Source organism: Brevibacillus jepli, assembly GCF_047229145.1.
GTDB lineage: Bacteria > Bacillota > Bacilli > Brevibacillales > Brevibacillaceae > Brevibacillus.
In genome coordinates this window covers 1-41,842 of record NZ_JBFEFW010000041.1, presented here as the reverse complement: position 1 = coordinate 41,842, position 41,842 = coordinate 1, and the positions used below count along the sequence as shown (strand labels likewise).

Annotated in this window: 39 protein-coding genes and 1 riboswitch; of the genes, 33 read left to right on the top strand and 6 right to left on the bottom strand. The window is 46.6% G+C overall.

Annotated elements, in window-relative coordinates:
- Window positions 1-174: 174 nt before the first annotated feature.
- On the top strand, window positions 175-876 hold the full coding sequence (locus AB1L17_RS28590) for an SDR family oxidoreductase (RefSeq protein WP_412848304.1): 702 nt from the start codon (window positions 175-177) through the stop codon (window positions 874-876).
- Window positions 877-963: 87 nt separating this feature from the next.
- Here the strand turns inward: AB1L17_RS28590 and AB1L17_RS28585 are convergent, their stop codons facing one another.
- Complete coding sequence (locus tag AB1L17_RS28585; RefSeq protein ID WP_412848303.1) at window positions 964-2,217, bottom strand: MFS transporter; 1,254 nt, start codon at window positions 2,215-2,217, stop codon at window positions 964-966.
- Between the two features lie 314 nt (window positions 2,218-2,531).
- Between AB1L17_RS28585 and AB1L17_RS28580 the strand changes: the two genes are divergently transcribed.
- Window positions 2,532-3,086: an RNA polymerase sigma factor gene (locus AB1L17_RS28580; protein ID WP_412848302.1), complete on the top strand. Its 555-nt coding sequence runs from the start codon at window positions 2,532-2,534 to the stop codon at window positions 3,084-3,086.
- Window positions 3,083-4,807, top strand: a complete 1,725-nt coding sequence (locus tag AB1L17_RS28575; protein ID WP_412848301.1) for a DUF4179 domain-containing protein — start codon at window positions 3,083-3,085, stop codon at window positions 4,805-4,807. The genes AB1L17_RS28580 and AB1L17_RS28575 overlap by 4 nt, the downstream gene beginning before the upstream one ends.
- Before the next feature lie 59 nt (window positions 4,808-4,866).
- Here AB1L17_RS28575 and AB1L17_RS28570 read toward each other — a convergent pair whose 3' ends face one another.
- Window positions 4,867-6,096 (bottom strand): MFS transporter, encoded by a 1,230-nt coding sequence (locus AB1L17_RS28570; RefSeq protein WP_412848300.1) that lies wholly within the window; start codon window positions 6,094-6,096, stop codon window positions 4,867-4,869.
- 186 nt (window positions 6,097-6,282) lie between these two features.
- On the opposite strand from AB1L17_RS28570, the gene AB1L17_RS28565 reads away from it, so the two are divergent.
- The 8 genes from AB1L17_RS28565 to AB1L17_RS28530 all read left to right on the top strand — a co-directional run bounded on the left by AB1L17_RS28565 (window position 6,283) and on the right by AB1L17_RS28530 (window position 15,854).
- Window positions 6,283-7,275, top strand: coding sequence for an LCP family protein (locus AB1L17_RS28565; protein WP_412848299.1), 993 nt, complete (start codon window positions 6,283-6,285; stop codon window positions 7,273-7,275).
- A gap of 70 nt (window positions 7,276-7,345) precedes the next feature.
- A complete protein-coding gene (locus AB1L17_RS28560; protein WP_412848298.1) occupies window positions 7,346-8,797 on the top strand; it encodes a spore germination protein in 1,452 nt (483 codons plus the stop codon).
- A gap of 11 nt (window positions 8,798-8,808) precedes the next feature.
- Window positions 8,809-9,933, top strand: coding sequence for a GerAB/ArcD/ProY family transporter (locus AB1L17_RS28555; protein WP_412848297.1), 1,125 nt, complete (start codon window positions 8,809-8,811; stop codon window positions 9,931-9,933).
- On the top strand, window positions 9,933-11,093 hold the full coding sequence (locus tag AB1L17_RS28550; protein ID WP_412848296.1) for a Ger(x)C family spore germination protein: 1,161 nt from the start codon (window positions 9,933-9,935) through the stop codon (window positions 11,091-11,093). The genes AB1L17_RS28555 and AB1L17_RS28550 overlap by 1 nt, the downstream gene beginning before the upstream one ends.
- Window positions 11,094-11,198: 105 nt before the next feature.
- Window positions 11,199-11,315, top strand: a riboswitch (SAM riboswitch).
- Between the two features lie 109 nt (window positions 11,316-11,424).
- A complete protein-coding gene (locus AB1L17_RS28545; protein WP_412848295.1) occupies window positions 11,425-12,438 on the top strand; it encodes a methionine ABC transporter ATP-binding protein in 1,014 nt (337 codons plus the stop codon).
- Window positions 12,439-13,104 carry a methionine ABC transporter permease gene (locus tag AB1L17_RS28540; protein ID WP_412848294.1) on the top strand — a complete coding sequence of 222 codons (666 nt, stop codon included), beginning with the start codon at window positions 12,439-12,441 and terminating at the stop codon, window positions 13,102-13,104.
- A 60-nt stretch (window positions 13,105-13,164) separates the two neighbouring features.
- Complete coding sequence (locus AB1L17_RS28535; RefSeq protein ID WP_412848293.1) at window positions 13,165-14,004, top strand: MetQ/NlpA family ABC transporter substrate-binding protein; 840 nt, start codon at window positions 13,165-13,167, stop codon at window positions 14,002-14,004.
- A 191-nt stretch (window positions 14,005-14,195) separates the two neighbouring features.
- Window positions 14,196-15,854 carry a peptide ABC transporter substrate-binding protein gene (locus AB1L17_RS28530; RefSeq protein ID WP_412848292.1) on the top strand — a complete coding sequence of 553 codons (1,659 nt, stop codon included), beginning with the start codon at window positions 14,196-14,198 and terminating at the stop codon, window positions 15,852-15,854.
- A 61-nt stretch (window positions 15,855-15,915) separates the two neighbouring features.
- Here the strand turns inward: AB1L17_RS28530 and AB1L17_RS28525 are convergent, their stop codons facing one another.
- A complete protein-coding gene (locus AB1L17_RS28525) occupies window positions 15,916-16,365 on the bottom strand; it encodes an SRPBCC family protein (RefSeq protein WP_412848291.1) in 450 nt (149 codons plus the stop codon).
- Between the two features lie 116 nt (window positions 16,366-16,481).
- On the opposite strand from AB1L17_RS28525, the gene AB1L17_RS28520 reads away from it, so the two are divergent.
- From AB1L17_RS28520 to AB1L17_RS28485, 8 genes are all read left to right on the top strand, one after another.
- Window positions 16,482-17,285: an AraC family transcriptional regulator gene (locus tag AB1L17_RS28520; RefSeq protein ID WP_412848290.1), complete on the top strand. Its 804-nt coding sequence runs from the start codon at window positions 16,482-16,484 to the stop codon at window positions 17,283-17,285.
- 252 nt (window positions 17,286-17,537) lie between these two features.
- Entirely contained in the window at window positions 17,538-19,166 is a 1,629-nt protein-coding gene (locus AB1L17_RS28515) for a peptide ABC transporter substrate-binding protein (RefSeq protein WP_412848289.1), read from the top strand.
- A 424-nt stretch (window positions 19,167-19,590) separates the two neighbouring features.
- Window positions 19,591-21,243: a peptide ABC transporter substrate-binding protein gene (locus AB1L17_RS28510; protein ID WP_412848896.1), complete on the top strand. Its 1,653-nt coding sequence runs from the start codon at window positions 19,591-19,593 to the stop codon at window positions 21,241-21,243.
- Window positions 21,244-21,376: 133 nt separating this feature from the next.
- Complete coding sequence (locus AB1L17_RS28505) at window positions 21,377-22,972, top strand: peptide ABC transporter substrate-binding protein (RefSeq protein ID WP_412848288.1); 1,596 nt, start codon at window positions 21,377-21,379, stop codon at window positions 22,970-22,972.
- Window positions 22,973-23,103: 131 nt separating this feature from the next.
- On the top strand, window positions 23,104-23,361 hold the full coding sequence (locus tag AB1L17_RS28500) for a hypothetical protein (protein WP_412848287.1): 258 nt from the start codon (window positions 23,104-23,106) through the stop codon (window positions 23,359-23,361).
- A gap of 177 nt (window positions 23,362-23,538) precedes the next feature.
- Entirely contained in the window at window positions 23,539-23,874 is a 336-nt protein-coding gene (locus AB1L17_RS28495; protein WP_412848286.1) for a hypothetical protein, read from the top strand.
- Window positions 23,875-24,048: 174 nt separating this feature from the next.
- Window positions 24,049-25,728 carry an N-acetylmuramoyl-L-alanine amidase family protein gene (locus AB1L17_RS28490; protein ID WP_412848285.1) on the top strand — a complete coding sequence of 560 codons (1,680 nt, stop codon included), beginning with the start codon at window positions 24,049-24,051 and terminating at the stop codon, window positions 25,726-25,728.
- 14 nt (window positions 25,729-25,742) lie between these two features.
- Window positions 25,743-26,291: a GerMN domain-containing protein gene (locus tag AB1L17_RS28485; protein WP_412848284.1), complete on the top strand. Its 549-nt coding sequence runs from the start codon at window positions 25,743-25,745 to the stop codon at window positions 26,289-26,291.
- 585 nt (window positions 26,292-26,876) lie between these two features.
- On the opposite strand, the gene AB1L17_RS28480 is transcribed toward AB1L17_RS28485, so the two are convergent.
- The gene (locus AB1L17_RS28480; protein ID WP_412848283.1) at window positions 26,877-27,077 is read right to left on the bottom strand and encodes a DUF378 domain-containing protein; all 201 of its coding nucleotides are present in this window, start codon (window positions 27,075-27,077) and stop codon (window positions 26,877-26,879) included.
- Window positions 27,078-27,259: 182 nt separating this feature from the next.
- Here AB1L17_RS28480 and AB1L17_RS28475 point away from each other — a divergent pair, with 182 nt between their 5' ends.
- The 4 genes from AB1L17_RS28475 (at window position 27,260) to pstB (AB1L17_RS28460) (ending at window position 30,909) form a co-directional block, all read left to right on the top strand.
- Entirely contained in the window at window positions 27,260-28,189 is a 930-nt protein-coding gene (locus tag AB1L17_RS28475) for a phosphate ABC transporter substrate-binding protein PstS family protein (RefSeq protein WP_412848282.1), read from the top strand.
- An 89-nt stretch (window positions 28,190-28,278) separates the two neighbouring features.
- The gene (pstC, locus tag AB1L17_RS28470) at window positions 28,279-29,226 is read left to right on the top strand and encodes a phosphate ABC transporter permease subunit PstC (RefSeq protein WP_412848281.1); all 948 of its coding nucleotides are present in this window, start codon (window positions 28,279-28,281) and stop codon (window positions 29,224-29,226) included.
- On the top strand, window positions 29,227-30,117 hold the full coding sequence (pstA, locus tag AB1L17_RS28465) for a phosphate ABC transporter permease PstA (RefSeq protein ID WP_412848280.1): 891 nt from the start codon (window positions 29,227-29,229) through the stop codon (window positions 30,115-30,117).
- 18 nt (window positions 30,118-30,135) lie between these two features.
- A complete protein-coding gene (gene pstB / locus AB1L17_RS28460) occupies window positions 30,136-30,909 on the top strand; it encodes a phosphate ABC transporter ATP-binding protein PstB (RefSeq protein WP_412848279.1) in 774 nt (257 codons plus the stop codon).
- 46 nt (window positions 30,910-30,955) lie between these two features.
- On the opposite strand, the gene AB1L17_RS28455 is transcribed toward pstB (AB1L17_RS28460), so the two are convergent.
- Entirely contained in the window at window positions 30,956-32,983 is a 2,028-nt protein-coding gene (locus AB1L17_RS28455) for a methyl-accepting chemotaxis protein (RefSeq protein ID WP_412848278.1), read from the bottom strand.
- 235 nt (window positions 32,984-33,218) lie between these two features.
- Here AB1L17_RS28455 and pstB (AB1L17_RS28450) point away from each other — a divergent pair, with 235 nt between their 5' ends.
- The 6 genes from pstB (AB1L17_RS28450) (at window position 33,219) to AB1L17_RS28425 (ending at window position 37,426) form a co-directional block, all read left to right on the top strand.
- Window positions 33,219-33,971 carry a phosphate ABC transporter ATP-binding protein PstB gene (gene pstB, locus AB1L17_RS28450; RefSeq protein WP_412848277.1) on the top strand — a complete coding sequence of 251 codons (753 nt, stop codon included), beginning with the start codon at window positions 33,219-33,221 and terminating at the stop codon, window positions 33,969-33,971.
- Between the two features lie 14 nt (window positions 33,972-33,985).
- The gene (locus tag AB1L17_RS28445; RefSeq protein WP_412848276.1) at window positions 33,986-34,213 is read left to right on the top strand and encodes an ArsB/NhaD family transporter; all 228 of its coding nucleotides are present in this window, start codon (window positions 33,986-33,988) and stop codon (window positions 34,211-34,213) included.
- A 154-nt stretch (window positions 34,214-34,367) separates the two neighbouring features.
- Window positions 34,368-34,757 carry a hypothetical protein gene (locus tag AB1L17_RS28440; RefSeq protein ID WP_412848275.1) on the top strand — a complete coding sequence of 130 codons (390 nt, stop codon included), beginning with the start codon at window positions 34,368-34,370 and terminating at the stop codon, window positions 34,755-34,757.
- A 27-nt stretch (window positions 34,758-34,784) separates the two neighbouring features.
- Window positions 34,785-35,387: a gluconate 2-dehydrogenase subunit 3 family protein gene (locus tag AB1L17_RS28435; protein ID WP_412848274.1), complete on the top strand. Its 603-nt coding sequence runs from the start codon at window positions 34,785-34,787 to the stop codon at window positions 35,385-35,387.
- The gene (locus AB1L17_RS28430) at window positions 35,374-36,993 is read left to right on the top strand and encodes a GMC family oxidoreductase (RefSeq protein WP_412848273.1); all 1,620 of its coding nucleotides are present in this window, start codon (window positions 35,374-35,376) and stop codon (window positions 36,991-36,993) included. The genes AB1L17_RS28435 and AB1L17_RS28430 overlap by 14 nt, the downstream gene beginning before the upstream one ends.
- 97 nt (window positions 36,994-37,090) lie before the next feature.
- Window positions 37,091-37,426, top strand: a complete 336-nt coding sequence (locus AB1L17_RS28425; protein WP_106652682.1) for an ArsR/SmtB family transcription factor — start codon at window positions 37,091-37,093, stop codon at window positions 37,424-37,426.
- A gap of 21 nt (window positions 37,427-37,447) precedes the next feature.
- Here AB1L17_RS28425 and AB1L17_RS28420 read toward each other — a convergent pair whose 3' ends face one another.
- Complete coding sequence (locus AB1L17_RS28420) at window positions 37,448-37,699, bottom strand: glutaredoxin family protein (RefSeq protein ID WP_412848272.1); 252 nt, start codon at window positions 37,697-37,699, stop codon at window positions 37,448-37,450.
- A gap of 171 nt (window positions 37,700-37,870) precedes the next feature.
- Between AB1L17_RS28420 and AB1L17_RS28415 the strand changes: the two genes are divergently transcribed.
- The 4 genes from AB1L17_RS28415 (at window position 37,871) to AB1L17_RS28400 (ending at window position 41,726) form a co-directional block, all read left to right on the top strand.
- The gene (locus AB1L17_RS28415) at window positions 37,871-38,128 is read left to right on the top strand and encodes a gamma-type small acid-soluble spore protein (RefSeq protein WP_412848271.1); all 258 of its coding nucleotides are present in this window, start codon (window positions 37,871-37,873) and stop codon (window positions 38,126-38,128) included.
- Between the two features lie 155 nt (window positions 38,129-38,283).
- Entirely contained in the window at window positions 38,284-38,670 is a 387-nt protein-coding gene (acpS, locus tag AB1L17_RS28410) for a holo-ACP synthase (RefSeq protein WP_412848270.1), read from the top strand.
- Between the two features lie 251 nt (window positions 38,671-38,921).
- Window positions 38,922-39,959, top strand: a complete 1,038-nt coding sequence (locus tag AB1L17_RS28405; RefSeq protein WP_412848269.1) for a DUF4367 domain-containing protein — start codon at window positions 38,922-38,924, stop codon at window positions 39,957-39,959.
- Window positions 39,960-40,643: 684 nt separating this feature from the next.
- Window positions 40,644-41,726: a coiled-coil domain-containing protein gene (locus AB1L17_RS28400; protein ID WP_412848268.1), complete on the top strand. Its 1,083-nt coding sequence runs from the start codon at window positions 40,644-40,646 to the stop codon at window positions 41,724-41,726.
- The last annotated feature ends 116 nt before the right edge of the window (window positions 41,727-41,842 follow it).

Genomic DNA, 41,842 nt, shown 5'->3' with positions numbered 1-41,842 from the left:
TTTTTGCATGGAGTCGGGCAGTGAATCCCCCAGCGGGTGGGACAAGAAGCTGAGCGTTTTCTCCTGTTTCCTCCCCAGCACTACAGCAACGACTTTTCTGATTTATTGGGATTGATTCCCTTCTTTTATTATACTAAAATGTTTAATAAGTATAATAAAAGAGGGGGAGAGAGAATGAACAAGCTGGTTGTGATTACAGGCGTGACGCGTGGATTGGGCAGGGCGATGGTCGAGCGTTTTCACGAAGCAGGCTGGACGGTTGCAGGCTGCGGTCGTTCGGAGAAAGAGGTGCAAGAACTACGTCAACAATTCGGGGGAACGCATCATTTTTCTGTCGTCGACGTTTCGGTGATGGAGCAGGTGGAAAAGTGGGCAGAGGAAGTGAGAACTCAGGCGGGAGTTCCCGATCTGTTGATTAACAATGCCTCCATTATTAACCGGAACAGTCCAGTCATTGGTCTTGCGCCAAGTGAGTTTTCCAGGGTCATGGACATCAATGTAAATGGTGTTTTCTATGTGATTCACTCCTTTTTACCGTCTATGGTTCAGCGCGCAAATGGCGGAGTCGTCGTAAATATCAGCTCCTACTGGGGAAGAAACGGGGAAGCGTTTTTATCGCCGTACTGCGCATCGAAGTTCGCCATCGAAGGATTGACGCAGTCATTGGCAGCGGAATTGCCTGAGGGAATGGCAGCAGTGGCGCTTGATCCAGGAGGCAGTATCGATACTTCCATGCTCCAATCATGCTCGCCAGAAGATGTGGAGACTGCACCGAATCCGGTAGAATGGAGCCATGTTGCAGTACCGTACATGATGGGGCTCGGTCCGCAAGACAACGGGAAGTCGCTCACCTGCCCGCCCGTTAGAATCAACTGAATCACTTTTGATGCTTTCACAGGCTGTCGAGGATATCTCGGCAGCTTTTTTGTATGAAAAAAATCTCCCGTGTAAGGGAGACCTTGTTCATGGAGACTCATTCAGTTTAGGCTTTCCAGCTTGTATCAAAACCTTATTTTTCCCTAATAACATAGCCAGTATTAAAATGAATATCCCCGTTGCAACCAAGAGCCACTCAATTTGAACAACATCTGCGATCGGTCCAAAAATTAGCATACCCATTGGCATCATCGAAGTAGAAATCATGCCAAACACACCAAATATTCTTCCCAAATAGTTTTCATCCACTTTCTCTTGAACCAGGACCATTGTTGGGGTATTGAAAATGGGCATAGCTACTCCAAATAGAGCCATGAAGACTAGATAAATCCAAAAGTTCGGAATGATACCAAGGGCTAGTGTGCAGGCACCCATGATAAAGCTCGCCAAAGTCATGGTATGGACTCTGTTTGTAAAGCCGCCCCACGAGGCAATAATTCCTCCGCCAGCCATCATCCCGATTGAAAAAGCAATTTCGATTGCTGTTAAGCGCCAAACCTCGTCGCCGAAGCTGCGTGTAACCTGCAGTGGCGTCAAAAATGCGGCGGGTGCCATCAAGATAAAGAAGAAGGCGAAGAATAGAAAGAATTTCTTCAGAAAATCATTGTTTTTAATGTACACTAATCCTTCTTTAAAGTCGCTGAAATAGCTCGTTTTTTGTATTTCAGAAGCCTTTTCGTGTAAAGGAATCCTTAGAAAGACGAGCAACGTAACGATGGCAAGCAATGCGGTAATGACATCGATAAAGAAAATCATTTCAATGGTAGACATGGTAAGTAATGCAGCGCTCACCATTGGAGATACGAACATAATTACAGCATGCAAGCTTCCGTTTATTCCATTGATTCTCGTCAGTTGGTCGCTTGGTACGATTTGCGGCAAAATAGCGCCGACAGCCGGGGTTTGGATACCTGCTCCGACTGCACGAATCGCAGCCATGAGAAAGAGCAGCCAAGTGGCATTGTAGCCCATTAAAAAGACGATCGCGAGTATAAGCGTTGCAATGGCGATCATTGCATCCGCATAAATGATCAGCAATTTGCGATTGTAGCGGTCTGCCCATACTCCCGCAATGGGGGATAACAGAAAAGTAGGGATGAAGCCGCAAATGATATATAACGTCATCATGATACCGGATTGCGTATTCAGCGTTATATACCACATCATCGCATATTGAACTAAAGATGATCCAAAAAGCGAAATCGCCTGACTGCTTAGAAAGAGAATAATGTTCTTTTTCCAACGGGGGTTTGGCGATGCTTGATCGTTAATTGTTGTCACTCCCTATTTACCTCGCTTTCCAGTTGCTATATACATAATAGGTATATATCGTAGCATATTTCGCATTGCGAATGGTTCTCTCAGATTGCTATTTAGGCTACCCGACTGTCATAAATAAATCTCAGGTAATACAAACCTCCACTTTCTTTTTCGATTTTTTCACTTCTATAAAATTTTTTGAAAAATATTGCGATCTTTTTCCACCATTTTCCGTCATATATAGGTGTACAAGCAAAAAGGCGATAGCTGCGCAGCGTACCTTTTTGAAAATGTAGCCCTGGATACAGGTTTTTCACATATGGGGAGGAAGACAGATGCAGGACGACAGGCTGATCATTGAGGAGGTCCTCCAGGGGAACAAAGAGGCATATTCTCAGATCATACAAAAATATAACAAAAGGGTCAGATTGCTCATTCGCAAAATGATCGGGCAGCCGCATCTTGAGCAGGACATCGCTCAGGAGATCTTTATCAAGGTGTATTACCATTTAGGTGAGTACAGCAAAAGCTACGAATTCGGTGCCTGGCTCTACAGGATCGCGACCAATTATTGCTTCGACGAGCTGCGAAACCGCAAACGGTCGATCGTGGTAACAGACGCAGAAATTGAGCTGTCTACGAATCAAACACCTGAACTGGACTACCTTGCCAAAGAGCAGAAAGTCTTTTTACAAAATAGAATGATGTCCCTGGAGTCCAAATACCGCGTCGTCCTGGAACTGCGTTACCTTCAATTTTTGAGCTATGAGGAAATTAGCGAGGAGCTGGATGTTCCCATCAGTACGGTGCGAACACGTCTCTCCAGAGGCAAGGCCAAGCTCAGAAATGCCATTGCGAATTCGGGTAAAGGAGGGGACCTCCACCTATGACATGCTTGGATAAGTTTATGCTGAATGCGTATTTGGAAGACTCACTTCCATTGCGAATGAAACAAGAAGTTCAACGGCATCTGGATACATGCAGCTGGTGCCAGAGCAAATTCGAGCAATATTTGGATGAGCTGGATACATCCGATGATGCTGCGGAAGATGTATGGCAGACGGAGGCCACCATCCAAAATGTCATGGACAAGCTCCCTGCCTACCCGATGAACGTACTCAAACTCAAACCAATACAAAAACAACCGGTTCAAATAAATTGGAAAAAGCGGAGTGTGGATATTGTGAAGAAAACAACGATTGCAGTTGCGGGATTGGCTATGGTGGTCACATTCGGAACAGCCGTTTCTCCTACATTTGCGAACTATATGAATGGAATCTATGCGTCAATCAATCCGAGTGAAATCACGATAACAAAAGGTCCTTACGATGCGAAACAAGTAGTTGACCTGTTTGATAAAAAGCAGACAGACTTAGGCGTGAAGAAAGCAGCGGAATATGGTTTTGTACAGCCGCTCGGGATGAAGGTGACAGACCAGGGGCTGACCATGGAAATAAGTGCGGTTGTAGCTGATCCGTCGCGTATTTTGGTTCTGGGCTCGGTGACCGACAAGTCAGGCAAAAAGATTCCTTCATTCTGGAATGATCAGTTCACGATTATTTCAGGTAGCAATGTTCATGAATTCAGGGAAATTCGACTCAAGGATAAAAATGGAAAAGTAATCACGAGATTAGATGACAAAACAAGGGAAACAGTATCATGGCTGCCGCTTCCGAACGGTGAAAATTTCCAATACGGGGGAAGCATGGATGCATACTTTGACGAAGCGAATCCAATGCCGGACGAGCTCATACTGGAAATGCGCGTGAAGCGTCTGACAGATACAAAAGGCACGTGGAGCTTCGATATCCCGATTGATATGCGACCAGGAAAGGCAGCCATGAAAACAGTAGCGTTGAACAAGCAGCTGGACACCCCGACCGGGACGACAGTAGAACTGAAGCAAGCTCGCTTCACCCCCACTGGTACGGAATTGGAGTTCTTAACAAGCAAGCCGGATGAGAAACTGGCTGGTATTCGTTACGAGCTGGTAGATGAAACAGGTACGGTAGTGGGCAAATGGGATGATCTGATGAGCTTTGAAGATATGGATCACAATCTCATTCTCATCGGACAGAGCAACGGCGCGGGGCTTGACTTTAAAACAAAAAAACCAAATACGAGCTGGTATCATACGTACATGCCGCTAGATCCGGCAAAGAAACTGACATTAAAGCTCGATGCAGTATATATAACAGAAAAGTCTACGTTCGAAGCAAAGCTGCCATTCGCTGAGCTGGAAAAGAAACCGATTACCGTCAAAAGCGACGGAAATGAGTTTACTTTTAAATCCGTGAAGAAGAATACCAACGACATGGATAATCTGTATTACCTGATTGAAGTAGAGGGCAAGCTTGCCAATGATATGCTCGGAATGCAAGACTATTGGGATGTGTCCACTGATAAGGATAAGGATAAGGATGATGATGGGGGAAGGGGCATATTCACTTTCGACCAGAAGGTTAAAGAGGGAAGTGCACTCAAATTCACAGGCAAGCTAAAGGTTTGGAGTGAAAGTCCAGATGTGACGGAAATGACCGTTAGCTTCGACGAGATGTACAAAGAGCATAAAGTGAATTGGGAAGTGCCAATCAAGGGAGAAAAGAAGTAGTGTCATGAACAAGCCGCTCGTTCCTGTAAAAGGATCGGGCGGCTTCTTTGTAGTTGAAATCAGTATTTGGCAATCTCAGTTCGTTGTTCCCTATGATAATAAGCATGGAACAGACAAAGCAGGACCGAGGCGGCAGAGACAAGCGTTGCCAGGAACAAGGTTGGCTGAATGCCTCCATTGTCATACATGAATCCCATAGCCAATGGCCCCAAGAGCCTTCCGCCTGTTGTAATCGCCCCAACTACTCCCAAATAAAACGGTGCATTCTCTCCAGTTTTTTCCGATATAAAAGTAGGAATAGTGGGCGAGATGAGCATTTCTCCAAAAGTCGTGATAACCATTCCGACAACAAATGCGTAATAACTACCGTGGTAGACAAGCATACACCCAAAACCGACAGCATACGCAATTGCACTGACGACGAGTTGGGCTGACAAGCTCTGATTCAGCAGCCGCTTGATCCAGGACGTGATGGGCTGCCCGGCAAAAATGATAATGCCGTTAATGGTCCACAGCCAGCTATACGAAGACAGAGGCATACCCTGCTCTGTAATATAAGGTGCTACACCTGTGTTCCAAACCGTGTTGGAAAAGAAAATGAGTGCTGCGCCTAATGCCATAAACAAGTACAATTGGTAGCGCAACAGCAGGGTAAAGTTGTTCTTCTCGCGGTGCTTTTGTTGTTCCTCCTGTTGCTCTCCGACCAGATCTTGATGCGAAATATTCTTCATAAACAGGAAGAAGAACAAGGCAAACAACAAGGTGCTCGTGCTGTTGAACCAAAAAGTAAGCTGGAAGGATAAAGTGGCAATGACGCCAGCCAACGCGGTACCGATTGCCATCCCTAAATTATTGCCGACGTAGACGATGTTAAATAATTCTCGGCGCTGCTCTTTCCAGCGAAAACCGATAAAAGCCTGAATGGCAGGAAACGACAGGTTGAACGTAAAACCAAGCCCCATCATGAGGAACAGGTAGACAGGCCAGCTCTGAACGAAAGGAATGGAAAATTGAATAAGGCCTTGAATAATCAATGCGCCAACAATAAGGCGCTTGGCACCTAGCCGATGAAATAACGATCCGCCGATGAATTGCCCGAAGATTCCAGCCAAAGATTGGATCATCAGAACGAACCCGGCTTCCGTCATCGAGCGTTGCAAAATGGTATGTACGTATAAGGTAGTAAGCGGCCACATAAAAGCACTACCGGAGGAGTTAATAAAGCTGGCGATGAGGAAGAAAATGGCCTCACGCGGATAGCGATTGAGGAAAGCTGACGGTGATATCACGTGAATGCACCCCTGACCATTAAGGATAAGAATAGTATATCTAATATTCTAAACTTTGTAAACTTAAATGTATGTAATGTCACAGGTACCCAAATAAAGGCTGCTCCACTTTCCGCGAATTCGAGTATACTAAACAAAGTGGAGAGATAACATCAACTGAGGATATAGAGAATAAAGGTGGACATTATGAGAATATGGAAACGAGTGTTGCTTCTATTGCTTGTCGTGATGGCTGCGACAGCTGGATATTACGGATACTCTTTTTATCAATTTGCTCAAAATATTCAAGAACCTAACATCGCACCGCCGCCAAGTGGTGGTAATTCCACCAAAGCTGCTGAAATACCAGAGTGGGATGGCAAGGAACGTGTCAATATCCTGCTGATGGGAGTAGACCGCAGAGGCATGAAAAATAACGGGCTTCCTCGTTCTGATTCGATGATGCTCGTCAGCATCGATCCTACAGGGAAACGTTATGATATGTTCTCAATCCTGCGTGACACGTATGTAGACATTCCCGGTAAAGGCAGCTCGCGGATTAACTCTGCGATTGTAGAAGGTGGACCTGAACTGGCAATGGAAACGGTTAGTCAGTTTACTGGGCTTCCGGTGGATCGTTATGTGATTACCGACTTTGAAGGCTTCAAGGCTCTGATTGATGCAATTGGCGGAGTCGAGATCGATGTAGAAAAAAACATGTACTATCATGACCCGACTGACAAAGGCGAGTATGACATTAATTTGAAGAAGGGTCTGCAGACGCTGGATGGAGACAAAGCGTTGCAATACGTTCGTTTCCGCCATGATGCGACCTCAGATTATACACGGACAGAGCGTCAGCGCAAATTGATGTCCGCAGTTGCGAATCAGATGAAGAACGGCACGACGCTGATTCAACTTCCTACGATTTTGAAGGAAGTAACTCCGTACATTCAAACCAATATCAGTTCGGTGGACATGCTGAAGCTATCTGCGCTCGGATTAAAATTAGACACGTTACAACCAGGCAACTACCAATTGCCGCCGATGGGGATGTTCCGTGAATCGAATCGGGCTGGCTCTGTTTTGATTCCAGATGTCGATCAGGTTCAGTCATTCATCCAAGAAAAAATGGCACCTCCTACAGAAACGACGACCATTCAACCTGTGGGAGAAAATAAAAACAGCACGCAAAACTAAGCGTGCTGTTTTTTTGTGTTTTTTAGGAAAGACTAACCATGATTTTCTAAGTGCTGAGGTGACAATGCCGATGGATCGGGAAAGTGCACGCAATTGGTTTACGCATACACACGACTTGATCACTGAACACATCGACGAGCCTGAAGGGCGCGTGAGACTTTTCTTTTTATCCACCATGGCGGATGCCAAGGTTGTTTACAGTGAGCTTATCCCGAAGCTGCGCGAGATTTGTTTGGAGGAAAGCGGAATTGAAGAGGTAGGTCGGCATTTAGGAGCTTCTAGTAGCAACCGGGTTTTTGATGAAGGGGGAGCCATTGAGCGTTTACTTAGCGGTCATATTGTCGTTCAAGTGGAAGGGGCGTCCTACGGCGTGTCTTTTCCCAGCGACGGAACTGTTGGCAGAAGTATTCAAGCACCCGAAATCGAAACAGTTGTACTCGGTCCACAGATCGCCTTTGTAGAAGAACTGAATGTGAACATCTGCATCATCCGAAAATATATGTCTACACCAAAATTGTTCCATGAACGATTGAACGTGGGAAAAAGCATACAGATGGATGTGTCGATCCTGTATTTGAGCGGAACGGCAGATGAGGAAAATGTGAATACGGTGCGTCAACGCATTCAAGATTTGGAATTGGACAGCAGTCTGGATTCTACCATACTGGCACAGCATATCGCAGACAATGAGAAATCTTTATTTCCTACTCTTCAGCAAACAGAGCGTCCAGACCGTGTCGTACATGGATTGCGACAAGGACAGATTGCCATACTCGTGGAGGGGAGCCCGTTCGCTTTGCTCGGGCCAACCACCCTGCTGCAATTTTTTCAGTCACCAGATGATTATTACTTGCGTTGGAGTCTGGCTACCTTCAACAGGCTCATGCGTACCTTTGCCATGATTTTGTCCCTGATCCTGACGCCAATCTATGTGGCTGCGCTGACCTATCATTACGAGATGATTCCGGCTGATCTCTTGCTTTCCCTCGCGCAATCACGCTCCCGTGTACCGTTTCCGCCGCTGTGGGAGGCAATTTTGATGGAGCTGATCATTGAGCTTTTGCGGGAAGCGGGGGCAAGGCTGCCGACCAAGGTTGGTCAAACGATTGGTATCGTGGGCGGTATTGTTATCGGACAGGCAATCGTTCAGGCTGGATTCACCAGCAATATCTTGATTATTATCGTTGCCCTCGGTGCTTTGTCTTCCTTTATTGCGCCTAGCTATATGATCGGTTCGACGATCCGGGTTGTTCGATTTCCAATGATTTTGCTGGCGGGCATGCTGGGGGCATTGGGTATTGTGGCCGGATTTAGCTATCTAGCCAGTCATTTGCTGCGTCAAACCAGCTTGGGTCGTCCGTACATGTACCCCATTTACCCCGTGCGCTATTCTGATTGGAAAGATGGCTTTATTCGCGCTCCATTATCCTCCCTTTCCGAACGCCTCAAGTTTTTTACACCAGAACGAGTACATCGTTTTGACAGGAGAAAAGCCAAAGAGAAGAAAGACATTGACGAGTAAGCGAGGCTGCTATGAACATAAACATCGAAGTAAGCAAGGGCAATACTATATCGGCATATCTTGCGGGGATTCTTGTGCATGGCGCTCAGCTTGGGATGGGCATTCTGGGCTTCCAGCGAATCATTGCCAAGGAAGCGGGGCACGATGCCTGGATTTCTGTCATATTCGCAGCCCTGTTGACTCATCTTACGGTGTTGATCATTAACAAGACCTTGCAAAAATACCCCTCAGCCGATATTTACGGAATTCAGGAAGATGTGTTTGGAAAGTGGCTAGGAACAGGCATCAGCATCATTTATTTGACCTATTTTTTTGTGTCGGCTGGAGTCATTATGCGTACCTACATCGAAGTTGTCCAAACCTGGGTGTTTCCGAATTTGCCTACGTGGATTCTGTCTGGAATCATCCTTTTTCTAGCGTTTTACACAATAGTAGGAGGAATAAGAGTCATAGCAGGCTATGCGTTTTTTTCCATTATGGTCACGATATGGCTAATACTTGATTTGTATTTCCCCTTGAAATTTGCACGTTGGGAATATTTGCTTCCCATCATGGACACCAGTCTAGAGAACCTTTTCAATGGAATGATTGCCATGTCTTTGACGAGTGCCGGCTTTGAGATTCTCTACGTTGTCTATCCCTATGTCCAAAATAAAGATAGGGTACACAAAAGTGCCCAGTACGGGGTGCTGGTGACGTATCTGATCTATTTGCTTGTCATGATTGTGGCGCTGGTCTTTTTTAGTCAGGGTCAGCTCATGCGAACGATCTGGGCGACGCTCAATATGCAAAAAATGGTGTATCTCCCCATTCTGGAAAGATTTGAGCTGGTTGTCATTTCGTTGTGGCTTCTCGTGATTTTGCCGAATATCATGCTGTATTTGTGGTCTTCTGCCCGGGGACTCAAGCGCTTGTTCGGATTCAACCTGCGTCATTCGTTGTATTGGATTATACCCGTGATTTATGTAGCTTCCTTGACGCTATTGTCCAGGCAGGAGATGAGCCGGATGACGAATTTATTCTCCCAAATAACCCTGTACATGATTTACGTGTACCCTTATTTTTTGTACTTCATGGTCTTGCTGAAGCAGCGAAGGCAACGGGCGAAACCAACCAGCAAAGGAGAGAGTGCCTGATGCTGCCTGATCGAAAACATTGGATACGATTATCCAAACGGCTTTTTGCGGTGTGGTGTTCTAGTGTCCTCATCATGGCAGGCTGTACAGATCGGCAAATTTTTGATGAGACAGGACTCGCCACGGCTGTTGGCTATGATCTGTTAAAGGATGGAAACATTCGTGGGACAGCGATCATGCCCTCGATTAATCCAGAGGCCAAACAAAAGATACAGCTGTTCTCAGCCACCGGTGAAACGAGCAAAGGTATTCGGGATCGGATTAATTTACAATCAGATAAAAAAGTGTTGGGCGGGCAGATTCGTGTCGCACTCTATAGTGAAAACCTGGCAAAACGTGGACTTGGCAGTATCGTTGACACGTTATATCGGGATTCCTCTATTTCCAGCAGGGTTTATCTTTGCGTATTTGAAGGCGAAACCTATGATATGTTTACGTATCCCTATTCAGAACAAGGCAATATCGGAATCTATCTATATCGTATGATTGAGCAAAATATTGAAGGGGAAAAAATTCCGTCTTCCACCATGCATGAGTTTTTTCGGGCTTATTATGACAAAGGGATCGACCCGATCATGCCGTACATTGCAAAAAAGGGAAATGAGCTGCAAATCAAAGGTATCGCATTATTTCATGGGGAGCGTTATGTAGGGTGGATCACACCCAAGGAAGCCTTTTTAATCAAGCTCATGCATGGAAAATTCAGCATTGGCAGCTACGATACTTCTGTCCCTGCTCATATTTTTGGCGATGAGCAAAAGAGCCGCGGAAGTAAAAAAGACCATGTGCAGCTTGTCTTTGACACGATTGCCAGCCAATCAAAAATCGAGCTGACTCAAGTATCTCCCCCGGTCTTTGATGTTTACATCCGATTAAATGCGCGGATATTGGAATTAACTCTTCCGCTGAAGCTGGAGAATGCAAAGCTGATGAAAATCATGGAACATGCATTGGAGGAAGAGATCGAAAAAGAGCTGCAAAAAATAGTCCGCAAATTGCAGGGGCTGGATGTCGATCCCGCTGGTTTCGGGATGGTGTATCGTGCAAATAGAAGAGGGATGGCAAACATGACGCAAGCCGAGTGGAGAAAAATGTTCAAGGAAGCCACGTTTCGTTTTCAAGTAAAGTCAACGATTATTCGCAATGGCGTCATGGATTAAAAAAACTTTTCCTGCTATTACTATTGACGTGATATTTTTAAAAAGGATATAATCCGTTTTGTATCATCATGAAATAGAAAAAACGAACATTATACGTAGATATCTTTCTTATCAAGAGAGGCGGAGGGACAGGCCCTATGAAGCCCGGCAGCCGGTTCATTTTCGAATGAACGTCGCGGTGCCAATTCCTACAGGATCGTGTGGATCTTGTATAGATGAGAAGGGTGGATGCGAACGTATACATTGCGTTGCAGCCCCTTTTTCGTTTATGAAAAAGGGGATTTTACGTTTTTTAAGGAGCCATAAAGATTTTGGTCGGGAGGTGGATGTGTTGATCCAACTGCGTCATTTGCATAAAAGCTATCAAGTACAGGGTAAAACCATCCCAGCGTTAATGGGGATCGACCTTTCCATAGAAAAAGGAGAAATATACGGGATTATCGGACACTCCGGTGCAGGAAAAAGTACATTAATCCGATGCATCAATTTGCTGGAGCGCCCTACTTCGGGGGAAGTTATTATTAACGGCGTCGATTTGACGAAGCTGGATGAAAGGAAGCTGCAAGAAAAGCGCCGCGAAATCGGCATGATTTTTCAGCACTTTAACTTGCTGTCTTCTTCGACAGTTGGCGAGAATGTCGCTTTCCCACTCAAGCTGGCAAAGCGTCCGAAGGCAGAGATTGATAAGAAAGTAACAGAGCTGTTGAAGCTGGTTGGCTTGGAGGCACATAAGGACAAATATCCGTCCCAGCTGTCTGGCGGACAGAAGCAGCGTGTCGGGATTGCCCGGGCGCTCGCGAATGATCCAAAAGTGCTGCTCTGTGACGAAGCTACCTCGGCCCTCGATCCGCAGACGACGAACTCGATTCTGGCACTCCTCTTGGACATCAACCGCAAGCTGGGCTTGACGATTGTGTTGATTACGCACGAGATGCACGTCATTCGCTCCATTTGTGATCGTGTTGGCGTGATTGATGGAGGTAAGATCGTCGAGTCGGGTAACGTATTGGATGTATTCCTTCGTCCGCAGCATCCAACGACACAAGAATTCGTGGAACAAGTAGCGGATTCTACTGAGCTGCGAGAAGCAGTTGAGCACGAAAAAGCCGCGGGGAACCGCACGATTGCTCGTGTCACCTTCCTCGGTGAAAAAACGTACCAGCCGATCCTATTCCAAACGATGCAAGAAACCGGTACGGTGTTCAGCATTTTGCAGGGAACCATTTCTCGTATGAAGGACACGCCATATGGTCAGTTGGTGATCGAGCTGGAAGGCGATGCTGCACAGAACCAAAAGACCATCGAGATGCTGCGCCAACGTGGCTTGGAAGTAGAGGTGATATAAATGGACTGGACATTCGAAAATGTGGATTGGGCTGAAATCGGCGAAGGTACGATGGATACGCTCACGATGCTCGGCTTTTCCACCCTGTTTACCGTCCTGATTGGTTTGCCGCTGGGAATCATTCTGTTTTTGACGTCACGCGGGCAGCTTTTGCAAAACCGCACTTTTTATACGATCGCATCCTTTATCGTCAACGTATTGCGCTCGGTACCGTTTATCATTTTGATGATCTTGTTGATTCCTGTGACGAAAATGATCGTAGGAACCTCACTCGGGGTGCTTGGTGCCATTCCGCCGCTGGTGTTCGGTGCCGCTCCGTTTTTCGCACGTTTGGTGGAAACCTCTTTGCGTGAGATTGATAAAGGCGTGATTGAGGCAGCTCAGTCCATGGGTGCTTCCAATTGGCAGATCGTCTGGAATGTTCTTTTGCCAGAGTCAAGATCAGGCCTGATCGCGGGTATTACGATCACGACGGTTACGCTGGTATCCTACACAGCAATGTCTGGGGTAATTGGCGGTGGTGGTTTGGGTGACTTGGCGATCCGTTACGGATATCAGCGTTTCCAAACCGATGTTATGATTGTGACTGTTGTTATTTTGCTGGTGATGGTACAGATCTTACAATCGCTGGGGGACCGTCTGGTTCTCAAGTTCAGCCGCAAGTAGGATCTTTCCATATAGGTTTTCTAAAAATAAGACTAAATACATGCAAGGGGGAAATCATTCATGAAAAAGCTAGTCGTATCTGTACTTTCTACTGTATTGGCATTTTCTTTGGCAGCTTGCGGAGGCAAAACAGAAACAGCACCTGCTCCAGCTGAAGGTGGCGCACAAGGCGGACAACAGGAAGTAACATTGAAGGTAGGCGCTTCTCCCGTTCCACACGCAGCAATCTTGAAGCTGGTTCAACCAAAACTGAAAGAACAAGGCGTGAACCTGGAAATTCAAGAGTTCACCGATTACGTACAACCTAACGTTCAATTGAACGAGAAACAACTCGACGCTAACTTCTTCCAACACAAGCCTTATCTGGAAGACTTCAATAAAGGACAAAACATGAGCCTGGAGCCAGTAGTGGCAGTACACATCGAGCCATTCGGCGCTTACAGCAAAAAAGTAAAATCTGTGGATGAATTAGCTGATGGTGCAACTATCGCACTGCCTAACGATCCAACAAACAGCGGTCGCGCACTGGCACTTCTGGAGAAAAACGGCGTGATCAAGCTGAAAGAAGGCGCTGGCATCAGCGGTACCGTGAAAGACGTTGTTGAGAACAAGAAAAACCTGAAGTTCAAAGAAGTAGAAGCAGCAATGCTGCCACGCGTTCTGGAAGAAGTAGATCTGGCATTGATCAACACCAACTATGCGCTGGAAGCAAAGCTCGTTCCAACCAAAGATGCTCTGTTTATTGAAGACAAAGAATCACCATATGCGAACTTCCTCGTAGCTCGTCCTGACAACAAGGATTCCGAAGCGATTCAAAAGCTGGTGAAAGAACTGAACTCACCTGAAGTGAAAAAGTTCATTGAAGATGAATACAAAGGCGCGATTATTCCAGCGTTCTAAAGAAAAAATAATAATTGATCGATCAACGAAACCCAACTGGCTCAAGAAGCTGGTCGGGTTTTATTTTTGTTTATAATATAATGAATTTTTATAAAATTTAGTTAAATCTATCCTAACCCCGTTTTCAAGACTTTTCCAGTCGAGTATATTGTGGTTGATATGAGAAAATATAGATAAGGGGGAATATTCAGATGAAACTAAATTTTAAAGTGTTTCTTGGCGCGATGCTGGTTGCCGGAAGCGTATTGGCTGGATGCTCCACAGGTACACAGCCTGCAGGACAGACAACTACAGCCCCACCTGCACAAGGAACAACAACGCCTGCCCAAAAGCCTGCAGATGCAAAAGCACAGGTATTTCGGGCGAATATTACAAGTGAGCCATCCACAGCGGACCCCGGTCTTGCGAAGGATGCCACCTCAGGAGCTATTGTTCGTGCTACCTTTGACGGCTTGACTCGCTTCGATGAGAATTCCAAGCCCATTAATTCGGTAGCGTCCGATGTAAAGCTCTCGGATGACAAACTGGTGTATACGTTCACGCTCCGCGATTCCAAATGGAGCAATGGTGATCCAGTAACAGCACATGACTTCGTGTTTGCCTGGAAGCGTGCACTCGACAAGACTTTTGGTGCTGAGTATGCGTACCAGCTGTACTACATTAAAAATGCGAAGCTGATTCACGAAGGCAAAGCTAAGGTTGACGATCTCGGTGCGAAGGCAATCGATGACAAAACACTGGAAGTCACGCTGGAGAATCCAACGCCATACTTCCTGGAGCTGACGGCTTTCTACACCTACTACCCGGTTAACCAAAAAGTAGTGGAAGCTAATCCAAACTGGGCAAAAGAAGCAGCGACGATCGTGAGCAACGGTCCGTTCAAAATGACGGCGTGGGAGCACAAGAGCAAGATCGTCCTCGAAAAGAATGAGCACTACTGGGATAAAGACGTAGTGAAGCTGGGTCGCATTGAGTTCTCGATGATTGAGGATGATAATACAGCCCTGTCCATGTTCGAAAACGGTGAGCTGGATTGGGCAGGTCAACCGCTCGGCGGACTTCCAACCGATGCGATTCCATCCCTGAAGGAAGCGGGCAAGCTGGTTGTCCATCCAAAAGCGACCATGTATTGGTACAAGATGAATACGACAAAAGGGCCGCTCAGCAATGTGAAGATTCGTAAAGCATTGTCCTTATCAGTTGATCGTCAGACGATCGTAGACAACATCACCCAAGTTGGTCAAGTACCAACGATGGGGATGCTGCCGCAATCCATGATTATCAATAAGGATGGCTACTTCAAGGATAACGATGTAGAAACGGCGAAAAAGCTGTTGGAAGAAGGCATGAAGGAGCTTAACCTGACAAAGCTGCCAACCATCACGCTGTCCTACAATCCAACCGATCGACACAAGAAAATTGCCGAAGCGATTCAGGACCAATGGAAACAAAAGCTTGGCATTGAAGTAAAGCTCATGGTGAAAGAGTTCGCCGTTCACTTGCAGGATTTGCATGAACTCAATTATGAGATTGGTCGTATTGGCTGGAATGCAGACTTTAACGATCCGATGAACTACCTGGAAATGTTCCGTGAGAAAACAGGAGGAAACAACGACACGGGCTGGGAAGATCCGCGCTATCAAGAGCTGCTGAAGCAAGCTGCGGTAGAAACGGACGCAGAGAAGCGCAAGCAGCTGTTTGCAGAAGCTGAGCAAATCTTCATGGATGCCATGCCTCTGATCCCACTGTTCACGGATGTCGATGTATGGGTGCAAAGTGAAAAGGTGAAAGGCGTTCAGGTGGATGGACTCGGATTTATTGACCTGAAGTGGGCAGAAATGACGCAATAACGTTACTAACAAAAATCCCGAGGACAGGACAATGCCTGGTCTCGGGATTTGTTTTTTGTTTTTAGTAGCCAAAATCAAGTGTTTTGCCTGTCTCCGCATACGTCTTGATCGCGGATAGCATCATCGGCCAATTGCTGCTGGCGCTTGCGTGGGAGGGGTGGTTCTTTGTCCATTGATCCTGGATCAGGGTCAGCTTGGTGCAGCCGCCAATCGGTTCTAAGGTAATCGTGACGCGAGACTCCAATTCCGCATGATTCTCGTAGTAGGTAGGACCAGGATGTTCAGTAAAACTGAAAATGCGATTTGGTTCCAGCTGCAAAAACTTTCCGTAAACATGCACCGTCTCGTCACCGTCTTTTCCAGGACCAACATAAGCCAACTCGTCCCCTACTTGAAAAGTCGAACGGATCGTACAACCGAAGAAAGTACTCTGCACGCCTTCATCGGAAGTAAGGACATGCCAGACTTGCTCTGGTGTAGCACCAATATAGAAATCAAATCGAAGATCCATCGTTTTACCTCCTGAATTTTTCATTTGGGAATTGTAATCGGTTCTCCCAACTACTATTCTTACTATAAGAAGATTTTGGTAGTGTGTATTGTAAAAACACGACAGGAGGACGCGTCTTGGATAATCAGACTGCCAAGCTCCCAAAGGGTGTTCTGCATGCCTTGATCGGACAGAAGAAATTTTCGCTTGTCAGATATGAGCCATCTGCAGCAATCAGCTATTTCGTGCAGCACTACTGGATCGTGCGGTGGGATTTGCGTACAGAGCAACCCTACTCACAAACAGTACTGGCTCACCCCAATGTGAATCTGGTGTTTGAAAAAGGAGCAACTGGCATTTTTGGTGTAGCCCGTACGACTTCCTCGCATCTGTTAGAGGGGCAAGGTCAGGTTTTCGGGGTGAAATTCACGCCGGGAGGTTTTTATCCTTTTCTGAATGCACCTGTGTCAAAGCTCAGCGGCACTTCTACGAGTCTGGAAGCAGTGTTTGGTGTTACGACAGAGCCGTTAGAAGCTGAAGTGCTGAGCCTGTCCGATGATGAGCAAATGGTTAAACGGGTAGAAGCCTTTCTATTAGAACACTTGCCGAACCCCGACCCGAATGTAGCGCGCATTAGTGAAATCGTCAGGATGATTCAGGCTGATCGGTCCGTGCTAAAGGTCGAGGATGCGGTACAGTTGACCGGAATGAGCATACGGACGATGCAGCGCTTGTTTGATCGCTATGTAGGTGTTAGCCCGAAGTCGGTTATCCAAAGATATCGACTGCATGAAGCAGCAGAGCAGATTGACCAGGGAACGGTCGAAGATTGGCTCGATTTGTCTACCTCTCTCGGCTACTACGATCACTCTCACTTCATTAGAGACTTTCGAGCAATTGTCGGCGTAGCTCCGATTGAGTATCGACGCATCCAAGTTTAATCATAGTGAACCCTTTCGGCTGATGCCTGGAGGGGTTCTTTTTCTGTCTCCCAACAGCTGCATAGTTTTCCTTATGAGAGGCATACTTCTTGATGATGAAAATATGAAATTTATTTCCTTTAATATAATTTGATGTTTGAATAAAACATAATTAATTTTACTTAAAATGTCTTCAATATTACTAAAAATGCAGTATATTGTTTGAGTAGCGTTCAATGAATTTTTACCGATAGAAAAAAGGGGGTCAACACCATGAAAAAAAGCGTTTTTGCAGCAATGAGTTCTATTCTGGTTCTTAGTGCGGCGCTGGCTGGCTGTGGCGGTGGCGGTGGTGAGAAAGCAGGCGAGCAAGGCAATGCTTCTAAGGAGCAAGCAAGCGGTCCTAAAGAATTGAGAATGAACATGATGTCCGAGCCACCAACTGCTGACCCTGCATTGGCTGAGGATTCTACTTCCAGTGCGGTTCTGCGTGCAACGTTTGATGGTCTCACCCGTATTGGCGAAGATGGCAAACCACATCCATCTGTAGCAGAAAAAATCGACGTATCCGAAGATGGTCTTACTTATACATTCACCCTGCGTGACAGCAAATGGAGCAACGGGGATGCAGTTACTGCAAAAGATTTCGAATACGCTTGGAAGCGAGCGCTCGATCCGAAGACAGCTTCTAACTACTCCTACCAATTGTATTACCTGAAAAATGCAGAAGAATACAACAAGGGTAAAGCAAAAGCTGAAGATGTTGGCGTAAAAGCGACAGACGATAAAACACTCGTCGTAACATTGAATAACCCAACCCCATTCTTCTTGGAGCTGACTGCGTTCTATACGTACTACCCAGTTAACCAAAAAGTGGTGGAAGGCAATGAAAAATGGGCGGGCGAAGCAGCTACACACGTAGGTAACGGTCCATTCAAAATGGAGACATGGGAACATAAGAGCAAAATGGTTCTCGTGAAGAGCGACACCTACTGGGATAAAGACGTTGTAAAACTGGACAAGCTCAACTTCTCCATGGTTGAGGACGCGAATACAGAACTGTCCATGTTCGAGAATGACGATCTGGATTGGTCCGGAGCTCCTTTGAGCTCACTTCCTACTGATGCGATTCCTGCATTGAAAGAATCCGGCCAAATGCAAACGCGCCCGATCGCGGGTACGTACCTGTACAAATTCAATACGGAAGTTCCGCCGTTCAACAACGCGAAAATCCGTAAGGCGTTTGCGTATGCCATTGATCGTAAATCCATCATCGACAACATCACGCAAGCAAATCAAGAGCCTGCAATGGGTCTGATCCCGCCAACAATGGCAGTGGCAACAAGCCCGTACTTCAAAGATGGCGATGTAGAAACAGCGAAAAAATTGCTGGAAGAAGGTATGAAGGAAGAAGGAATCACCAAGCTGCCTACCCTGACACTTTCCTACAACACGTCTGAAAATCATAAGAAAATTGCCGAAGCGATCCAAGACCAATGGAAAAAAGCATTCGGTGTAGAGATTAAGCTGGAGAACAAGGAATGGAAAGTATTCTTGGAGGATGTGAACCAAGGTAAATTCCAAATCGCACGTTCCAGCTGGACTGGCGACTACAACGATCCATACACGTTCCTGGACCTGTTCAAGGACAAAGATGGCGGCAACAACGACACGAAATGGGAAAATCCGAAGTACAAAGAGCTGCTGAACCAATCTGCTCTGGAAAAGGACCCAGAAAAACGCAAACAAATCCTGGCACAAGCGGAAGCCATTTTCATGGACGAAATGCCAGCAGTTCCAATCTACTACTACACGCATTCTTATGTGAAAAAAGACAATGTAAAAGGTGTAGTACTCGACGGTCTCGGATTCGTAGACTGGAAATGGGCAGACATTCAATAAGAAAAAGCGCATAGCTTGTTCGATAAAAAAGGAGGGTGCTACGGCACTCTTCTTTTTTTGTAAACGATTTTAGAGGGCATCAAAACAAGATGATGATTGACGATGACATAAAATATTATAAAATTATAAATTAAAACACTATTAAAATTTTAATGAACGTACGTGAAAGTGTTTGAACGAACAAACATATCAATGGTACGGGTGGAAAACCACACCTCTGAAAAACCTTGATATTACACGGTTTTTATTGAAATTTTAACGAAAGGAATGTTTTGGAAAAAATATTTATCGGTCAATTTATTTTATAATTCGTTAATTATCTTTATAAATAAATAAAAATTTATTAAATCATTCTAAAACATATTTAAAAAATATATAAAACCATGTATATTGATAAAAGATTTAGAAAAGGGGGATTACTTGTATGAAAAAGAATGTTTTCGTGGCAATGAGTTCTATCCTCGTTCTTGGTGCGGCACTCGCAGGATGCGGTGGCGGTAACCAGGCGGCACCGGCAGATAGCAATGCTTCCGGAACAAAGACTGAAAATTCTGCACCGGCAACCGGCGCTAAAGTATTGAAATTGAACCTGCATTCCGAGCCACCAACAGCTGACCCAGGTCTTGCGGAAGATACAACTTCCAGCACGATTATCACAGCTACCTTTGAAGGTTTGACTCGCGTAGGTAAAGACGGTAAATATCACCCAGCAGCAGCAGAGAGCTACACTGTTTCTGATGACGGTAAAAAATATACATTCAAAATTCGTGATAACAAATGGAGCAATGGCGACCCTGTAACAGCAAAAGATTTCGAATATGCCTGGAAGCGCGCTCTTGATCCAAAAACAGCTTCTAACTATGCATACCAGCTGTACTATGTGAAGGGCGGAGAAGCCTTCAACAAAGGTACTGGTAAAGCAGAAGACGTTGGTGTTAAAGCAATTGACGATAAAACGCTCGAAGTAGAACTGACTAACCCAACTCCATTCTTCTTGGAACTGGTAGCTTTCAAAACATACTTCCCAGTTAACCCAAAAGTAGTAGAAGGCAATGAGAAATGGGCTACTGATGCGAAAACAGTTATTGGTAACGGTCCATTCAAAATGGATTCTTGGGAGCACAAGAGCAAGCTCGTCGTTTCCAAAAACGACAACTACTGGGATAAAGACAACGTAAAATTGGACAAGATCGAATTCTCCATGGTAGAGGACGAGAATACTGAGCTGTCCATGTGGGAAAACGGTGAACTGCACTGGGCAGGCGCTCCAACTTCTGCGTTGCCAACTGACGCGATCCCGGCTTTGAAAGACTCCGGCAAAATGACAACTCAGCCAATCGCGGGTACTTACTTCTACCGTTTCAACACAGAAAAACCACCGTTTAACAACGCAAAAATCCGTAAAGCGTTTGCTTATGCGATCGATCGTCAAAGCCTGATCGACAACATCCTGCAAGCTGGTCAATTGCCTGCAACAGGCTATGTACCACCAAGCATGGTGCTGAACAAAGATGGCTTCTTCAAAGACAATGACCTTGAAACAGCGAAGAAGTTGCTGGATGAAGGTATGAAAGAGGCAGGCATTAGCAAATTCCCTGCTATCACTCTTTCCTTCAACACTTCCGAAGGCCACAAAAAGATTGCTGAAGCAATCCAAGACCAATGGAAGAAAAACCTCGGAGTAGACGTGAAGCTGGAAAACAAAGAGTGGAAGGTATACCTGGAAGACGTACACCAAGGTAACTACCAAGTCGCTCGTGCTGGCTGGTTGGGTGACTTCAACGATCCAATCAACTTCCTGGAAATGTTCAAGGAAAAAGACGGCGGAAACAACGATACGAAGTGGGAAAATCCGAAGTACAAAGAACTCTTGAACCAATCCGCGCTGGAGCAAGATCCAGAAAAACGTAAAGCAATCCTGGCGCAGGCTGAGCAAATCCTGATGGATGAAATGCCAGTTATGCCAATCTACTTCTACACCAACTCTTGGGTTAAGAGCGATCAAGTTCAAGACGTACTCATCGATGGCCTGGGTGCTGTAGACTACAAATACGCAGATCTCGTAGAAAAGAAATAATAGTTTAAGCAAGAAAAAGAAGAGCGGTGCTTTATTCGCCTCTCTTCTTTTTTTGTCTATCAATCATCCATTTTTTTACTTATCATGTATAATATTCTTGGTAGAGTTTATCAGATAAATTGGGGGTCATATAATGAAGAAGAGTGTTTTCGTAGCGTTGAGTTCGGTCCTCGTTTTCGGTGGAATGATGACAGGGTACGAGAGTGTTGTCCAAGCAGCAGAGCCTAAAGTAATAAGAATAAATCTGCAATCGGAGCCTCCTACAGCTGACCCAGGAATTGCGGAGGATGTTACTTCTAGTACGATTATCACCGCTATTTTCGAAGGTCTGACACGTCTCGGAAAAGACGGAAAGCTGCATGCAGCAGCAGCAGAGAGCTATACCATTTCCGAGGATGGGAAAACCTATACATTCAAAATTCGTGAAACGAAATGGTGCAACGGCGATCCGGTAACAGCCCACGATTTCGAATACGCATGGAAACGCGCGCTCGATCCAAAGACAGCTTCCAATTACGCCTACCAATTGTATTATGTGAAGGGCGCAGAAGAGTTTAACAAAGGTACGGGCAATGCGGAAGACGTGGGTGTTAAAGCGATTGACGATAAAACACTAAAAGTAGAGCTAACAAACCCGACGCCATTCTTCCTGGAGCTGGTTGCCTTCAAAACGTACTTCCCGGTGAACAAGAAAGTGGTCGAACGAAACGAAAATTGGGCTGACGAGGCGAATACGGTCGTGGGTAACGGACCGTTTAAAATGGAAACATGGGAACACAAGAGCAAGCTGACTGTCGTGAAAAACGAGAAATACTGGGATAAAGCCAACGTAAAATTGGACAAGATCGAATTCTCCATGGTAGAGGATGAGACTACGGAGTTGGCCATGTTTGAAAACGGCGAATTGGATTGGGCGGGTGCTCCAATATCTGCCTTGCCAACTGACGAATTACCAGATTTGAGGGAAGCTGGCAAAGTGAAGACGCAGCCAATCGCGGGTACTTACTTTTATCGTTTCAATACAGAGCAAGCACCGTTTAACAACGCAAAAATTCGTAAGGCGTTCGCGTATGCAGTGGATCGTGAAAGCGTGACCAACAATATCCTGCAAGCTGGTCAATTACCGGCAACAAGTTATGTACCACCGAGCATGGCGTTGGACAAAGACGGTTACTTCAAAGATAATGACCTTGAAGCTGCGAAGAAATTACTGGTGGAAGGTATGAAGGAAGAGGGTCTCACCAAACTCCCGCCAATCACACTCTCCTTTAACACATCCGTAGGTCATAAAAAGATTGCAGAAGAAATTCAGGATCAATGGAAGAAAAACCTCGGCGTAGATGTAAAGCTCGAAAATAAAGAGTGGAAGGTATTCTTAGAAGAAGTACATGAAGGTAAATACCAAATCGCTCGTGGAGGCTGGCTGGGTGATTACAATGATCCCATTAACTTCCTGGAAATGTTCCAGGAAAAAGACGGCGGAAACAACGATACGGGTTGGGAAAATTCAAAGTACAAGGAACTCTTAAACCAATCCGCTCTGGAGCAAGACCCAGAGAAGCGCAAAGCAATCCTTAAGCAGGCTGAGCAAATCCTGATGGATGAAATGCCAATCACGCCAATCTACTTCTACACGAACTCGTGGTTGCAAAACGAGAATCTGAAAGATGTAGTAATGGACGGACTGGGGAATATTGATTTCAAATATGTGGATATTACCAAAAAATAATAAAATGCAGGAGAAGAGGGATTATTTCGCGTCCCTCTTCTTTTTTTCTGTCTCATGGACAAATGACCAATCCATTAGCCCCTTGGCAACATAGAGTAAAAAGGAACTAACTGCAACCAGGAGGGATATTGATGGATATTGGATCATTGCTCAACATTGTAAAATCAATTCCCAAGGAAAAGCTGAAGACCGATGCGGGAATCAAGGAAGTCATTCGCGAAATGGCCAGAAAGTCAGGGAAAAAATTGACCGAGCAAGAGATTAACGGGTATGCTGCGCAGTTTCGTCAGATGCAGAAAACGGAAAATGTCGGAAGTTTGTTGAATAAGCTGTCGAAAAAAGGAGTTACTGCAAAGGACATCGACAATATTAAAAAACGCTTTCGATAAGGAGGGCTGCATGAGGAGGGAGGTGGGATTATCGTTGAGAAAATGAAGGCGAGAAAGAAGCCAGCTGTCCCCAAGGGAAATTTGATAGAATCGCTCAACAAACTTGCGGATGCACAACATGCAAACAATGCCCAAATGATGAAAGAGATGAGTCAGGTGCGACAGGAGCTGCAGGAAATGAAGAATACCCTGGGGCGTCTCAAACAAGCACCTCCAAGAATTTCAGGAGAACGACGAGGTTTCCTGTTTGGAGGACGACGGAATACTGCTCAAGTGGAATCTGTACAACAGAAGCCTGCCATTTCGATCGAAGATATACTGCCACTTTTACCGCATTTAGGAGACGCTTTTCCCCAATTGAAAAACCCGAAAGTAGCCGACTCCATTAAGGTGCTGTCGAATCCAGCCGTGCTTTCGCTGATTCAGCAATTTATTGCCAATGGGGGCTTGAACATGATAAAAAAACCTGTTCAAGAAGTAAGCAGGCAAGAGAGAAGGGGATTTTTTCGATAGTAAATGAACAGTGGTAAAGACTGTCTCGCGGGATTTTCTGGAGGCAGTCTTTTCATTTTGGTACCAAAAGACTATAAACTTTACAGATCATATAGCGTCTAATAGAATGGTGAACGTTGCACATTGGCTGACGCCACATAACCAAATAAAACAGACATCACGGAGGAGGTCAGGATGAAAAGACGATTTTACCCTCTGCTTTTTGCGCTGCTGGTCCTGTTGCTAATCCCCGGTTGGGCGGTTGCAGCAAGCAGTGCTTCAGGGGAAGCTGTCAATCTCATGATTGGTGGACAAGCAGTGAAGGCTGAAGTTCCGCCAGTCATCAAGAGCGGACGCACGTTGGTTCCCGTCCGCGTCATTGCCGAAGGGCTAGGTGCGAAAGTAGATTGGAATGACGCTACCCGAACAGCTGTCATTACCAAAGGCACGCAGCAGCTCTCCCTTAGACTTGACTCTCGTACAGCAGAGTTGAACGGCAAGCAAGTGAAGCTCGACACGCCACCTGTAATTTCGCAACAGCGTATGCTGCTTCCACTGCGTTTTGTCGGAGAGTCACTCGGCGTTACCGTAGGGTGGGACAACAGCACACGTACTGTCATTGCGAACGAAACGCCACAGATCAAGCTGAATGGCAAAGCGCCAATCCAGCCGATCAAGCTGTATCAAGTGGAAGACACGATGTACGCGTCGGCACAGGCTGTAGCTGAGCAAGTGGGACAAAAAGGCTTTGCATGGAAACGACCTGAGCGCGGGATGACGATTGACGATCAGTTGGTCCTTCCATTACAACAACTGGAGGACGAGCTTGGAGGGTCATTTGCGTGGGACAAGAAAGATAATCAGGTTGAAATCGATCGCCTCAATATTTTGAAAGATGTATCCGAGGACGGCGATCGTGTCCGAATTGAAACGACAATACCTGTGATTCCGCAGTCCTTTGTGATGACAGGTCCTCACCGGATCGTTCTGGATCTCCCCCAAACAGCGTTGGATGACGATTTAATCGAGGATCTAAAACGTCAAGAAGAGAAAAACGATAGTGTAGGCGAATCAGAGGAAACGGCCTCCGCTGATGAAGAAGATCAAGATCAAGACCAAGACCAAGACACAGATTCAGATTCTGATTCTGATGAACAAAATCAGGCAGAACAAGCGAAAGAAGAACCTCTCATCGCAGACCTGCGTTACAGCCAATACAGTGCGTCTCCTGATACGGTTCGCGTTGTCATTGAGCTGAATCAAAAGAGCACGTATGAGCTGGCATATATGGAAGACGGCATCGAAGTAAAGTTGAAGCCAAAACCGAAGAAAACAGGCTACCTGATTGTTGTTGATGCGGGTCACGGCGGAAAAGATCCGGGGACGTCAAGTGCTGCTGACAAGCGTGAAAAAGATTTCACGTTGGCTGTAGCCAATAAAGTCGTTGCGTTGCTGAAGCAATATCCAGAGTTTCAGGTCGTTCCAGTACGGACAACGGATGTGTTTTATGAACTGTCGGAGCGAGTCGCTATTGCCAATGATGTAGAGGCAGACTTGTTCTTGTCCATTCATGCCAACTCATTCCCGAAACCGACAGCGGCTGGGACAGAAACTTTCTATTATAATGAAAACAGTAAAGCTTTTGCCCAAGTGGTACATAAACATTTGCAAGGGGCCACGCAATTCCCGGATCGTGGAGTCAAGAAGTCAGGCTTTTATGTGATCAAAAACACAAAAATGCCTGCTGTATTGACCGAGACAGGCTTCCTCTCTAATCCACAGGAGAGTGCGCAGCTCATGAATCCGGCATTCCAAGATAAAATCGCGAAAGCTATGGTTGCAGCTATTCGTGAATACTACGAGTCTTATCAGTAAGGGGGCTTTTCACGATGAAAACAAGTCGAGTGATCTGGACGGCAGCTCTGGCTATGCTGCTCTTGGCTGGATGCGGACAAAAGGCGGCGGAAACTCCACCGCCAACTACACCAGTTGAACAGCCGTCTGGTTCAAACACTGATCCATCGACAACAGAGCCGACGCTGAAAAAGCAAAAGATTACGGTTTATTATTCGGATAACAATGTAATGGAGCTGCATAAAGAAGAGCAGGAAATTACGTTTGCCGAAGATATCGAGAAGTACAAAAAGACACTCGCCCTGCTGGAGAGGCCAACAAAGCCAGACGTGAACATTCCATTGTGGAATGACTTCAAATACCATTCGATCACATTTGATAAAGGAACCTTGACGATTGACGCCGATAGCAAAAATCAGTTCAATATGGGTTCAAGTGGCGAGACGATGGCTTTGGATGCGTTGAAGAATACATTCTTTCAGTTCTCGGAAGTAAAGGAAATTGTCTTCTTGGAGGATGGCAAGAAAGTAGAAACGCTAATGGGGCACGTAGATCTCTCCGAGCCACTGAAACGAGAAAATTAATCATCACCATAAAGGCGGCACACCCTGTTAATCGGGATGTGCCGCTTTTTTTCATAATAACGTGGTTCACGTATTGTGGCTGTCGTGGGGAGAAGAATATTTCCAGACTAGGCTCAGTGCTCCGTCCCTCGGGGAAGTATGGACTGCCCGCTCCGAAGCGATTAGCGGGGAACCGCAAAAGTGGTAGCCGCTTCGTAGCGTGTGCACGTTGCGTTTCTTTTGCCCGCTAATCGCTTCTCCGCTCGGTAGGACTCCACAAGTCGCTACGTCTGGAAATATTCTTCTCTGTCGCTACTGATGACATTCTTCATTCTTTTAAGGCTTTTAAAAACCGATTAACACGGAAAGCTCGTAGAGGAAACAGGAGAAAAAAGCGAAGATCTTTGGGACACCGACCGAGACGGAATGAAAAAAAGCGAAACAAGCTTTTAGCGTCCACCTCTGAGACACTTCCTGAATGGACCACTTTGGACGCGGGTTTCGCTTTTTTTCATGGAGACGGGCAGTCAATCCCGCAGGGGGTGGCCCAAGAAGCTGAGCGTTTTCTCCTGTTTCCTCCCCACCCCAACAGCCGGACATAGTTTTTTATGTTGATGTTTCTTCGCGATCTGTAAAAAGAAACTTAATGGCATAAACCCCCAAAAGACCTATCAAGGTATACACGATTCGGCTTACGATAGACTCCGCTCCGCCAAACAATGTGGCGACTAAATCAAACTGAAATAACCCGATTAAACCCCAGTTCAAGGCACCAATGATAACGAAAATGATAGCCAGACGATCCACATCGACACCCCCACGCAAGAATATGGACAGCATCCCCAATTATGGGTCTTTTTACACAGGAATTCTTTCATCTTTAAGAAAGCTTTACATTCACAACACAATACGACAACATTCCCCCTGTATAGTTTGTACTTGTAAGAGAGAAATAATAAACCGAACCTTTTAAGGAGGATTTTCATCCAATGAAAAAACTCAGCAAAATGTTTATTGCGCTGACATGTGTAGGGGCATTACTCGCGGGGTGCGGAAGCGGCAACACTGCACAGACACCAGCACCAGCGCAACAACCAGCAGGGGAGCAAAGCAACTCTGGTTCGACAACAAAACCTTCCGGTGAACCTGTAACAGCAGTGGGTTCTACCGCTTTACAGCCTCTGGTCGAGCAAGCGGCCAAAGACTTTATGGCAAAAAATGCAGGCGCACAAATTCAAGTACAAGGCGGAGGAAGCGGCACGGGCTTGAGCCAAGTAGCAAGCGGTGCAGCAACGATTGGTAACTCCGATATTTTTGCAGAAGAGAAAAAAGGCATTCCAGCAAACGAACTGGTAGACCATAAAGTAGCGGTTGTCGGTATGGCAGCAGCGGTAAGCCCGCAAGTAAAAGTAGACAACTTGACCAAACAACAATTGATCGACATCTTTACCGGTAAAATCACCAACTGGAAAGAAGTTGGCGGCGATGATATGAAGATCACATTGGTTAACCGTCCGAAATCTTCCGGAACTCGCGCGACATTCAGCAAATTCGCTCTGGATGGCCAAGAAGAAGCAGAAGGTATCACAGAGGATTCCTCCGGTACTGTTCGTAAAATCATTGCTGAAACACCAGGTGCAATTGGTTACTTGGCACTTTCCTACTTCAATGACACAGTAAAACCTCTGAAACTGGATGGCGTGGAAGCAAATGCTGAGAACATTACATCTAACAAATATCCAGTATGGGCGTACGAGCATATGTACACAAAAGGTGAAGCAACTGGCGATGCAAAAGCATTCCTCGATTTCATCCTGACTGATGAAGTACAAAAGAAAACCGTTACAGATTTGGGCTTCCTGCCAATCACAGATATGAAGGTTGAACGTGATGCAGAAGGTAAAGTAACACAAAAATAAGAGCTATCGTTAACAGCAAAATAGAGGGGTAGGGGGGCCTTCCCCTCATTTTGCTTGCGTACAGTCGTTTTCTTTCTAGGAGGGAGAACATGAGCCATCGTACTGAAGGGGTAAATACAGAGCGTCAATCGATGATTGCGCAAAAAATGCTGACAACGAACAAGCGTCAAAAGACAGAGAATATTACAGGCAAAACCATCGCAATGATTTGTGCGGGTTTGCTCGTTATTGTTGTTTTATCGATTACCTATTTTATTGCTTCAAAAGGGCTATCGACGTTTTTTGTCGATGGAGTAAGCATCAAAGAATTTTTGACCCATGACAAATGGGACCCAGAAGGTGAACCATCCGCGTATGGTGTTCTACCTTTTATTCTTGGTTCGTTTTTCGTAACGGCATTGGCCGCTTTGATTGCCGCGCCACTTGGAATCGGCGCTGCTATTTTTATGACAGAGATCTTCCCTGGTTTCGGAAAAAAAGTATTGAAGCCGGTAATCGAGCTGTTGGTTGGTATCCCATCGGTCGTTTACGGTTATGTTGGACTTACCTTGCTTGTTCCTTTTGTTCGCGAACAATTTGATGTACTTGGTTTCAGCTTGTTGGCAGGGGGACTTGTCCTTGCTTTGATGATTTTGCCTACGATTACGAGTGTGGCAGCAGATGCTATTGAGGCTGTTCCGCAAGATTTGCGTAACGCTTCGCTTGCATTGGGTGCTACGCGTTGGCAGACGATTTGGAATGTCGTGTTGCATTCTGCGCTTCCTGGCTGTTTGACGGCAATTGTGTTGGGGATGTCTCGTGCTTTTGGAGAAGCTCTGGCCGTGCAAATGGTTATCGGTAACACAACAAAACTGCCTGGCGGTTTGTTGGAGCCGATCAGTACGCTCACAAGCGGTATTACATTGAACATGGGGAATACGATTCAAGGAACACCGTATAACAATGCTCTCTGGTCAATGGCTTTGCTGCTCTTGGCGATGTCTTTCATCTTTATCGTGATTTTGCGCCTGTTGGGCAGAAAGAGGTTGGCAAAATAGATGAAAGCGAGACTGATGGACCGCGCTGCTACTGTTGTTCTGACTCTGATTGCCGTACTGATTATCGGTACTCTTGTGGGATTGTTGGGCTTTATTCTCTCGCAAGGCTGGCATAAACTGAATCTCGACTTTTTGACCTCTCCACCGGATATCGTCAATGCGGGTGGCGGGATTGGACCACAGCTTTTCAATTCACTGTACTTGCTGGTCCTGACCATGCTGATCGCGTTGCCGCTCGGGATCGGAGCAGGCATTTATATGGCTGAATATGCGCCGGATAACAAGATCACACAGTTTATCCGCATGAGTATAGAAGTATTGTCTTCTCTTCCTTCTATTGTTGTTGGTTTGTTTGGATTGCTTGTATTCGTAAATATGACGGGCTGGGGCTATACACTGTTTGGTGGTGCACTTGCGCTGACGGTATTTAACCTGCCGCTGTTGGTTCGTGTAACAGAGGATGCGCTGCGCAACGTACCGCGCAGTCAGAAGGAAGCGAGTCTCGCGCTTGGTATTACCAAATGGCGCACGATCGTGTCTGTCATTCTTCCTGCGGCTCTCCCTGGTATCATTACGGGTACGATTCTGGCGTCTGGACGTGTTTTCGGGGAAGCGGCTGCTTTATTGTATACGGCAGGGATGTCTTCTCCAAATCTGGACTTCACCGATTTCTCGTTGAATAGCACTACCTCGCCTTTGAATCCATTCCGTCCTGCCGAGACATTGGCCGTGCATATTTGGAAGGTAAACACAGAGGGGTTGACACCGGATGCACGTGATGTCGCAGACGGAGCTGCTGCTGTTCTGATTATTGCCGTCTTGTTCTTTAACCTTTCCGCTCGTTGGTTCGGGAATTGGGTTTACAAAAAGATGACGTCAGGATCAAACTAAGAGAGGTAGGTGGCAGTCATGTCCGTACTGACTACGCAAGATACGATCATTCAGACGAATAACGTGAATGTATACTACGGTGAGAAGCACGCCGTAAAAAATATATCGATGGATATTGCACGCAACTCCGTGACGGCCTTTATCGGTCCGTCCGGATGCGGAAAATCGACCTTGCTACGAAGCTTGAACCGGATGAACGATCTGGTTCCTTCATGTCGGGTAGAGGGTTCAATCATTGTAGATGGCATCGACATTAACAGTTCGCAAATTAACATCGAGAGCCTGCGTCAAGTAGTAGGAATGGTGTTCCAAAGAGCGAATCCATTTTTCAAATCGATCTATGAAAACATCGCATTTGCTCCACGTTTCCACGGGATGACAAATAAACGTGAGCTGGACGAACTGGTTGAGTCGAGTCTGCGAAAAGCAGCGCTTTGGGATGAGGTAAAAGACCGTCTCCGCGACTCAGCGCTCTCCCTTTCCGGCGGACAGCAGCAAAGGCTCTGCATCGCTCGCGCAATCGCGATGCAGCCAACCATTTTGCTGTTGGACGAACCAGCCTCGGCTCTTGATCCGATCTCTACCATGAAAATCGAAGAGCTGGTTATGCAGCTAAAAGATGAGTATACGATCGTGATTGTTACACATAACCTGCATCAGGCAGCGCGAATTTCTGAGAAAACCGCCTTCTTCCTGATGGGTGAGCTGATCGAGATGGATGAGACGGGGAAAATCTTTACATCACCTGAAAACGAAAAAACGGAAGCATATATTAGCGGACGATTTGGATAAGAGAGAAGCCCTCCCAAGCACAACAGCTTGCAGGAGGGCTTCTTTTTTATTTCTTTACATCCGCTCTGAAAAATTTGATGGCCTGCTCCAAATCCTCCACGATATCTGCCAGACGCAAGGAGTCATCGAGAAATTGCTCTGATAAGGAAAGGCTTTCTTGATTGGCGGCTACGGCTTGCTGAGTGCCTGATACCACTTGCTGTGCCGAGGCAGACAGGTTGTCTACGCGCTGTGTAATGACCTGGCTTTGTGTCGAAATCGTTCCTGTGAGCATTCTGATCGTTTCGAACTGCGTCGTAAGAGCTTTGCTGAGCTGTACCGTGTTGTTAAATATAGAAGCGGCTTGATGCAAGGTTTGAATGCCGTTTACGGTGGTATGATCGGTCGTTTGCAAGCAAGCGGCTACATGCTCCATTCTTTCTTGTCCGGATGCAATTACTTTTTGAATACGGGCTGACGCTTCTTCGGTCTGGTCAGACAGCAAGCGGATTTCATCAGCGACGACACTGAAGCCGATTCCTGCTTGGCCAGCTCTGGAAGCTTCGATACGGGCATTGAAGGACAAGAGCTTCGTTCGTTTTGAGATCGCGGATATCAAGCCGAGCATTTCGTTGATATCCCCCATGCTTTCTCGCATGGAAGACATGGCATGCAGGGAGGCCTTCATATCTTCCGAGATACTGTGCATATTTTGCTTCAGTGTATCCATGGAGGCTGCGGCCATGGTGTTTTGTTCACGAGATTCTTGGCTTTGCGAGATAGCGTCTTCCATCGAGCTCGTGATGCGAGACATTTCTTGCGTGATTCCATTTATCGTGGAGTGGATATCATCGATTTGTTCCTGCTGGTTGTCCATTTCTTGGGCAAGTCGCTCTGTTACGGATACGACCTCGGATTGCATGGCATGAGAATGCCGGGAGCCTTTTCCTACATGTTCAGCGACTTGTTTGACGTCTGTGATGACGTATTGGATTTTACCGATGATCGTCCGGATTTGTTCACTCATTCGATTGAAGCTGTCAGCAAGCTGGCGAATTTCATCGTTGCTATGTACCTGCATCGTTTGCAGCAGATCCCCCTCGCTAAAGGCTGTCATTTTTTGCTGGGCTTCCTTGATTGGTTTCGTAATTCTTCGGACGTACACATATAGCATAAGGGCAAGTGCTACGAGTCCGACGAGTGAGACGGCCAAAATGGTTAGCTGGAGACGGCGTACTTCTTGTTTTACCTCTGATACCGACTGTGCGATGATTACGCCCCATTTCAGGGATGGATCATATTGATAAGCGGCGAATGAGTCCACGCCATCGATGTTGCTTGGCTCGTAGCCAGATTGACCCGCGATGACGTTTTGTACGATTGCAAGCTCGGTGAGAAGGGGACGCTGCAATGCGTAGGATTGATCGGGATGTGCGATCAGCTTACCTTGTTGATCGACAATCATGGCATATCCGGTTTCCCCCAGTTTAATGTGCCCGATGGATTCGCTCAGCTTCGGGACTGAGACAAAGGCCACGACTACCCCTACTGCATCCTCGTCTTCATTACGTAACGGGAGTGAAACGGCGATCTTCGGAAATTCCGTCTCGGAAAACTGGAAAACATCCGAGACAAAAACACCCTGCTGTAGTTGATTCAATGCTCCCTCATACCAGTCTGTTTTTTGCGGATCGTATGAGCTGTCGAGTGGTGAGCTCGGAAAGGTCAAATACCGTCCGTCTGTGGTGACAATCTGTAATTCGGAAATAGTAGGATTGTTTGTAGTCATATCCGAGAAGATACCAAAAATCTGACTGTTGGTGACCGTGCTGTTTTTATAAGTGGAAGCAAATGATTGCAAGGCGGTCACGATGTCATAGACCCTGTTATGTACGTTCTGTAGTGCGGCACCTGAGGCCTGTTGTAATTGCTGCTTTGTTTTTTCATTGAGTGTTGCTTGGGATTGATAACTGATGAAGAATGCGGCAATCGCCATCATACAGACGACCATTCCCATAATGCCTGCGAACAGCCTGGTGAAGATTGAACGATAATGAAACGACGAGTGACCCCATCTTTTTTTTATGCCTGGCATCGATTGTTCTCCCCTTATTCGTCAAAACGTTCAGCTTTATTGTAGGGTGCGCCTTGGGGAGCGTATATGGTTTGCCAGCAACATTTACCATAACTTAATGTAAGAGGTCCTATGTAAAAAGTCCCAAGACGAAATCTTTATCGAAACTTAATAAACTTCATACGGAAACCTAACATTGGTGCGCTATAGTTGGTGAAGTAAAAGGACGTAACAACCACGAAGGAGCGAAGACCGTATGAGTGTTATTTCGGTGAGAGAGTTGAATCTCTTCTACGGTAATAAGCAAGCCCTCTATGATATAAATTTGGATGTCGAATCTGACTCCATTACGGCATTAATTGGTCCGTCAGGCTGCGGTAAGTCTACCTTTTTACGGACATTGAATCGAATGAACGACTCTGTCCCGAATACCAAAATTACGGGAACGGTAAAGGTGTTCGACGAGGATATTTATAGCTCTCGTGTAGAAGTGGAGAGACTTCGCAAAAATATCGGTATGGTGTTTCAGCATCCGAATCCATTTCCGAAGAGCATTTATGACAACATCACGTATGGGCCGAAGCTCCATGGCATGAACGATCGTAACAAGCTGGACGAGTTGGTAGAGACAAGCCTCAAGGCAGCAGCCCTTTGGGATGAAGTGAAGGATGTGCTGAAAAAGCCAGCAACGGGGCTTTCCGGTGGACAGCAGCAACGCCTCTGTATCGCGCGTGCACTCGCTGTTCAGCCGCAGATCATTTTGATGGATGAGCCAACCTCCGCTCTGGACCCGATTTCTACAGCGAAAATCGAAGAGCTGTTGGAAGAGCTGAAGAGCCGTTATACGATTGTCATCGTGACCCACAACATGCAGCAGGCAGCACGTATTTCCGACAAGACGGCGTTTTTCTTGAATGGAGAGCTAGTTGAGTTTGACAGTACCCCGACGATCTTCCAAAATCCTCGTGATAAACGAACAGAGGATTACATTACAGGACGTTTCGGATAATTTTAATTTGTTGTATGGTAGGAGAGCGGACCTTTCAAGGTCCGTTCTTTTTGTTAAGATTGACGGATCTGGTCAAAGACACATTCGATTGGTTCATGGCGCATGGTTTGCTGGCCACGACATTGGGAAGGAACAGGCTTTGTGGCTGCCATTCTCTCACGATATCGTGGGGGCAATATTTTAAGACAGGGGTTATTTTAACCTTGCCGACATTGACAGTGACGTTGCTCGGCTTGTACTGACATTACTCTATTTTTCATAGGATCGAAACGCCTGCTGGTGGATAGTCAGCAGGCGTTTTTCTATTATGACGTGTCTGGCGGCTAAATAGGCAGAATAGGACCTGACAAGGAAGGAAAAAATAGGCGCATCGTACGTAAAAAGGAGGATGTTTCCATGTGGCATGGCTGGCCGATCGAACGCGTGCTGATTTTTTTTGTTGGACTGGCGTTTGTCTTGATTGCGGTTCAGGTCACACTTTTTCACGCTAGACAAAACTTCCGACATTGGGCAATGTGGATTCCTGTGCTTGAGCTTCCGGTATTTGCGGTTACTGCTATTGTTTTATCGTTTGTGAATGCGGGGTGGCTGCGTTGGGTGTTTGCCTTGATGATGGTGGTCGGTATGGCTGGCGGCGTGTACGGAGCCTATTTGCATACGGTCGGAGTTGGGCAGCGTGTGGGAGGTTATTCACAAAGTCAAAATTTTCTCGTCGGTCCTCCTGTGATTCTTCCCTTGCTCATTACGGCTATTGCAGCATTAGGGCTTCTTGCGCTGTTTTGGTAATTAACGCTATCGAAGGGGTGAGAGGACATGGAGAAGGTTGGACGTTACCCATCCTATGATGTTTGGGACCAGCATACAGAGTGGGATGCTCACACCAGGAAAGTGGTAGGGGCAAGACGAATGCCCGCGATTGCCAATCAATTTTTTACGAAGAATGAAACCTTGCTCTTACAGACAGTCGTAGGTGTATTGGTCAATGATCACCGCCTGGAGGTGCTGACTTTTGTGGTGGAGCATCTGGATGATACGACGGCTAGTAATATCGGCGAGTCGCAACGAAAGGTCGGTGTTCCACCCAAAAAAGAGCTCTACCGCTCGGGCTTGAAAGGGATTGATGCGGAGAGTCATGCCGCTTATGGTGCTGGCTTTGTTGCGTTGAAGCTAGACCAGCAGGAGGCCGTTCTTCAGCACGTCGCGAATGGGGGCATCCAAAACCAGGAGGCGTGGACAGACTTCGCTCCTGTAGATTTTTTCAAGCGATTGCTGCATGACACAGTCAGTGCGTACTATTCCCATCCGTTGGTTTGGTCGGATATCGGCTATGGCGGACCAGCTTATCCGCGTGGCTATGTACGGGTGGAAAAAGGATTGACGGACCCATGGGAGGCGAAAGCAAATGACGAGTCATGACCATCATACGATTACTCATCGCCCTACTCCTGTGGATCAAAGAAAATACGCCGACGACGCAGATGTATGCATCGTAGGTGCTGGAGCGGCAGGGGGCGTACTGGCTTACGAGCTGGCAAAGGCCGGGTTACGTGTAGTCGTTCTGGAAGCAGGACCGTTTTGGGACCCGCAACACGATTTCGCCAGTGATGAGCTGTCGATGCGGAGATTGGCCTGGCAGGAAACGAGGCTGGTAGCAGGAAATGACCCACTGCGATTGGGACATAACAACTCAGGACGGGGAATTGGCGGAGGCACTGTGCATTTTACGGGGGTGTTCCTGCGTTTTCATGAAAGTGATTTTAAGACTAGGACCGTAGATGGCGTAGGAGAAGACTGGCCGATTACATATCAGGACCTCGCCCCGTATTACGACAAGATAGAACGAGAGATTGCTGTCTCAGGTCCGAATCATTTTCCGTGGGGTTCTTTTCAAGGCCCGTATCCTTACCCCGTTCGGGAGCCAATCAGTGCCAATGCTCAACTGTTCCGGGAAGGGTGCGAGAAGCTGGGGATCGAGAGTGTGGTCGCCCCTCTGGCGATTTTATCGGCTCCTTTTGATGGTCGGCCGCCATGTATCAATCGTGGCTTTTGCAACCAAGGTTGCATGCCGAATGCCAAGTACAGCGGGTTGATTCATCACATTCCCAAAGCGATAGCGGAGGGGGCAGAGGTACTGTCCGATTGCATGGTGACGGAAATTTTGATGGCTGGCGACCGGGTCAGCGGCGTGGTGTTCAACCATAATGGTTTGACGCACAGGCAGATGGCTCGGGTAGTCATTTTGGCCGGGTTTGTGGTGGAGACTCCCAGATTGCTGCTCAGTTCGGCGAATGCTCAGTTTCCCCAAGGGCTGGCGAATTCGAGCGGATGGGTAGGAAAAGCAATTATGCCCCACTCCAGCCATGATGTTTACGGACGACTCCCGGAGGAAGTACGATTGTATAAAGGAACACCTGTCCTTGCCTTGACCCAGCATTTTTATGAGACGGACCGGGAACGAGGATTTGCTCGCGGGTATACGCTCAGTGCGCACGGGGCACGTCCGGTCGGGATGGCAGCTGCTATTGCTGCCGAGCGGGAAGATGGCTCGTATTTATGGGGAAAACAGCTTCGAGAGACCATGCTGGATTACAATATGTATGCACGGATCACCTTGGTAGGGGAAGTGCTGCCTCATCCGGATAACAGAGTGACGCTCTCTGGGGAAAAAGATGAATACGGAATGCCGATCCCTACGGTAACCTTCAGTTATCAAGAGAATGACAAGCAGCTATACAAGCATGCGATTGGGCAAATGAACCGGATTATAGAAGCGATGGGGGGACAGCCAGAGCATGTGGTGTCTGATACCGCTCATCTCATGGGGGGATGCCGAATGGGGAAGGACAAGGAGAGCTCGGTTGTGAACGAGTATGGGCAAACGCATGACATACCCAATCTTTTCATAGCGGGTGCTTCGACGTTTGTTACTTCGAGCGGCAGCAATCCGACAAATACAGTAATGGCGCTGGCTGCGCGCACTGCGGACAAGCTGATTGAGGCAATGAAAAAGCAAGATGTATAGGACAGATTCACATTTGTTTTGCGTTCCTATCTTCCCCATCATATAAGCCATATAGTATACTGATAAACAGATATGTAAGGCAAAGGTGGGTATCCTTATGGAAATGGATTTGATGCAGGTACTGTTTTTGTCAGAGACTTATAAGCTACTTGGTGACAAGACGCGCTTGACGATCATGGCTCTCCTGCAAGTACAGTCCTTATGTGTCCGTGATCTCGTGGAAATTTTGCAAACTTCCCAGCCTTCTGTTTCCCAGCACTTGGCTAAGCTCAAAACACATGGTTTGGTCAAAGAGCGTCGGAAGGGACCGTGGGTATATTACTCCGTTAATACAGAATGCAGTCCTGAAGTTAAGCAAATATTGTCTAACTTGCCGGACATGTCGCCAATCGTCAAACAAAAATCAGTTGCAAGTGAACCTTCATTTGGCTGATCAGTCGTAAAAAGCGTTGGATCAATTGAGATCCAACGCTTTTTTTAGTTCTTCCTTGTCAAATCCATGGATGACAACTTGCTCGCCGTTTTCCTTTTCAATGTAGGTTACAGGTGTCATGCTGGCGCCTAATTGAATCGCTTCCTGAAAATAAGCATCGTTTTGTCGGATGTCTCTGTCTTCGAAAGCAATGTTGTTTGAAGTCAGCCACATTTTTTCTTCCTGACAAGGACCGCAAGTGACTTGGGTATAGATAATAACCTTGTGAGCCATACATTATTGCTCCTTTCAAAAGCAAAAGTAGAAGCCTAGTACTTTCCAATATGAATGATCGGTGGCGACAAAGCAAGTACTCAAAAGTATGATTTGGAAAAATAAGGATGGATACGTACATAGGGGGCTGTACAAATTATATTCAGTGACGTCGAGGAGGTGAATGTAACGATGCCTAAACAAAACAGACAAGCAGGTATGGGCCAAGCGAACCAAGCTAGCCAAGCAGCTAACACTGCGACTGAATTCGCAAGTGAAACAAACGCAGCAGAGGTTCGTCGTCAGAACCAACAATCCGCTCAAGAATCTGCACAACGCGCTGCTTCCCAAGGCGCTGCGACTGAATTCGCAAGTGAGACAAATGTTGCGGAGGTTCGTCGTCAAAACCAACAATCGGCTGCGCAACAATCTGGCCAAGCTACTGAGTAGTAGCAAGCGGTCAAAAGCCCTCGCAATTTGCGGGGGTTTTCTTATTTTTACGTAAAGTGTATGCGCTGAATGTCGTTTCTATCCTCGCACTTGCAAAAGCGTGGAAGTGGATGATACTGTGATTCGTAAATCAGCCCACTAGGAGGCAATTTCTCATGATCATTGGAACAGGCGTAGACATTGTGGAAATAGAACGCATCGCTACCTTGATAAAAAGACAAGAGCGTGCGATCAAGCACTTTTTGACGACAGATGAACAGCAGCTCCTGCATGGAAAAGCAGATACGAGACAGGCGGAAATGGTTGCGGGCAGATTTGCTGCCAAGGAAGCTGGAGCGAAGGCTCTTGGCACAGGCATTGGTGCCGTAGTCGGCTTTTTGGATATGGAAATCCTCCCGAATCATTCGGGCAAGCCGGTCATGACCATAAAGAACGAGGTGTACACCAAACTTGATCTGGACCCAACTCGCGTGCATATTCATGTGAGCATTTCGCATAGCCAGACGCATGCGATTGCGCAAGTAATTGTAGAAGAACGATAACCTCGATAAACTTGTCTGCATATTGGGACGAGGATGGACATACATTTATATCGCGTAGATCAGGAGGGACTACCTGCTCTTACACAGGAAGGCTAAGTCTGTAGCCGATCCAAGCGATATGTCGCCACCTTCGTATCCACTCAACCATTGACACGATGTGCGCTGCATGGGCGAGAGACTGACAGATTTCCCAGGAAATAGACAGGGATGCCCTTCTTTGTCGAAAATACTGACAAGGAGGAGTTCATTGAATGAAACGGGTAGCTTTACCTCTGGTGTTATTGTTGGTTTTCACCCTGTTCCTCGGCGGTTGTTTCGGTCAGAAAACACCAGAAGATGTGGTGAGCGACCTGAACGGTACGCTGGGAAAAATGACTGGGTACAAGTCTCAGGCAGTCTTGACCATGCAGACGGGCTCTACCCCCATGGAGTACGATGTTCAGGTCTGGTATGAAAAGCCAACCAACTATCGAGTAGCTCTTACCTCGAAGCAGCGTGGTATCACACAAATCATCTTGCGAAACAATGACGGAGTTTTCGTACTGACCCCGCATCTGAACAAGAGCTTCCGCTTCCAAAGTGGCTGGCCTGAGAACAATGGACCGTTGTATCTGTACGAAACACTGGCAAAGAGCATCATCGATGATACAGAGAGACAAATGAAGATGGAAGAAAAGCAGTATGTGTTTGAAGTGAAAGCGAACTACAGTGGCAATCGTTCCTTGACCAAGCAAAAAATTTGGCTGACAGAAGATTTCAAACCTACGCACGCAGAAATCATGGACGCCAGTATGAATCCACTCGTACGGATTGATTTCACTGATTTTTCGTTCAACCCTATGTTTGACAAAGATGCCTTTGACAAAGATCGCAACATGACAACAAGCTCGTTAACATCAATTCCAACCATGGCGCAAACGAATGGACAGGTCATGAAACAACCGAACAGCCAATTCGGTGTAATTGTCCCTACTTATGTGCCGGAGGGTGTAACGCAAAGCGATATCGAGCCAGTCACGCGTGATGGAGAGAGAAAAGTCATCTTGACCTATAAAGGCGCCTACAACTACAAGGTGATCGAAGGACGCCCGACAGCAGCATCTGTGTCATATGAACAAGGAATGCCAGTGAATCTCGGCTTTACAGTTGGTGTATTGGCCCAAACGGGTGAAAATCAGCGACTTCTGACTTGGGAGCTCGACGGAATCGAGTATACGATAGCAGGTGACCTTCCAGAAGAAGAAATGGTGAACGTCGCGCAGTCGACATATGGTCTCAGCGCTAAATAAATGGTGGGAGAGGGGACGGTGATTGCCGTCCTCTTTTGCTATTTAGGGGGGAGTGGCTGTAGTGGAGGGGAAGAAGTGCATTTCCAGTCTACGCTTCGGCCTACGCCCCGTTGTATGTTGGACCGTCCGTTCCGAAATAAATGAAGGGAGCGCTTCAAAAGTAGTCATCTCGATGAAGTATTCGCAGAGGTTGAAGCTGAAAACCCCCGTCATTTATTTCGGAACTGGGTCGGGCTCCAGAGGCGCTTGAACTGGAAATGCACTTCTTCCATCGCGTCTTAAAAGTAGCGACAAACCAAAAAAAGCTGGCGAAAAGAAAAAGCACAGGGCTCGCAGACCTTGACAACGCCTACCCAGTCGGAACTTCAAAAAGAGGACCACGCTTGTCGAACACTTCTACTCTGAGAAACTTCCGCCCGTAGGGTGGCTTTGGCTCGACGGTCCTCTTTTTGAAGTGGAGACGGCCAGTCAATCCCTCCGCTGGCGTGTCAGAGTCGAAGAGAACTGTGCTTTTTCTTTTCCTCCACTATGTTGACTCAAACCAAAAGGACCTTCATAGTTTTTTACGATTTTCCCTCAAGTTTTCCTATTTTCTCAAAAGGGAATCTAAAAATACCCATGTACACTTGGTCTTGTACCAGAGAAGCAGTACACCACACTAACAGACGAAAGGGTTGAGTGTATATGTTTAGCAAAGCGAAAATGGGAATGCTGATGGGAACGATGGCGGTAGTTCTGAGTCTGGGTAGCATAGGCGGAGCAATGGCAGCCGATTCAGCACAAACAACTACATTAAATAAACCGGCAGAAGTGAAATTCAAAACAGGGAAGATGGGCCACCACGGTGGATTCAGCTTCAAAGAAAATACAGAGCTGCTCTCGCTTTTGAAGCTGGACGCTGACAAGCTAAAAGAAGAGCTCCAGGCAGGAAAAACACTGGCGGCGATTGCTGAGGCTCAAGGAGTCGATACAGCAGATGTCGTGGCACTCCTGGTGGATCAGCAAGAGGCCAGGCTGAACGAAGCGGTAGAGGCAGGCAAGCTCACGCAGGAGCAGGCAGATAAGCTGTCGGAAAATCTGAGCGATCGTGTAAAAGAACAAGTAGAAAACACGAAACCACTTAAAGGGTTTGGCAAGGGAGGCTTCTTCGGTAGCTTCGAGAAAAACGAAGAGCTGCTGTCCCTCTTGAAGCTGGATGCCGATAAACTCAAAGAAGAGCTGAAAGCGGAGAAATCGCTGGCTGCAATTGCAGAAGCCCAAGGCGTAGCTGTGGATGATCTGGTAGCGCTGTTGGTGAAACAACAGGAGGCCAAACTGAAAGAAGCGGTATCCGCCGGGAAGCTGACACAGGAACAAGCCGACAAAATGAATGAAAATGCCAGCGAACGGATAAAGGAAATGGTGCAAAACACGCATTACGGACGTGGACCGGGTAAAGGGATGGGCTTCGAGAAAAACGAAGAGCTGCTGTCCCTCCTGAAGCTGGATGCAGACAAGCTGAAGGAAGAACGGAAAGCAGGAAAATCGTTGGCGGCAACTGCCAAGGAGCAGGGAGTAGAAGTGGATGACGTTGTGAATCTCTTGGTAGGTCAGCACGAAGCCAAGCTAAAAGAAGCGATAGAAGCAGGCAAGCTCACGCAGGAGCAGGCAGACAAGCGACGTGAGGAAATGACAACGATGGTGCAAAAGATGGTAGAAGGCAGCTTTGAAAAAGTCGTTTTCCCAAGACATGACCAAGAGAAGAATGATCAGGGGGAAGCAATGTAGTGATCGAAAGCAGGTGGGATTTACGTCCCATCTGCTTTTTCAATGTGCGCCCAGCATGGGCGTTATCTATAGGGTTAAAGTCCCGAATGGCGAAGGCAGTAGTAGTCATTAGCTTA

What these genes read in the sequence shown, in the direction of transcription:
- AB1L17_RS28590 (WP_412848304.1), top strand. Translation starts at nt 175, where the DNA reads ATGAACAAGCTGGTTGTGATTACAGGCGTGACGCGTGGATTGGGCAGG.
- AB1L17_RS28580 (WP_412848302.1), top strand. Translation starts at nt 2,532, where the DNA reads ATGCAGGACGACAGGCTGATCATTGAGGAGGTCCTCCAGGGGAACAAA.
- AB1L17_RS28575 (WP_412848301.1), top strand. Translation starts at nt 3,083, where the DNA reads ATGACATGCTTGGATAAGTTTATGCTGAATGCGTATTTGGAAGACTCA.
- AB1L17_RS28565 (WP_412848299.1), top strand. Translation starts at nt 6,283, where the DNA reads ATGAGAATATGGAAACGAGTGTTGCTTCTATTGCTTGTCGTGATGGCT.
- AB1L17_RS28560 (WP_412848298.1), top strand. Translation starts at nt 7,346, where the DNA reads ATGGATCGGGAAAGTGCACGCAATTGGTTTACGCATACACACGACTTG.
- AB1L17_RS28555 (WP_412848297.1), top strand. Translation starts at nt 8,809, where the DNA reads ATGAACATAAACATCGAAGTAAGCAAGGGCAATACTATATCGGCATAT.
- AB1L17_RS28550 (WP_412848296.1), top strand. Translation starts at nt 9,933, where the DNA reads ATGCTGCCTGATCGAAAACATTGGATACGATTATCCAAACGGCTTTTT.
- AB1L17_RS28540 (WP_412848294.1), top strand. Translation starts at nt 12,439, where the DNA reads ATGGACTGGACATTCGAAAATGTGGATTGGGCTGAAATCGGCGAAGGT.
- AB1L17_RS28535 (WP_412848293.1), top strand. Translation starts at nt 13,165, where the DNA reads ATGAAAAAGCTAGTCGTATCTGTACTTTCTACTGTATTGGCATTTTCT.
- AB1L17_RS28530 (WP_412848292.1), top strand. Translation starts at nt 14,196, where the DNA reads ATGAAACTAAATTTTAAAGTGTTTCTTGGCGCGATGCTGGTTGCCGGA.
- AB1L17_RS28525 (WP_412848291.1), bottom strand. Translation starts at nt 16,365, where the DNA reads ATGGATCTTCGATTTGATTTCTATATTGGTGCTACACCAGAGCAAGTC.
- AB1L17_RS28515 (WP_412848289.1), top strand. Translation starts at nt 17,538, where the DNA reads ATGAAAAAAAGCGTTTTTGCAGCAATGAGTTCTATTCTGGTTCTTAGT.
- AB1L17_RS28510 (WP_412848896.1), top strand. Translation starts at nt 19,591, where the DNA reads ATGAAAAAGAATGTTTTCGTGGCAATGAGTTCTATCCTCGTTCTTGGT.
- AB1L17_RS28505 (WP_412848288.1), top strand. Translation starts at nt 21,377, where the DNA reads ATGAAGAAGAGTGTTTTCGTAGCGTTGAGTTCGGTCCTCGTTTTCGGT.
- AB1L17_RS28500 (WP_412848287.1), top strand. Translation starts at nt 23,104, where the DNA reads ATGGATATTGGATCATTGCTCAACATTGTAAAATCAATTCCCAAGGAA.
- AB1L17_RS28495 (WP_412848286.1), top strand. Translation starts at nt 23,539, where the DNA reads ATGAAGAATACCCTGGGGCGTCTCAAACAAGCACCTCCAAGAATTTCA.
- AB1L17_RS28490 (WP_412848285.1), top strand. Translation starts at nt 24,049, where the DNA reads ATGAAAAGACGATTTTACCCTCTGCTTTTTGCGCTGCTGGTCCTGTTG.
- AB1L17_RS28485 (WP_412848284.1), top strand. Translation starts at nt 25,743, where the DNA reads ATGAAAACAAGTCGAGTGATCTGGACGGCAGCTCTGGCTATGCTGCTC.
- AB1L17_RS28475 (WP_412848282.1), top strand. Translation starts at nt 27,260, where the DNA reads ATGAAAAAACTCAGCAAAATGTTTATTGCGCTGACATGTGTAGGGGCA.
- pstC (WP_412848281.1), top strand. Translation starts at nt 28,279, where the DNA reads ATGAGCCATCGTACTGAAGGGGTAAATACAGAGCGTCAATCGATGATT.
- pstA (WP_412848280.1), top strand. Translation starts at nt 29,227, where the DNA reads ATGAAAGCGAGACTGATGGACCGCGCTGCTACTGTTGTTCTGACTCTG.
- pstB (WP_412848279.1), top strand. Translation starts at nt 30,136, where the DNA reads ATGTCCGTACTGACTACGCAAGATACGATCATTCAGACGAATAACGTG.
- AB1L17_RS28455 (WP_412848278.1), bottom strand. Translation starts at nt 32,983, where the DNA reads ATGCCAGGCATAAAAAAAAGATGGGGTCACTCGTCGTTTCATTATCGT.
- pstB (WP_412848277.1), top strand. Translation starts at nt 33,219, where the DNA reads ATGAGTGTTATTTCGGTGAGAGAGTTGAATCTCTTCTACGGTAATAAG.
- AB1L17_RS28445 (WP_412848276.1), top strand. Translation starts at nt 33,986, where the DNA reads ATGGTAGGAGAGCGGACCTTTCAAGGTCCGTTCTTTTTGTTAAGATTG.
- AB1L17_RS28440 (WP_412848275.1), top strand. Translation starts at nt 34,368, where the DNA reads ATGTGGCATGGCTGGCCGATCGAACGCGTGCTGATTTTTTTTGTTGGA.
- AB1L17_RS28435 (WP_412848274.1), top strand. Translation starts at nt 34,785, where the DNA reads ATGGAGAAGGTTGGACGTTACCCATCCTATGATGTTTGGGACCAGCAT.
- AB1L17_RS28430 (WP_412848273.1), top strand. Translation starts at nt 35,374, where the DNA reads ATGACGAGTCATGACCATCATACGATTACTCATCGCCCTACTCCTGTG.
- AB1L17_RS28425 (WP_106652682.1), top strand. Translation starts at nt 37,091, where the DNA reads ATGGAAATGGATTTGATGCAGGTACTGTTTTTGTCAGAGACTTATAAG.
- AB1L17_RS28420 (WP_412848272.1), bottom strand. Translation starts at nt 37,699, where the DNA reads ATGGCTCACAAGGTTATTATCTATACCCAAGTCACTTGCGGTCCTTGT.
- AB1L17_RS28415 (WP_412848271.1), top strand. Translation starts at nt 37,871, where the DNA reads ATGCCTAAACAAAACAGACAAGCAGGTATGGGCCAAGCGAACCAAGCT.
- acpS (WP_412848270.1), top strand. Translation starts at nt 38,284, where the DNA reads ATGATCATTGGAACAGGCGTAGACATTGTGGAAATAGAACGCATCGCT.
- AB1L17_RS28405 (WP_412848269.1), top strand. Translation starts at nt 38,922, where the DNA reads ATGAAACGGGTAGCTTTACCTCTGGTGTTATTGTTGGTTTTCACCCTG.
- AB1L17_RS28400 (WP_412848268.1), top strand. Translation starts at nt 40,644, where the DNA reads ATGTTTAGCAAAGCGAAAATGGGAATGCTGATGGGAACGATGGCGGTA.